The following is a 42414-nucleotide window of genomic DNA, read 5'->3' on the forward strand; positions in this document are numbered from 1 at the left end:
CCCGACAAGAAGAAAAAAAAAAACACCCCGGACGGAGGAGCATACCTCCCCCCCCCCCCCCCCCCCCCGGGCTTCGAGCGGTCGGCCGGACCGCCCGGGGGTGTCAGATCTGGACCCCGAAGTCCTGGGCGATGCCGGCCAGGCCGGAGGCGTAGCCCTGGCCGACGGCGCGGAACTTCCACTCGGTGCCGTTGCGGTAGAGCTCGCCGAAGATCATCGCGGTCTCGGTGGCGGCGTCCTCGGAGAGGTCGTAGCGGGCGATCTCGGCGCCGCCGGTGGCGTTGACCACGCGGATGTAGGCGTTGCGGACCTGGCCGAAGTTCTGGCCGCGGGCGACGCCGTCGTAGATGGTGACCGGGAAGGTGATCTTGACGGCCTCGGCGGGCAGGCCGGCCAGGTTGACGTTGATCGACTCGTCGTCGCCGGCGCCCTCGCCGGTGCGGTTGTCACCGGTGTGCACGACGGTGGCGTCCGGGGTGCTGGTGTTGTTGAAGAACACGAAGTGCGCGTTGGACAGCACCTTGCCGTCCGCGTTCAGGACGATCGCGCTGGCGTCCAGGTCGAATTCGGCGCCGGTCGTGGTGCGGACGTCCCAGCCCAGGCCGACGCTCACCGCGGACAGGCCGGGGGCCTCCTTGGTCAGCGAGACGTTGCCACCCTTGGAGAGGCTCACTGGCATGGCGATTGCAGTCCCTTCGTTCGCTTTTCCCGGGACAACGCAGACCTCGGGGGGCTTGGTTCCACGGGGCCCGTGAATTCTTCGCGCCTGGCGAACGCGGGTAGCGTCAAGTCGGGGCAAAGCAGGGGTAAAGCAACGGCTGGGTCGGGTGGTATCGGCGGCGGATCAAATCCGGGGGAACCGGCCCTGCAGCGTCCAGATGGTCGGATTGTCGGCCAGGTCGGGGTGCATGTCGAACAGATCGGCGAGGGTGTCCTGGAGGAAGTCCCGGGCCTCCCGGCGCAGCTCGCTGTGGCGCACCACGGCGGGCGGCTCGTCCCGTAGCCAGGTGGCGGTGATCTCCACCCAGTTGAAGCGGCGGGCGAAGCGCAGCAGCTCGGTGTTCTGGGTGAAGTCGAGGTCGGCGGTCTGCACCCGGGCGGCGCGGGAGCCGTCCGGGTCGCGGTCGAGCTGCTCGACGATGTCGCACAGCGCCCAGGCGAAGTCGAGTACGGGCACCCAGCCCCAGCGGGTGGAGAGCTCGGCGCCCTCGGCGTCCAGGTAGACGTCGCCGCAGAACAGGTCGTACCGCAGGGCGCGCACGGGCGCGGTGCGGTAGTCGGTCTGCGGGGGGTCGGGGAAGCGGTTGGAGAGGGAGTAGCCGAGCTCGATCACGTAGGCCATTGTCAGGGCTCGGAGCGCGTGCGGATAACCGGGTGACCGGGCTGGGCCGGCGCGGGATGATGGACGCATGCCCGAGCCCATCCGCGTACGGGGGTCGGTGGTCGTCCCCGACGCCGAGCTCGTCTGGCGCTTCTCGCGTTCCTCCGGCCCCGGTGGCCAGCACGTCAACACCTCCGACTCCAAGGTCGAGCTGCGCTTCGACCTGGCCGCCTCCAAGGCGCTGCCCGAGGTGTGGCGCGAGCGTGCCGTGGAGCGGCTCGCGCACCGGCTGGTGGACGGCCGGGTGCTGGTGGTCCAGGCCTCCGAGTACCGCTCGCAGTGGCGCAACCGGGAGGCGGCCGCGGCCCGCCTGGCGGCGCTGCTGACCGATGCCTGCGCACCGCCGCCGAAGTCCCGCAGGGCGACCCGCCCGAGCCGGGGGATGGTCCAGCGGCGGCTGGAGAACAAGCGGCACCGCTCCGAGCTGAAGCAGGGGCGGCGGGCACCGCGGCAGGACTAGCTCGACGGCGAGCTCAAGCACTGACCCGGCCAGGGTGACTGACTCAGCCGGGGCGACTCAGCCGAGGCTGCGGTAGCCGCCGCGGAAGTAGAGCAGGGGGCGGCCGCCGGGCTCGGGGACGAGGGCCTCCAGGACGCGGCCGACCAGCAGGATGTGGTCGCCCGCGGGTATCCGCTGTTCGGTGCGGCACTCGACGGTGGCCAGCGCGCCCTCGATCAGCGGGGCGCCGGACTGCGGGCCGCGCCGGTGCGGGGTGTCCGTGAACAGCAGCCGGTCGCTGAGCCGGCCCTTCATGGCGAAGCGGGAGCCGAGCGTCTTCTGTCCCTCCGCCAGCACCGAGACCGCCCAGGTGTCGACCCGGGAGAGCACCTCGTCCATCCGGGAGTCCTCGCGGACCGAGATCAGCACGAGCGGCGGCTCCAGCGACACGGAGAGGAAGGACGTCGCGGTCATGCCGACGTCCTCGCCGTCCTCCGGGTCGTTGACGGTCACCAGGCTCACGCCGGCGGCGAGCTGGGAGAGTGCTGCCCGGAACTCGTCGGGCGTGGCGTGGGGAGCAGCTTCGGGCTGCGAGGACGGGTACACGTACCGCACGGTAGCTGGCGGCCGCGGGAAACGGCATCGGACCGTGGTCGTAGGACCAGCGGCGCGGGCCGGGCCGGGCGGTGGGGCGGACTCACTCCCAGGGGTGAAGCCGGGGGACCGGCGGGCGCAGCGGGCTTCAGTGCGGGGCCGAGGCGGTCGACCACCAGAAAGGTTCCGATAGCGCTTTATGTCCCGCTATGGCACAGATGAACTGATGAAGGACGCATTAGGGTCGTGTGATTTAAGTCACAAGTGGTGGCCTATTGCTGACCGAGCGTGCCGAACGCTGTGCTCCCTGTGATTCAGTTCTTCTGGCAATCGGACGATAACCAATCAAGAACTATCCGAAGCAGCCGGGGAGCCCCCGCATGGAAGCCGAGTCGGAGCCGTATGTCCGTCTCGCGACCCTCCGCACCTTGCACCGGGTCGTGGCGGACCTCAACGCTGCCCGCAGCCTGGCGGGCACGCTGCAGGCCGTCGTCGAGGGCGCGGTGCACGGACTCGGCTTCGACGCCGCCGCGGTGAGCCTCGTGCGACCGGACGGCGACCTCGTGGTGGCGGCCGTCTGGGAGCTGGAGGAGAGCCCGATGGGCGGGCCCTCGGTGCTGCTCGGGCAGGTCGGTTCGCGCGAGTCCTGGGACCGGTTGCTCGGCGTCAGCGACCACTGGGGCACCCTGCGCTTCCTGCCGTACGACCGTGGCTGGGCCGTCGCCAGCGACATCCCGCGCTGGATCGGGGACGGCCCGCTGCCCGTCTACGCCAACGACTGGCACCCCGCCGACGGCCTGCTCGCCCCGATGTACAGCGCCGGCGGCGACCTGCTCGGCGTCCTCTCGGTGGACCGCCCGCGCAGCGGCAAGCGGCCCGGGGCGTGGACCCGCGAGGCGCTGGAGATGTTCTCGCTGCAGGCCTCCATCGCGATCGGCAACGCCCGGCTGCGAGCCGAGATGCAGCGCGCGCTGGCCCGGCTGGAGAAGGAGCAGCAGGCGCTGCGGGCCAGCGAGGAGAGCTTCCGTCAGGCCTTCGAGTACGCGCCCAGCGGGATGGCCATCACCGAACTGCACGGCGCCGGGCGCGGTCAGCTGACCAGGGTCAACGACGCGCTCTGTCGACTGCTCGGCCGCCCCCGCGCGGTGCTGCGCCAGCAGAGCTTCGCCGACCTCGTCCACCCGGACGACCGGGCGCTGCTGGAACGCACCAGCGCCGAGAGCGGCCGGGCGGAACTGCGGCTGTCCCGGCGGGACGGCGGCTACCAGTGGGTCTGCCTGCGCAACTCCATCGTGGCGGACGCGGCCGAGGGCCCGAGCTTCCTGCTCACCCACGTCGAGGACATCGAGGACCGCAAGCGCCACGAACTCCAACTCGCCCACCGGGCCAGCCACGACGCCCTCACCGGCCTGCCCAACGGCGCCGAGCTCAAGGCCCGGCTGGGCCGCCGGCTCTGCTCCGAGCCGCAGCCGGTCGGCGCCGCCGTGCCCGGCGAGACCGGCTACCCGGCCGCGTACGGCTACCCGGCCGACTCGTACAGCGCGCACGCGGCGTACGACGGCCTGCAGGGGGCCGACCCGTACGCCGGGCAGGTGCACGGCTACCAGCCGGCCGAGGGCGGCGGCCTGCTGCCCGGGCTGGGCCCCGGCTACGGGGAGCACGTGCACGCCGTGGTCCCGGCCGAGTACGGGCCGACCGGCGAGGCCTGGTCGGCGGCGTTCCGCTCCGGCCCGGCGGCCCCGGTCGAGAAGGGGCTCGCGGTGCTCTTCTGCGACCTGGACGGCTTCAAGTCGATCAACGACCGGTTCGGGCACAACGCGGGCGACGCGGTGCTGGTCGAGGTGGCCCGGCGGCTGAGCGGGGCCGTCCGGGACGGTGACACGGTGGCCCGGCTGGGCGGCGACGAGTTCGTGGTGCTGGCCGACGGCATCGGCCGTGAGGAGGCCAAGGACCTCGCCCACCGGCTGCGCAACGCGATCATCCCGCCGATGCGGATCGACGGACGGGCGATGCGGGTGGGCGTGAGCCTCGGGATCGGCTGGGCCGGCTGCGGGATGAGCATCGAGGAGGTGCTGCACACCGCCGACGAACGGATGTACGACGAGAAGCGGGCCCGGGGCGGAGCGGTGCGCGGGGCGCGCGGGGAGCGCTCGCACCGGCGGGCGGGCTGACGGAGCGCCGTGGGCGCCGACCGGGGGCGAGCGCCGAGCCTCCTGCGCGGCGCAGGCTACCGGCGAGTTGTCAAGGCCTCTTTCCCGGCCGTCGGGTGCGGCAGGTAGGGTTCCGCGTACGACAGCGTCCATGATCTGCGCCGCCCGCAGCCCGGCGGCGCGCACCGGATGGGGGAACAGACCACCGTGACGACCGCCGGCGACAACGGAGTGCCCGAGGGCCTGGGGGGCGGTGCCCCGCAGGACGACGACCCGTTCGGCTACCTCTACCGCCCGGCCGACGGCTCCACCGGCCAGCCGGGTGAGCCGCAACAAGGGGTCCCCCGGACGTCGTACAACCGGCCGATGGAGGTCGGGCGTGCGCAGTACGGCTACCAGCAGGCGGGGGCGCCGAGGGCCCAGCAGCAGGCCCCCTACGGCCAGCCCGGGATGCCCCCGCAGGCCGGCCCGTACGGCCAGCAGGGCGCGCCGCCCCAGCACGCCCCGTACGGCCGGCCCGGAGTGCCGCAGCAGCAGGCCGAGTACGGGGCCGCGCCCAGCCAGCAGACCCGCTACGCCGAGCACTCCCGGCCGCAGCCGGGGGAGGAGCGGCCGAGCAGCGGCCGCAGCAAGGGTGCGGTGATCGGGGCGGTCGCCGTGGTCGCGGCGATCGCGATCGGGGCCGGCATCGCCCTCTCCACCGGCGACCCGGACGGCGACAAGAGTGCCAAGGGCGGCACCACGAACTCCGCCCCGCCGGCCCCCAGCAGCCCGGCGAGCAGCGCCACCACCGGGACGGCCTCGCCCACGGCGAGCGCCGGCGCCGGTCAGTCCACCGTGGACGCGGGCCAGTTGCAGGCGCAGAACGCGCCGTCCGGCAACACCGTCAAGGGCGCCAAGTCCGCCGACGGCAGCTACCTGACGCTCCAGCAGGGCGGCTCGGTGACGTGGACGGGCGACGTCCCGGCGGCCGGGACGTACAAGCTGACGGTGCACTACAACAACGCCGGCGCGGACGTGAAGGGCTCGGCGGCGGTGAACGGCAAGGACTGGCCGAGCGGGCTGACCTTCCGGAACTACCTGCCGGGCAAGGACCCGGCCTCGTCCTGGTACACCACCTGGATACTGCCGCAGTTCCAGGCCGGGTCGAACTCCGTCACCCTCACCGTGCCCTCGGGGCCGATCCTGATCGACCAGATCACGGTGGACCCGAGCAGCTGAAGCCGGTGCACGACGCGACGCGGCCGCCCGTCCCCCGCCGGGGAGGGCGGCCGTCGCCTTGTGCTCAGGCGTCTGTGCTCAGGTGGGTGGTGTTCAGGCGGACTTGACGGTGGCGAAGCCTTCGCCGCCGCGGACCCACCGGCCGCGGCGCATCACGGCGACCAGGTCGTGGCTGTCGGAGTCGAGCACGACGAGGTCGGCGAGCTTGCCGGCCTCCAGCGAGCCGATCGAGTCGGCGAGGCCGAGCAGCCGGGCCGGGGTGGCGCAGAGCGACTCGACGGCCTGGCCGAGGGTCAGGCCGTTGACGGTGACCGACCGCTTGAACGCCACGTCCAGGGTGAGGGTGGAGCCGGCGATCGAGCCGCCCTCGACCAGCCGGGCGACGCCGTCCTTGACCTCGACCTGGAGCGGGCCGAGGGGGTAGAGGCCGTCGCCCATGCCCGCGGCGCCCATGGCGTCGGTGATCAGGGCGACGCGCCGGGCGCCGGCGGTGCCGTAGGCGAGGTCGAGGACGGAGGGGTGCAGGTGCACGCCGTCGTTGATCAGCTCGACGGTGACCCGTTCGTCCTCCAGGAGGGCGACGATCGGGCCGGGGGCCCGGTGGGCGATGCCGGGCATGGCGTTGAACAGGTGGGTGGCGACAGTGGCGCCGGCCTCGATCGCCTCCAGCGTGGCCGCGTAGTCGGCGTCGGTGTGGCCGACGGCGGCGATGACGCCGAGGTCGGCGAGCATGCGCACGGAGTCGAGGCCGCCGGGGAGTTCGGGGGCCAGGGTGACCATCCTGGCGTGGCCGCGGGCCGCGTCCACGAGCTTGCGCACGAGCGCCGGGTCGGGGTCGCGCAGCAGGTCGGGGCGGTGGGCGCCGCAGCGGTTGTGGGAGATGAACGGGCCCTCGAAGTGGATGCCGGCCAGGACGCCGTCCTCCACGAGTTCGGACAGGACGTGGGCCTGGCGGACGAGTTCGTCGATCTCGCCGGTGACGGTGGAGGCGACGGTGGTGGTGGTGCCGTGGGCGAGGTGGGTGCGGGCGGCGAGCAGCGCCTCCTCGGCGATGCCGGAGGCGTAGGAGGCCCCGCCGCCGCCGTGGACGTGCAGGTCGACGAAGCCGGGGACGACGGTGTGGCCGGTCAGGTCGAGGTCGCCGGGCTCGGCAGCGCCGCCGGCGCCGTCCGGGCCTTCGGTGCCGCCCCGGCCTTCGGTGCCGCCGGTGACGGCGGCGATGCGCTCGCCCTCGACGGCGATGCGGCCGCCCTCGACGATGCCGCCGGGCAGGACGATTCGGGCGCCGGCCAGGGCAGTACGGTCACGGTCCGCGGTGGTCACGCGGTCACCTCCATGGAGAGCAGATCCCAGGCGAGCAGGCCCGCGCCCAGGGACGCGGCGGTGTCTTTGAGCATGGCGGGTACGACCTTCGGGGGCATCTGGAAGGTCAGGCGCTCGGTGACCGCGGTGCGCAGCGGAGTGAAGAGCGTGTCGCCGGCCTCGGCCAGCCCCCCGCCGACGATCACCGTGGACGGGTCGAGCAGGCTCTGGGCGAGCACGATGCCGTCGGCCAGGGCGTCGACGGCGTGCTGCCAGACGGCGAGCGCGCGTTCGTCCCCGGCGTCCACCGCGGCGGCGCAGGACGCCGCGTCGGCGTCGGGGTCGCCGCCGGCCTGGGCCCAGGCGCGGGAGACGGCGGAGGCGGAGGCCAGCGTCTCCAGACAGCCGCGGGCGCCGCAGCCGCACCGGGGGCCGCCCGGGCGGACCACGACGTGACCGATCTCGCCGCCGTAGCCGTGGGCGCCGGCCTCGATCCGGCCGGCGATGCCGATGGCTCCGGCGATGCCGGTGCCCAGGGCGATGAACAGGAAGCGGTCCACGCCGCGGCCGGCGCCGAGGCGGCCCTCGGCCAGGCCGCCCGAGCGCACGTCGTGGCCGAGGGCCACCGGCATCGCGGGGCCGCCGGGGGCGGCCAGGCGCTCGCCGAGCAGCCGGCGCAGCGGGAGGTCGCGCCAACCGAGGTTGGCGGAGAAGACGGCGATGCCGTTCTCCTCGTCGATCGTGCCGGGGACGGCCACCCCGGCGGCGAGCGGGGCGACGCCGAAGCGGCTGCGGCCTTCGTCCGCCAGATCGGCGGCGAAGTCGAGGATGGCGGCGACCACGGCGTCGGTGCCGTGCTCCCGCCCGGTCGGCCGGCGTGCTTCGAACAGCACGGAGCCGTCCTGGGCGAGCAGCGCGGCCTTCATGCCGGTGCCGCCTACATCGAGTGCGATGACGTGCTTCACGGGGGACAGTTTCCCTTGGCTGGGTCGGAGAGGTCTAGTCCAGTTGTCGCATTGGTCTGGTCCATACTGGGTGAGCTTTGTCTCGGGTGCGTGCCGGGCTCCGAGGACGGGCGGGGCGGCCGGGGTCGAGCGGTGTTGCGCATCGTGCAACGAAACGGGGCACTTCGGTAACTACTCGGCGGGTGGGGCCGAATGGTGTGGACCACTGGACGGCGGGTTTGGCAGTGTGGCGCCTCCTCCCTGCCGGATTCCCTCATTCGGCCGCAGTTGATCCCCCCTGAAGGCGGTACCCGCGTTGAACAGGCGCGTCCACGTTTCCACCCGTGTGCTCGGCAGTGCGATGGCCGGAGCACTGGTGCTCACCGCGGTGAGCGCGTGCAGCGGACAGGGCGACGGGCCGGTCACGCTCAAGTTGGTGGCCGCGGACTACGGGGAGAACGCCGAGACCAGTTCGAAGCACTACTGGGACGACGTCGCCAAGGCCTTCGAGGCCACCAACCCGGGCATCAAGGTCCAGGTCGAGGTCGACAGCTGGACCGACATCGGCCAGAAGGTCGACGCCATGATCGCGGCCGGGAAGTCGCCCGACCTGCTGCAGAGCGGCGGGTTCGCCGACCAGGTCGCGGCCGACCGGCTGTACCCGGCCGCGGACGTGCTCTCGATGGACACCCAGGCGAAGTTCATGGACAACTTCGCCCACGCCGGACAGGTGCTCGGGACCCAGTACGGCATCCCGTTCGTGTCGTCGTCGCGGGTGCTCTTCTACAACAAGGCGATCTTCAAGCAGGCCGGTGTCACCCAGCCGCCGACCACCTGGAACGAGCTGCGGGCCGCGGCCGAGAAGATCAAGGCCAAGGTCCCGGGCGTCACCCCGTACGGACTTCCGCTGGGGCCGGAGGAGGCGCCGGCCGAGTCGATGCTGTGGACGCTGAGCGGCGGCGGGAGCATCTCCGACGACGTCGGCAACTACACCATCGACAGCGACCAGAACCAGGCCACCTTCAGCTGGCTGAAGAACAACCTGGTGAGCACCGGGCTGACGTACCCGGACCCGGGCAGGGTGAACCGCACGCCGGTGTTCCAGGACTTCGCGGCGGGCAAGGTCGCGATGCTGAACGGGCATCCGACGCTGCTGCGGATGGCGACCGCCGGGAAGATCGACTTCGGGACGGCACCGATCCCGAAGAAGGACGGCGTCGGCCGCACCGGGAGCCTCGGGGTCGCGGACTGGATGATGGCGTTCAAGGCCAACGGGCACAAGAACGAGGTCAAGAGGTTCCTGTCCTTCGTCTACTCCCGGGACAACCAGCTGAAGTTCGACGAGCAGTACAACCTGCTGCCGGTGACCCAGGACGCGTTCAGCCAGATGTCGTCGGACCCGAAGCACGAGGACCTCAAGCAGTTCGCGGTCGGGCTGGCCAATGCGAGCTTCTACCCGTTCGGGGACCCGGCCTGGGGCGAGGTCAGCAACCGGATCAAGGCGGGGATCGGGCAGGCCGTGACGGGGGACCCGAAGCAGGTGCTCGGTGGGCTGCAGGACGCGGCGGTGAAGGAGGCGGCCCGGGTCCGCAAGCAGTAGGACCCCGGGGCGCCGGCTTCTGATCGGTGGCGCGGGTTCTGGTCGGTGGCGTCGGCCCTGATCGGCGGCGGGGGCCCTGATCAGCGCGGAAGCGTGATCGCGTAGGCCTTGCGGAGGGTCTCGTGGACGGTCCAGGTGGTGCGGTCGCCCTCGCGCAGGACCGCGCAGTCGCCGGGGCCGACGGTGAGGGTCGGGCCGCCGTCGATCTCGATGGTGGCCCGGCCGCTGAGCACCACGAACATCTCGTCGGCCTCGACGTCGGTGACCACGCCCGGGGTGATCTGCCAGATGCCGCGCAGCTGGCGGCCGTCGGGGGACTCGGCGAGGACCTTCCCGGTGACCTCGGGGGTGCCGGAGACGATCTGGGACGGGTCGAGGGGCTCGGGGGTGAGCTCGGCGGTGGGGATGTGCAGGGCGAAGCTGATCATGGCTCGACGGTAGCCGTGCGGTGGGGGCGGGTGCGTCCCGCAGGTTGTGTCGGTGTTCGGCGCGAGAATGACACTCCGTAGTGATGGGCGGAGGTGTTCTCGGTGGGTGAGCTGAGCGGGCGGGACCGGGCGGTGCTGGCGCTGGAGGGGCGGCAGTGGCGGACGGCGGGGGCCAAGGAGCGGGCGATCCGGGAGGAGCTGGGGATCTCGCCCACGCGGTACTACCAGGTGCTGAACGGGCTGCTGGACCGGGAGGAGGCCCTGGCGGCCGCCCCGGTGCTGGTGAACCGCTTGCGGCGGGTGCGGGAGGCCCGGCGGGCGGCGCGCTGATGGGGCGGTGGGGTGCGGGTGCCGGGCGTGCGGGGCCGGGCCGTTCGGGCGGGGCGTATGGGCGCTGCTCCGCGCGCCTGCGGGCTTGTGCCCGGGGGCAGCGGGTATGGGGGTCGGTATGGGTCTTGAAGAGATGGTTGTGCCGGTCACCGACGCCGGACGGGACGGGCTGCGGGTGATCCTGGGGACGCCGCTGGAGGCGGTGGTCGCGTTGGACTTCGACGGGACCTTGGCGCCGATCGTGGCGGATCCCACGCGGGCCAGGGCGCATCCCGGGGTGGTGGGGGCGTTGCGGGGGCTGGCGACCGTGGTGGGCGGCGTCGTGGTGGTGACGGGGCGGCCCGCCGGGGTGGCGGCGGAGTACGGGGGGTTCGACGCGGTGCCGGGGCTGGTGGTGCTGGGACACTACGGGGCCGAGCGCTGGGAGGCGGGTGTGGTGACGGCGCCGGAGGTGCATCCGGGGGTCGAGGGGGCGCGGGCGGCGTTGCCGGGGCTGCTGGAGCGGGTGGGGGCGCCCGAGGGGACGTGGGTGGAGGACAAGGGCCGCTCGGTGGCGGTGCACACCCGGCGGACGGCGGCCCCGGAGGAGGCGCTGGAGCTGCTGCGGGCGCCGGTGGGGGAGCTGGCCGCCGAGTACGGACTGGTGGTGGAGCCGGGGCGGCTGGTGTTGGAGTTGCGGCCGCCGGGCGTGGACAAGGGGGCGGCGCTGACCGGGTTCCTGCGGGAGCGCGGGGCGCGGGCGGTGCTGTACGCGGGGGACGACCTGGGGGACGTGGCGGCCTTCGCGGCGGTGGAGAAGCTGCGCGCGCAGGGCATGGCGGGGCTGCTGGTGTGCGCCGGCGCGGTGGGGGACGCGCCGGTGCGCGAGCTCGCCGACCGGGCGGACGTGGTGGTCGACGGCCCCGAGGGTGTGGTGGAGCTGTTGGCGGCCCTGGGGGATTCGCTCAGAGGGCGTTGAGCTGGTCCAGGAACCACTGCTGCGGGGGGAGGGCGGTGGCCGCCGCCGCGAGGCGCTTGGTGCGTTCGGCGCGCTCGTCCGGGCTCATGGTGAGGCCGGCGAGCAGCGCTTCCGCGGTGGCGATGACGTCGTACGGGTTGACGCTGAGGGCGTCGTCCTGGAGCTCGGCGTGGGCGCCGGCCTCGCGGGAGAGGACGAGGGCGCAGCCGTTGTCGGAGACGACCGGGACCTCCTTGGCGACCAGGTTCATGCCGTCGCGGATCGGGTTGACCAGGGCGACGTCGGCCAGCCGGTAGGCCGCGAGGGAGCGCGGGAAGTCGTCGTTGACGTGCAGGATCAGCGGCTGCCAGGTGGTGGTGGCGAACTCGGCGTTGATGGCCTCGGCGAGCTCCTGGACGGCGGCCGTGTAGCTGCGGTACTCGGCCAGGTCGGTGCGGGAGGGGTACGCGAAGGCGATGTGCACCACCCGGTCGTGCCACTCGGGGTGGGTGCGGAGCAGGTGCCGGTAGGCCTGGAGGCCGCGGACGATGTTCTTGCTGAGTTCGGTGCGGTCGACCCGGACGATGGTTCGGCGGCCGCCGACGGCGGCGCGCAGGGCGGCGAGGCGTTCGTCCACGTCGGGGCGGTGGGCGCGGTCGCGGAGGAAGTCGGCGTCGGCGCCGAGGGCGTGCACGCCCAGGTGCGTGGTCCGGCCGTCGAGGGTGACGGTGAGCGCCCCGGGGTCGACGGTGGCGCCGAGGAGGTCCGCGCAGCAGGCGGCGAAGGCGCGGGCCCAGCGTTCGGTGAGGAAGCCGGCCCGGTCTGCGCCGAGGATGCCGGTGAGGACGGCGCGGGCGACGTCGTCGGGCAGCAGCCGGTAGTACTCCGGCGGGGCCCAGGGGGTGTGGGAGAAGTGCCCGATCCGCAGGTCGGGGCGGAGCTCGCGGAGCAGGGCCGGGACGAGGGACAGGTGGTAGTCCTGCACGAGAACCGCGGCGCCCGGTGCTGCTTCGGCGGCCAGGGCCTCGGCGAAGGCGGTGTTGTAGGCCTGGTAGGCGGCCCATTCGGTGCGGAAGCCGGTGTCGAAGGAGGGCGCGGTCGGGGTCGCGTAGAGCAGGTGGTGGACGAACCAGAGGGTGGAGTTGGCGACGCCGTTGTAGGCGTGGGCGAAGGTCCGCGGGTCGATGTCCAGCATCCGTACGGCCTGGCCGCCGACGTCGTGGCCGGCCCGGTCGAGGCGCCCGTCGGGGGCTTCCGACGCGGCTCGGCGGTCGGCGTCGTTGAGGGCCGCGCAGACCCAGACGGCGTCGGGGTCGTCGATCGCGGAGAGCCCGGAGACGAGGCCGCCGCCGCCTCGGCGCAAGGTCAGCGTGCCGTCGTCGGCGGTGCTGAACGACACCGGCCCCCGGTTGGATGCCACCAGGACGGGAGCGGTGCCGGTGGCACTCGAACGTTCGGTCGTGAGATCGCCCATGGTTGGGATGTTGCCGGGGGCCCGGGGTGGCAAACCCGTCAGCGGCGGGTCAGTGGCGGGTCGCGTATTCGGTGATGGTGTGCATCGGGGGGCGCTCGAGGGCGGTGACGGAATGGGTGTGGGCGATGAAGGCGCGGGTTTCCGGGTCCCGGGTGAACTGGGTGAGGTGGGGGTGGACCAGGTCGGCGGAGGCCTTGAGGCGGTGGGTGCGGTCGAGGCGTTCCAGGGCGGTGCGGTAGATGGTGGCGGCCATCCGGCCGAGGGCCTGGCCGTCCTGGTGGCGGTGGTGGCGGACGCCGACGTCGACCTGGGCCAGGGCGTCCAGGCCGGCCAGTTCCAGGGCGTCGACGAGGAGGCCGAGCTCGACGCCGTAGCCGGTGGGGAAGGGCAGCCGTTCCAGCAGTGAGCGGCGGGCCGCGTACTCGCCGCCGAGGGGCTGGACGAAACCGGCGAGTTCCGGCCAGTGGAGGTTGAGCAGGGGGCGGGCGACGAGTTCGGTGACCCGGCCGCCGCCGGTCGGGACGACCGCGTCGGTTTCGCCCCCCGCCGCGCCGGTGACCTCGAAGGGGCGGTCGTACATCGCCTTGACGAGCTGGATGTTCCCGTCGGTCAGCAGGGGGCCGACGGTGCCGGAGACCAGGGCCGGGTCGAACTCGCGCAGGTCGGCGTCGACGAAGCAGACGATGTCACCGCGGGTGACCAGCAGCGAGCGCCAGAGCACTTCGCCCTTGCCGGGGACGGCGGGCAGCCGGGGCAGGATGGCGTCGCGGTGCTCCACCCGGGCGCCGGCCTCGGCGGCGGTGGCGGCGGTGGCGTCGGTGGAGCCGGAGTCGAGGACGACCAGTTCGTCGACCAGGGGGAGGCGGTCCATCAGTTCGCGGCGGACGGTGCGGACGATGTCGCCGACGGTGGCCTCCTCGTCGAGGGCCGGGAGGACGACGCTGACCGTCTGCCCGGTGCGCCGCTTGGCCTCCAGCAGGGTGTGCACCGGCCGGTCGGCCGCGCTCCACGAGCGGCGGCGCAGCCAGGACGCCGCCTGTGGGAGGAGCGCGGGGGTCGGTTCGGCGGGCACGGTCGGTCTCCTCGACGGGGCGGTGTGGACGGGCCATCTCGCGTGGCGGACGGTCCCGTTCGGGATCGACGCCTTCGGATACAGTCTTCGTACAGCGGATGGCCCCCCGCACGCCGGGGTCCCCGCTGAACCACAACTTCACAAGCTCATCCAGAGGGACTGAGGGAACGGCCCGTTGACGTCCCGGCAACCTTCTCGCTCGGCTGTCGTTCACAGGCCCCGGCGGGACAGGTGCCAATTCCGGCCTGTGGCGCGACCGCGTCACGGGGAAGATGAGGAGAGAGGCCTCCGCCATCATGGCTATCGACACCGTCGCACCCTCCCCCAGCCTTCGGCCGGGGGGACCCGCCCCCGTCGACCTCGGCCCCGCCGCCGCCCTGTCCTGTCGGGAGTGCGGCGCCAAGTCCCCGCTCGGCCCGAGCTTCGCCTGCGTGGAGTGCTTCGGGCCGCTGGAGATCGCGTACGAGTTCGGGAGCGAGCGCGCCGAGGAGCTGCGCAAGCGGATCGAGGCCGGTCCGGCGTCCATCTGGCGGTACGCGCCGCTGCTGCCGGTGCCGGCCGACGTGGCCTCCAAGCCGAACCTGAACCCGGGATGGACCCCGCTGGTGAAGGCGGACAACCTGGGCCGGGAGCTCGGGTTCACCGCCGCGCTGCACGTGAAGGACGACTCCGGCAACCCCACGCACTCGTTCAAGGACCGGGTGGTGGCCTGCGCCATCGAGGCCGCCCGGGCGTTCGGCTACACCACGCTGTCCTGCTCCTCGACCGGCAACCTGGCCGGCGCGGTGGGCGCGGCGGCGGCCCGCGCCGGGTTCCGCTCCTGCGTGTTCATCCCGCACGACCTGGAGCAGGGCAAGGTCGTGATGGCCGGGGTGTACGGCGGCGAGCTGGTCGGCATCGAGGGCACGTACGACGACGTGAACCGCTTCTGTTCGGAGCTGATCGGGGATCCGGCCGGCGAAGGCTGGGGCTTCGTGAACGTCAACCTGCGCCCCTACTACGGCGAGGGTTCCAAGACGCTGGCGTACGAGATCTGCGAGCAGCTCGGCTGGCGGCTGCCGGAGCAGATCGTCATCCCGATCGCCTCGGGTTCGCAGCTGACGAAGATCGACAAGGGCCTGCAGGAGCTGATCAAGCTCGGCCTGGTGGAGGACCGGCCGTACCGGATCTTCGGCGCCCAGGCCGAGGGCTGCTCGCCGGTGTCGGCCGCGTTCAAGGCGGGCCGGGACGTGATCAAGCCGGTCAAGCCGGACACCATCGCCAAGTCACTGGCGATCGGCAACCCGGCGGACGGCCCGTACGTGCTGGACATCGCCCGCCGGACCGGGGGAGCGGTCGAGGACGTCACGGACGCGGAGGTCGTGGCGGCGATCCGGCTGCTGGCCCGGACCGAGGGCATCTTCGCCGAGACCGCGGGCGGCGTGACCATCGGTGTGCTGAAGAAGCTCGTCGAGACCGGTCAGCTGGACCCGGCCAAGGAGACCGTAGCGATCAACACCGGCGACGGCCTGAAGACGCTGGACGCCGTCTCCGACGCCGGGATGACCGCCGTCATCCGCCCGACGCTGGAGTCCTTCCGCTCCGCCGGCCTCGCGTCCGCCTGACACCACCCCACCCCGCTAGGAGAGCCATGAGCGCCACCGTCCGCATCCCCACCATCCTGCGCACCTACACCGGCGGCGCCGCCGAGGTGACCGCCGAGGGGGCCACCCTGGCCGAGGTCATCGCCGACCTGGAGAAGAACCACGCGGGCATCTCGGCCCGCATCCTGGACGACACCGGCAAGCTGCGCCGATTCGTCAACGTGTACGTGAACGACGACGACGTCCGGTTCGCCGAGGGGCTGGCGACCGAGATCAAGGACGGCGCCGGCGTCTCGATCATTCCGGCGGTGGCCGGCGGCTGCTGAACACCCGCGGTCCGCTTCCCCGGCCGCCCGCACCCACGGAATTCGGCTCTCCGTGGGTGCGGGCGGCCGTCGGTATTTCGGCGGGAATATTTCCGGGTCGGGTGGGAGTAGAGTGTGGCTCGGCTGGGAACAAGGCTTCCCTTTCGGCTCGTACGCCGCTTGGCCCGAGACCGTCCGGACGTTGAGACCGGCTCGAGCGCCAGGCCGTGAAACATGTCAGGCAGATGTCAGAATTCCTGCGCGGATTTGAGTAATTCGTCCGCTATGTCCCGCGCGAAATGCCGATTTCCTTCCGGTTTGTTCGCCTTGTCTCTTGACGGGTCCAGGGAATTACCGGCGGCTGGCCCTGTTGCAGAGGGCGTCGATCCGGATACATTCAGCCGCGGTCGACGTAATCACCCGCTCACCGGAAGCCGTTCGGTGTTCCGGGCGGGGATTGCGGCGTGCACGGCTGCGCCCAGGGGGGGTTCCCCGGGCCGGCCTCCAACCAGACCCGGGCCCGCGACCTGCGGGCGCGTGAAGGGCCAGCACAGCACTAGGGGAGTTCGGAATGGCTCAGGGCACCGTCAAGTGGTTCAACGCGGAGAAGGGCTACGGCTTCATCGCGGTCGACGGTGGTGCGGACGTCTTCGTCCACTACAGCGCGATCCAGATGGACGGCTACCGCACCCTCGAGGAGGGCCAGCGGGTCGAGTTCGAGATCTCCCAGGGACAGAAGGGCCCGCAGGCGGACATGGTCCGCGCGGTCTGACCCCCTTCCGCTCAGGAGCTCGGCGCGGCCCACTGCTGGTGGAACCCTCGCTTCTCGGCGGGCCCGTACGACACGTGTCGTACGGGCCCGTTCGTGTTTCCCGGGGCGGGCCGCGGCGGCGGCTCGCGGGTCGCCGATTGGGCTTGCACTCGACCACCCGGAGTGCTAATCATTGGCGTTAGCACTCACAGCGTGAGAGTGACAGCGGACCGGGTCGGTGAGGCCCCCGGGAGCGGTAGGGGAATGGACCCCCGCACACCAGGGCCGTCCGTCGCGGGCACCCCTTGGTCCGAGCAGTCGACCGTGTCCCGGAGGACCACTTCTGATGGCCAAGATCATCGCCTTTGATGAGGAAGCTCGCCGCGGCCTTGAGCGTGGCATGAACCAGCTCGCCGACGCAGTGAAGGTCACGCTCGGCCCCAAGGGTCGCAACGTCGTGCTGGAGAAGAAGTGGGGCGCCCCCACGATCACCAACGACGGCGTCTCCATCGCCAAGGAGATCGAGCTCGAGGACCCGTACGAGAAGATCGGTGCCGAGCTCGTCAAGGAGGTCGCCAAGAAGACGGACGACGTCGCGGGTGACGGCACCACCACCGCCACCGTGCTGGCCCAGGCCCTGGTGCGCGAGGGTCTGCGCAACGTCGCCGCCGGCGCCAACCCGATGGCTCTGAAGCGCGGCATCGAGAAGGCCGTCGCCGCCGTCTCCGACCAGCTGCTGGCCCAGGCCAAGGACGTGGAGACCAAGGAGCAGATCGCCTCCACCGCCTCCATCTCCGCCGCCGACACCCAGATCGGCGAGCTGATCGCCGAGGCCATGGACAAGGTCGGCAAGGAAGGCGTCATCACCGTCGAGGAGAGCAACACCTTCGGCCTCGAGCTCGAGCTCACCGAGGGCATGCGCTTCGACAAGGGCTACATCTCCGCCTACTTCGCCACCGACCTGGAGCGCATGGAGGCGACCTTCGAGGACCCGTACATCCTCATCGCCAACTCCAAGATCGGTGCGGTCAAGGACCTGCTCCCGCTGCTGGAGAAGGTCATGCAGAGCGGCAAGCCGCTCGTCATCATCGCCGAGGACGTCGAGGGCGAGGCCCTGTCGACCCTGGTCGTGAACAAGATCCGCGGCACCTTCAAGTCCGTCGCGGTCAAGGCCCCGGGCTTCGGCGACCGCCGCAAGGCCATGCTCGGCGACATCGCCATCCTCACCGGTGGCACCGTGATCTCCGAGGAGGTCGGCCTCAAGCTGGAGAACGCCGGTCTCGACCTGCTGGGCACCGCCCGCAAGGTGGTCATCACCAAGGACGAGACCACCATCGTCGACGGTGGCGGCGACAGCGAGCAGGTCGCCGGTCGCGTGAACCAGATCCGCGCCGAGATCGAGAACAGCGACTCGGACTACGACCGCGAGAAGCTCCAGGAGCGCCTCGCCAAGCTGGCCGGCGGCGTGGCCGTCATCAAGGCCGGCGCGGCCACCGAGGTGGAGCTCAAGGAGCGCAAGCACCGCATCGAGGACGCCGTCCGCAACGCGAAGGCCGCCGTCGAGGAGGGCATCGTCGCCGGTGGTGGCGTCGCGCTGCTGCAGGCCGGTGTCGCCTTCGACAAGCTGGAGCTGGAGGGCGACGAGGCCACCGGTGCCAACATCGTCAAGGTCGCGCTGGAGGCCCCGATCAAGCAGATCGCGACCAACGCCGGCCTCGAGGGCGGCGTCGTGGTGGAGAAGGTGCGCAACCTCCCCGCCGGTCACGGCCTGAACGCCGCCACCAACGAGTACGTCGACCTGGTCGCCGCGGGCATCATCGACCCGGCCAAGGTCACCCGCTCCGCCCTGCAGAACGCCGCCTCCATCGCGGCGCTGTTCCTCACCACCGAGGCCGTCATCGCCGACAAGCCGGAGAAGGCCGCCGCGGCCGCCGGTGGCGGCATGCCGGGCGGTGACATGGACTTCTGATCCTGATCCCTCGGATCGGATCGGTTGACTCCCGTCCGCGTGGGCGGCTCCCTCAGGGGGGCCGCCCACGCGGCGTTTCGGCGTTCGGGGGCCGCCGGGGGAGGATGGACGGATGGCTTCCGACGACATCGAGACCGCCCTGCACAACGCGAGGGCACAGATCCTGGCCGACCTCACCGCGCGGGACGTGGCGGACGCCGCCGTCGTCTCGCTGGTGGAGGATGCCGTCACCCACCGCCGCTGGTGGCTGGAGCAGTGGCCGGACGGCACCGAGTACGTGCTCGGGCTGATCGCCCAGGACGTCCAGGACGCGCTGCTGGAGGCGTACGGGCGGTGGCCGCTGTGCACCGGCTGCGCGGCCGACGGGGATCCGCACGCGCTGGGCGTGGAGCCGGAGTTGGGCCCGGAGCCGCACTGGGTGTGCGGCAAGCGGGGCGTGGTGGTGGCACCGGTGGGGGAGCTGGTCTAACGGCCGCCGAGGTCCGCCAGCTCGGCCGTCAGGTTGGCCCGGGCGGCCGCGGCGAGGCGGTCCCGGGCGGTGGGGGTGCGGTAGAGCGCCGGGAGCGCCAGGAGCCCGCGCAGGACGGCGGCCCGGCCGGCACGGAAGTCCGGCTCCGGGACGAAGCCGTACTCCTCCCGGACGGCGGCGGCGTACGCCGCGTACGCCTCGCGGGAGCCGCCGAGGACGGCGAGGTCCGCGTCGCAGAGCACCTCGCCGTCGCGGTCGCCCGGGGCGGGGTCGTGGGTGACGGTGAGCAGGACGAGGCGCTCGACCTCGGCGACCCGCTCGGCGGGCAGGCCGGCGGCGGTCAGCGCGCGGACGGCCAAGGCGGCGCTGCGCTCCTCGTTCTCGGTGCGGTCGGGCCGGTAGACGGCATCGTGGAACCAGGCGGCGAGCCGGACGGTGTCCGGGTCGGCGGCGTGCCCGGCGAGCTCGTCGACGTGCCGCAGGACGGCGCGCAGGTGCTCGGGGGTGTGGTAGCGGCGCTGGGGCTCGGACCAGCGGCGCAGCAGCTCGCGGCCGTACGGTGCGGGGTCGACGGTGGCGCCGCAGCGGTGCAGCAGGGCGGTCCAGGCGGTGAGCAGGTCCTCGGTCGCGAAGGGCATGCGGCTCATTGTGTCGGCTGATTCCGGTGGACGGGATGTGCCGGTCAGCGATATATGTAGTCACATGACAGAACGCTCCATGCAGGAGCCCACGCTGCTTCTGCTCACCGCGCTGGCCGACGCCCCGAGGCACGGCTACGCGCTCATCCAGGAGATCGCCACGATCTCGGACGGCCGGGTCAAGATGCGCACCGGCACGCTCTACGGAGCGCTCGATCGGCTGCTCGGCCAGGGCCTGATCGAGGTCGCCGCCGAGGAGGTCGTGGACGGCCGCGCCCGTCGCACCTACGCGCTGACCGACACCGGCCGCGGCGCGCTGGCCGCCGAGGCCGAGCGGCTGCGGGCCGTGGCCACCGAGGCCGAGCGGCGGTTGTCCGTCTCGGTCGCCGTCGTCACTCCGAGGGTCAGGGGGGCCTTCGCATGAGCATGAACGGAACCGTCGCCGTCCGGACCGCCCTGGCGCTCTACCCCGTCCGCTACCGGCGCGAGCGGGGTGAGGAGTTGGCCGACGTCTTCGCCGACACCACGGCGGAGGCCGGGCCGGTGGCCAAGGTCCGGGAGCTGTTCGACCTGGGCGCGTACGGGCTGCGGATGCGGACCGGGCTGACCTCCTCCTCCGGGGGCGGGCGGCTGGCGGCGCTGGCCGCGCCACTGGTGGTCGGGGCCGCCGGAGGCCTGGCGGCGGGTCATGGGCTGCTGACCTACCTGAGCTTCGGCGCGTCGCGCGCGTCGGTGCTGTACTTCCTGCCCTTCTGGGCGCTGTGCGGCGCGGCGGTGCTCTCCGCCGTCGCGGCGCTGCTGGGGCGGTGGACGGCGGCGAAGCTGCTGGCCGTGGTGGCGGCGCTGGCGGCGGTGGTGGACCTGGTGCAGGCGGCGAGCGGGCCGGAGGTCGTCCAGCCGCTGTGGGTCTTCCTCGCCGTCTTCGAGTGGGACGGGCCGTTCGTGCTCTGGGCGCTGCTGCTGCTGGCCGCGCCGAAGGACATCCTGCCGGTGCCGACCTGGCGGGAGCGGGGTTTGGCGCTGGCCGCGGCGGTGATCACCCCGGTCGTGGCGTTCACGGACAACGTCTACACCACCTGGCACCACCTGGACCCGCAGTGGCGGGCGCTGATGATCGTGGTGCCGCTGCTGATGGCGCTGTCGGCGGTGCGCGGCTGGTACCTGGTGGCCGTTCCGGGGCTCGCGGCGCTGCCGTGGACGCTGAGCGTCAACCTGCAGGCGCTGTGGCAGCAGGAGGGCGGGGCCTGGCGGCTGCTGCCGATGGCCGTGCTGACGGTCGCGGCGGCGGTGGCGCTGGCGCTGGTGGGCCGGCCCAAGGGCACGGCCGGGCCGGGCGGGCGGCAGCCGGCCTGAGGGCGGGCGCGGCGGGGTGGCGGTCTCGCCGGGGGCGCGGGGATGTGGCAGGCTGTGCGATATGTCTAGACCAATTTTCGAAGTCATCGCGCTGACGCCCCAGGACGCCAAGGCTGCCGAGTCGGGCGGCGCCGACCGGCTCGAACTGGTCACCGACATGGCCGCCGACGGGCTCACCCCCTCCGTCGAGGACTTCGCCCGGATCCGGGCCGCCGTCGCCCTCCCGCTGCGCGTCATGCTGCGGATCCGGGACGGCTTCGCCCCCGGGGACCTGGACGAGCTGTGCACCCGGGCCGCCGCACTGCGGGCCGAGGGGGCCGAGGAGTTCGTCCTCGGCTTCCTCGACGCCGACGGCGTCGTCGATCTGGCCGCCACCACGACCGTCACCGAGGCGATCGCCGGCTGCTCCTGGACCTTCCACCGGGCGATCGACCACAGCGCCGACCGGGCCGCCCTGCGCGCCGCCGTCGGCGCTCTGCCCGGACTGGACACCTTCCTCACCTCCGGCACGGCCGCCGGTGTCGACGCCGGGCGCGAGGTGCTGGCGGCCGAGCTGGCCCGCGCGGGCGAGCCCGGGTACGCCCAGCGGATCCTGATCGGCGGCGGCCTGCGGGCCGAGCACCTCAAGGGGCTGCGGGCGGAGGGCTTCGACGCCTTCCACGTCGGCGGCGCGGTGCGGGTCGACGGCTGGCGGACGCCGGTGGACGCGGCCAAGGTCGCCGAGTGGCGGGCGCTGATCGACGCCTGAGGGCGGGCGGGAGGGGCCGGTCCCGTTCGCGGGGCCGGCCCCTTCGCCATGTGCCGGCGCGGCTAGCGGAGTTGCTCGGGCAGCGGCTCGGTGTGCAGCACCGTGAGGCCGGAGACGGCGCGGGTCAGCGCCACGTACAGCCGGCGCAGGCCGGTCCGCTCGTCCGGCTCGCCGGCGACCACCGCGGCCGGCTCGTCCAGCACCACGTAGTCGTACTCCAGGCCCTTGGCCAGCGAGGCCGGGACGAGGGTCAGCCGGGACTCGGCGCTGGTCTCGGTGCCGGGGGTGAGGTGCGCCAGCCCGGCGGCGGTCAACGCCCCTGCGAGCAGCGGGATCCTGGCGTCGGCGGCGATCAGGCCGGTCGAGCCCTCGTTCTTCAGCGCCTCCCGACAGGCCGCGACGACCGCCTCCACCGCGTCCGCCCCGTCCGCCCCGTCGACCCGCCGGATCGCCAGCGAGCCGGGCGCCTCGCGGACCGAGGTCGCCGGGGCCAGGCCCGGGGCGATCGCCGGGAGCAGCCGGGACGCGTACGCGATGACCTCCCCGGGCACCCGGAAGCCCTTGGTCAGCTCCTCGACGTGCGCCTCCGGCTTGCCCAGGTGGCGCAGCGCGTTCGGCCAACTCGCCGTCGCCCAGGGGGTGGTGCCCTGGGCGAGGTCGCCGAGGACGGTCGCCGAGCCGGTGGTGCAGCGGCGGCCGACGGCGCGGTACTGCATCGGGGAGAGGTCCTGGGCCTCGTCCAGCACCACGTGCCCGAGCGAGGGCGTGCGCTGCACCAGGTCCGCCGCCTCGTCCACCAGGACGGCGTCGGCCGGCGTCCAGCGGGCGGTCTTCACCGAGCGGCCGGGCTTGGGCCACAGCACGGCCCGCTGCTCCTCGGGGGTCAGCACTCCCTCGGCGCACTGGGCCAGGAACTCCGGGTCGGAGAGCAGCCGCAGCACCAGCTTGGCCGGGTCGACGGCCGGCCAGCACTCCTTGACCACGGCCTTGACGGCGCTGTTGCGGGCCACCGCGTCCTGCACCCGGTCGTCCGGGGCCTCCCCGGACTGCTCCATCTTCAGCAGCACGGCGTGCGCGATGCGCTGCGGCAGGGCGTCCCGGGCGGCGCCGTAGCGGATCTCGCGGCTCTTCAACTCCTCGATGATCTCCGTCACTTCGTGCACCGGGACGCGCCAGCGGCGGGAGCCCCGGACCACCACGCAGGGCTCGGTGGGCAGGGTGATCCCGGCGCGCACCGCCCGGCGCAGCACCTCGGCCATCCGGGCGTCGCCCTTCAGGCGGGCCGCCTCCGGGGTGTCCTCGCCCCTCACCTCGACGTGGGCGACCAGCTGCTGCACGGTGGCCTGGGCGACGTCCAGCTCGCCGAGGGCCGGAAGCACCTGCTCGATGTAGGAGAGGAAGGCGTTGTTCGGGCCGATCACCAGGGTGCCGGTGCGGGCCAGGCGCTCGCGGTGCGCGTACAGCAGGTACGCGACACGGTGCAGGCCGACGGCCGTCTTCCCGGTGCCGGGCGCCCCCTGGACGCAGATGGTGCCCGTGACGTCGGAGCGGACGATCTCGTCCTGTTCGGGCTGGATGGTGGCGACGATGTCGCGCATCGGGCCGACGCGGGGCTTCTCGATCTCGGCGGCGAGCAGCGCGGAGGCCGTGTCCGTCTCGGCGGGGTCGGTGAGGTGCTCGTCCTCGTACGCGGTGAGTTCGCCGCCGGTGTAGCCGAAGCGGCGGCGGCGCTCGACGTCCATCGGGTCGGTGCGGCTGGCCCGGTAGAACGGCTGGGAGACCGGCGCGCGCCAGTCGATCACCATCGGGTCGCCGTCGGCGTCGTGGACGTGGCGGCGGCCGATGTAGAAGCTCTCCCCTCCGCCGCCCGCGCTCACGCCCTCCTTGCCCGCCCTCGGGCAGGAGGGGCCCAACTCGCTGATCGGGTGGAGGTAGTCGAGGCGGCCGAAGAACAGCGGGGTTTCGGCGAAGTCGGCCAGGGCGGCGATCCTGGCCTCGATCTGGTTCTGGAGGACGACGGCGGACACCCAGGTGCCGGTCACGTCGCGCAGGTCCAGCGACTGGACGTCCTCGCGCATCGCGCGCAGTGCGGCCCGGGACGCGGCGAGGTGGTCGCGTTCGCGCTGGAGGGGATCGGTGGTGGGGGTGGCGGGCACAGCGAACCTTCCCGGCTGCCCCGGTCGCGGGCGCAGCAGATCGATGGAGCTCACAGTGGGTACGGCCGACCGTCCCTCCTGCCCGACGACGGGCAGGAGGGGCTCAGCGTGCGGTCGGCGCCTCCCCCGGCTGCCTGCGGGACACCGCCAGGTACCACGGTTCGGGAGGGGGCAGGCGGACGATCTTAGACCTGTCGGTCTCGGGGTTCCAGCCCTGCAGGTCTCAGGGGCCGCCGTACACCTGGAGGACGACCGGTGTCCCGGCGGATGCGGCCTTTGGAGTGATGCCTTGCGCCGGTCGGGTGCCTACCGTTGAAGACATGAGCAGAAAGAACAGCACGCCCCGTACGGGCCCGGCCGGTGCCACCGCCGTCCAGGGCCGCCACCGCAACCCGCTGAGCACCGCCGTCCGCAACCTCGGCATCGCCCTGGACACCGCCGCGCGGGTGATCTTCCTCGGGCGCGACGGTGTCCGTTACTGAGCGGCGTCCGTTACTGAGCGGTGTCCGTAACTGACCGTCCCCGCGGTTACAGCACGTCGTCCGCGTCGATGATGCGGTACGCGTAACCCTGCTCGGCCAGGAAGCGCTGCCGGTGGGCGGCGAAGTCCTGGTCCACGGTGTCCCGGGCGACCACCGAGTAGAAGTGCGCCGAGTGCCCGTCCGCCTTGGGGCGCAGGACGCGGCCCAGGCGCTGGGCCTCCTCCTGACGGGAGCCGAAGGTCCCGGAGACCTGGATGGCCACGGTGGCCTCCGGCAGGTCGATCGAGAAGTTCGCGACCTTGGACACCACCAGGACGCTGATCTCCTTGTTGCGGAACGCGTCGAAGAGCTTCTCGCGCTGGGTGTTGCTGGTCTCGCCCTTGATCACGGGGGCGTCCAGGACCTCCCCGAGCTCGTCCAGCTGGTCGATGTACTGGCCGATGATCAGCGTCTGGTCCTTCTCGTGCTTCTTGACCAGCGCCTCCACCACCCGCCGCTTGGTCGCGGTGGTCGCGCAGTAGCGGTAGCGCTCCTCCGGTTCGGCCGTGGCGTAGGCCAGCCGCTCGGAGTCGGTCAGGGTCACCCGCACCTCGCAGCAGTCGGCGGGCGCGATGTAGCCCTGGGCCTCGATCTCCTTCCACGGGGCGTCGAAGCGCTTGGGGCCGATCAGACTGAACACGTCGCCCTCGCGGCCGTCCTCGCGCACCAGGGTGGCGGTCAGGCCGAGCCGGCGGCGGGCCTGGAGGTCGGCGGTGAACTTGAACACCGGTGCGGGCAGCAGGTGCACCTCGTCGTAGACCACCAGGCCCCAGTTGCGGGCGTCGAACAGCTCCAGGTGCGCGTAGGCGCCCTTCCGCTTGGTCGTCATCACCTGGTAGGTGGCGATGGTGACCGGGCGGATCTCCTTCCTGGTGCCGCTGTACTCGCCGATCTCGTCCTCGGTGAGCGAGGTGCGCTTGACCAGTTCGTGCTTCCACTGGCGGGCCGAGACGGTGTTCGTCACCAGGATCAGCGTGGTCGACTTGGCGTGCGCCATCGCGGCCGCGCCGACCAGCGTCTTGCCGGCGCCGCACGGCAGCACGACGACGCCCGAGCCGCCGTGCCAGAAACCCTCGACGGCCTGCGCCTGGTACGGGCGCAGCTGCCAGCCGTTCTCCTCCAACTGGATCGGGTGCGCCTCGCCGTCCACGTAGCCGGCGAAGTCCTCGGCGGGCCAGCCGAGCTTGAGCAGCACCTGCTTGATCTGGCCGCGCTCGGAGGGGTGCACCACCACGGTGTCCGGATCGACCCGGGCGCCGACCAGCGGCACGATCTTCTTGGAGCGCAGCACCTCCTCGAGCACCGGCCGGTCGGTGGTGGTGAGCACCAGCCCGTGCGTCGGGTGCTTGAGCAGCTGGAGCCGCCCGTACCGCCCCATCGTGTCGGCCACGTCCACCAGCAGCGCGTGCGGCACCGGGTAGCGGGAGTACGTCACCAGGGCGTCCACCACCTGCTCGGCGTCGTGCCCGGCGGCGCGCGCGTTCCACAGCCCGAGCGGGGTCACCCGGTACGTGTGCACGTGCTCGGGTGCGCGCTCCAGCTCGGCGAACGGCGCGATGGCGCGGCGGCAGTCGGCGGCCTTGGGGTGGTCGATCTCCAGGAGAAGAGTTTTGTCGCTCTGGACGATGAGCGGTCCGTCGTTCACGCGGGGGAGCCCTCCACTGGCTGACTGGCTGGATTCACAGGCTGGATCGGTCGGCAGGCTGGATTGACGCAGACCCTCCAGTGTCGCTCATTCCGCGGGGTACGCGGGCGGGCTCTCCTGCCACTCTTCCGGGGCGGCCCCGCGGCCTGCGGCTCCGGGGCCGTGGGTGGTGACGGGGTGACTACCGTCCGTGTCGCTCGTTGAGCTGGGCATGCACAAGTCGAAGCGTGTTCTCACCGCCCTCGCCCTGATGGGCACGGCCTTCGCCGCCACCGCCGCCTCGGCCGGCTCCGCCCACGCCCTCGCGGGCATCGGCGAGGGCCCCGGCGGCCTGATCGCGGCGCCGGGCTTCCTGCTCGCGGACACCGTCACCGGGGGCGGACTTCCGGTCGGGCAGGGGCAGATCGGCAGCCTGGCGGACAAGGCGATCACGGAGAAGATGAAGGAGGCGAAGGGGCACTGAGGCCCACGCGTCAGTCTCAGTCCTCAGTCCTCAGTAGCCCTCAGTCCCCAGTCCTCGGTCGTCACTCGTCGAGTTCGGCGACGCCCGTGATGCGGTGGAGGGCGAAGGTGCGCAGTTCGTCGGCGTGGTGGTCGAAGGCGGTGACGAAGCCGCCTTCGACCTTGACCGGGTCGATGATGCGCTGGCTGGCGATGCCCTCGGCGTTGAGGTAGCCGATCCACATCCGTTCGCCGAGCAGGACGGCGGTCTGCAGCGCGGCCAGGGTCTCGGCGGCCGCGGTGCGGGGGAGTCGGCGCGGGTCGGGGGTGGCCTCGCGGCGGGAGGCGGTGGCGGCGCGGTCGCCGGCCCGGATGGCCTTGATCGCGGCGGCGAGCAGGGTGTCGTCCGGGGCGGGCGGGCCGTCGGGGACGGGCGTGGGCGCCGTGCGGGGCGGGGTGCGGTGGGTGTCCGGGCGGGTGATCAGCACGTCGCCCTCGGCGGATTCGGCGGCCGGGGCGTACCCCATCGTGCGCAGGGCGGCGAGCAGGACGTCCGGCGCGGCCGGCGAGGCGAGGACGGTGGGGGCGAGCATCCGTAGCCGCAGGTCGGCGGCGCGGCGGTCGGCGAGCACCTCGCCGAGCAGGGACGGGTCGTCGCAGCGCAGGTAGGAGGAGGCGGCGCCGACGCGGAGGATGCCGTGGCGGCGGGCGACGTCGTCGATCAGGTAGCTGAGCGGCTGCGGGACGGGCGTGCGGCTGTGCTGTGCCAGGAAGGTCTGCAGGTCGGCGGCGGTGCGGCCGGCGTCGAGGGCACGGCGCACGGACCCCGGGGTGAACCGGTAGACGGTGGCGCCGCCCTTGGACTCGATGTCGGCGCAGAGCGCGAGCGCCTGGGCGAGCGGGGTGAGCAGCGGGCCGGGGGCGATCGCGGTGAGGTCCGGCTGGAGGATCACGTGGTCCAGCGGCTGCGGCAGCAGCGGGGCGAGCACCTCGGCCGGGTCGGACTCGGCGGTGAGCAGGGCGCGGGCGGGGGCGGCGAGGGCGCCGCGGCCGGTGATGCCGAGGAGTTCGGCCTCGGCGAGCGTCCAGGTGGTGAGGTCGTCGCGCAGCTCGCGGCCGTCCGGGCCGGTCGGGCCGCCGCGCAGCGGGCGCTGCCAGCGCAGGGTGGGCAGCAGTTCCTCGGCGGTGGCGGCGGTGCCGGGCGGCAGTTCGGCGAGCAGGGCGAGGGTGGCGCGGCGGACGGACGGGGCGAGGGTGCGGTCCAGTTCGGGGCCGAGGGCGGCGCGCGCCTTGCCCTTGCCGTCCGGGGTGCCGGTGAGGGCGGCCACGCGGGTGGCGGTGAGCCAGGCGGTGGCCAGGATGGTCCAGCGTTCGGGGGTGTCCAGCTTCAGCCAGCCGTCGTACGCCGGGGTGGGTGCCCAGCACTCGTCGACCTCGCCGTCGGGGGCCAGCAGGCCCGCGGTGTAGGCGAGTTCGAGCCAGAACGCGGCCTGCTGCTCGGTGGTTTCCAGGGTCTGGGCGGTGCGCTTGAGGTCCCGTACGCCGAGGCCGCCGGCCCGCAGGGTGGGGGGCGGGTTGAGGCCCCAGGCCTCCAGGACTTCCTCGACGGTCTTCACCGCGGTGTGCGCCTGGCCGGCGGCGGCACTGTCCACAGCCTGTGGATCGCGCGGCGCGGCGGCGGGCGCGGGCTCGGGCTGGAGCGGTTCGACGGTGCGGTGGGTGCGGCCGCCGCGCAGGTGCAGGGCCAGCTCGCGGGGCAGCACGACGCTGCCGGGGCTGGTCGGCAGCAGCAGGCCCCGGGCGAGCAGCCACTCGACGGGGCTCTGCGCGTCCTCGGCGGTGACCGGGCGGGTGGCGTCCGGGACGGTGCCGGTGGGCGGCCCCCAGACCAGCCGCTCCAGCAGGCGCAGCGCGGCCTCGGGGGCGGTGGCGAGCAGGGCGGCGCAGCGGGCGCGGTCGGTGAGCAGGGAGGTCAGGGCGGCGACGGCGGTGACCGGGTCCGGGGTGGGCGGCTGGCCGGCCGAGGCGAGCAGCTGCTGCAGCCGGGCCGGGGACATGCCGGCGGTGGCGTCGGCGAGGGTCGGGCCGAGGCCGGTGCGGCCGGGGTTGGCGGCGGTCGGGGCGAGCGCCTCGCGCACCGCGAGGACCAGCCGCAGGCCGTTGTCCGGGCCCCAGACCAGCGCGCGGTCGCGCAGGGCGGCGATCGCGCGGGGCAGCTCGGCGGCGACGGCGGCCCGGTCGGCCGGGGTGAGCGGGGTGGCGCCGGGGTGCGGCTTGACCTTGGCCGGGCCGGTCAGCAGCGTCCGTACGGTGGCCAGGCCGGTGCCGTCCGGGGCGGTGGCCAGGGCCTCGGCGACCTGGAGGGTGAAGCGGTCCAGCCGCTCCAGGGCGCGCAGTGCGGAGGCGCGCGAGGACAGTCGGGCGGACAGCTGGGTGAGGTCACCGGGGACGGGGTTCAGCAGGTCGGGGCGGGAGCGGAACAGGGCGGCGAGCGCGTCGTCGGGACGCGCGCGCAGCTCCTCGGCGAGGGTGCGGGGGCCGGTGGCGGACCTGCCCTGGCGTTGAGGGCCCTGCTGTGTGGTCATTCGACCTAGGTTAGTCGCGTGCGCCGACGGCCGGGCCCCTGCTGCGGCGGGTGCCCCCGGCGGGGGAGCGCGGGCTCCGGTCAGCGCGGCGGGACTCGCGCGGGCGGGGCCCGGTGGGTAGCGTCACGGCCGAGGGCGGTTCGGTGGGCGGCCGCGCTCCCAGTGGGCGGGCCGGGCGAGGCGGGGTGTCGGTGATGACGGACGGCGAGTGGTGGCGCAAGAGCGGGCCGTGGAACGAGCGGGCGGGGGTCTCGGGTCCGGACGCGTCGGGCCCGGGTGCGTCGGGGCCTGGGGCGTCGGGGCGTGGGCCGTCGGAGCGGTCCGGGGCGCCCGGGGCTCCGGCGGACGACAGCGTGCACGGCCCGTCGGCGGCTCCCGCCGCGCCCGGCGGCATCCCGAACGTGTCGCTGGACCTGCCGGGCGTCGCCGGGCCCGAGACCGGTTCGGAGGCCATTCCGCCGCCGCTGGTGCAGAGTTCGGGCCCGTGGACGATGACGATGCTCGACTTCTCGGACGCCCCGCGGCCCGCGCCGAAGCCGATCCCCGAGCAGCGCGTGGTGGAGGAGGCGGCGCCGGCCGACCAGCCCGCGACGAAGCCGGGGAGGCAACGGAAGGCGAAGGCCAAGGCCGCCGCTGCCGGTGCCGCCCCGGGCAAGGGTGCCCGCAGGCCGTCCCCGTTGATCCTGCTCTCCTGCGGACTGCTCGTCGGCGGCGCCGTGTCGGGCTTCTTCCCGGCGATGCTGGCGGGCTGGGGGCTCGGCTACCTGACCCGGCAGATCTCGGACCTGACGCGCAAGTTCGTGATCCTCGGCATTCCGCTGGTCACCATGAGCGCGTCCACGCTGTTCACGATGCAGCACGCCAAGCAGAGCGGTGGGGCCGCCACCCAAACCGGTTCGCCGCTGGGTGCGTTCAGCTGGTCGATGGCGCCGGGGGTGCTGCGGACGGCCGCGGTGGGGGTTGTTTTGTTTTGGTTTTTGGGTGCGTGGCGCCGGGGGGGGGGGGGGCGGGGCGCCCCCCCCCCCCCCCCCCCCACCGCCGAACGCCGCACCCGTTCGTCCCGGCCTGTTCGTCCGCACCCGTTCGCGCGGGCCGCCGCGGCAGGAACTCCCTGGAGGAGCGCTCCATTAGAGTGCGGCCGGACGAGTGGAGGTGGCGCGGTGCGGATCGTGGTGGACGATCTCTCGGGGCCGGAGATCGCGGCGTTCCTGGCCGAGCACGTGCGGGAGATGCGGTCGATCACGCCGCTGGAGAGCAAGCACGCGCTGGACCTCGACGGGCTGCGGCGCCCGGAGGTGACCTTCTGGTCGGTGCTGGACGGGCCGGAGCTGGTCGGCTGCGGCGCCCTCAAGCAACTGGGCGGCGGGCACGCGGAGCTCAAGTCGATGCGCACCAGCGCCCGGCGCAAGCGCAGCGGCGTCGCCTCCCTGCTGCTGACCCACATCATCGCGGAGGCCCGGGCACGCGGGTGCACCCGGCTGAGCCTGGAGACCGGATCGGCCGAGTTCTTCCGGCCGGCGCGGGAGTTGTACCGGAAGTTCGGGTTCGAGGAGTGCGAGCCCTTCGGGGAGTACCGGCCGGACCCGCACAGCACGTTCATGACCCGGTGGCTCCAGGAAGCCGAGTAGCGGTCCGGCCGCCTGACGCCCGGCGGGTAGCAGGGTAGTCGGCTAGCCGAGGGCCGCGAAGCCCGTGCAGAGCAGGCGGATGCTGCGCGCGAACTTCTCGTCCTGGCTCAGTCGCGGGATCAAGTCGCCCATGATCAGGGGGAACCGCTCGCGCAGGTCGGCGAGGAGCTCGGCGGTGACGGTCGGCGGGGCGGTCGGCTGGTTCTGCTCCTGGAGCACGAAGCCGGTGACGTGGCTGAGCAGGGTGTCGGCGGCGATGCCGCAGTGTTCGGCGGGCAGGCCGGCGTCGAGCAGGGTGCGGAGCAGGCGTTCCATCAGGGAGAGGGCGCCGGTGCTGAGCACGCCGGGGCTCTCGGCGAGGAGTTGGGCGCCGCCCGGGTGCTGCTTGATCTCCGAGCGCAGGCTGGTGGTCTGGGCTTCGACCCGGTCCTGCCAGGCGGCGGTGGGCGGGAGCGCGGCGAGGGCTTCGGTGCCCGCGTCGTAGGCCCGGCGGCAGACCCGGTCGGCCATCAGGGCCAGCAGTTCCTCCTTGCCGCGCACGTGGTAGTACAGGCTGCCGGCGTGGGCGTCGAGCCGGTCGGCGACCTGCCGCATGGACAGGGCGTGGTAGCCGACCTCGGCGAAGACGGCCATGCCCGCGTCGACGATGCGTTCCTTGGTGAGCTTCACGAGATCCACCGCTTCGGCTTCATGGGGCCTACCGTACAACGTTTTCCAACACCGTTTGAAAACTGTGCTAGCTTTGCGTCGTCGAAGTTTCGAACAGCGTTGGAAAGCGCTGGAACCGGGGGAGTGACGGGCATGGGGGCGATCGTCTTCAACGTGACCACGGCTGCGCTGATGGTCATGATGGTCAACTGCGGGCTCGGGGTGGTCGGCCGCGACACCCTGCGCGGGAGGCCGGTCCCGTGGGCGGCCGTCGCCCTGACCGCGATAGCCGTCGGCGGCGTCCTGCTCCAGCTGGTCTGGTCCGGCGCCATGGACGCGCTGGACGCCGACCCCGCCAAGTCCGGCTGGTGGCGCGAGTTCACCTCGGTATTCATGCAGAACGGCGGCCTCTTCGGCAGCCTGTGGAACATCGTCACCCTGGCCGCCGTCGCCGCACTCGCCCAGTGGTACTGGGGCGGCCCGCTCACCCTCGGGTTCTTCCTCGCCGGCATCCTGCTGCCCGGCCGGATCGACACCCTCCTCGGCCTCGGCGACGGCCCCAGCACCGACCCCCGCAACTTCGCCGGCAGCTCCGGTGCCACCTACTTCCTCGGCGCCACCCTCGCCCTGGCCTTCCTCACCCGCACCCGCCTGCCCAAGGAACTCGCTCTGGCGGTCGGTGTCCCGGTGCTGGGCCTGGCGATGTGGCTCGCCCAGGACAACGGCCACGGTCTGGTCTCCGTCTACGGGTTCGCCCTCGGCGCGGGCGTCTGGGCCGTCCGCCGCTCGGTGGCGCGGCGGTAGCACGGGCCCGGGGCGCGGCCCCGAACTCCCGCCCGCTCGCTGGACGGGACGCGCTCCGAGGGCTGTCACATCCGTCCGCCGGGATCCGTCGGTGCAGTAGTGAACCACCGATGACGGTACGAAGGGACGGCAGCGCGATGCTGACGAACATCATGTACGTGACGGTCTACGTGACCGACCAGGAGCGCGCCCTGAAGTTCTACGCCGACCAGCTCGGCCTGGAGAAGCGCATCGACCACCCGGGCCCGGACGGCCGCTTCCTCACCGTGGCCGTCCCCGGCAGCCCGCTGGAGATCGTCCTCTGGCCGCACGCCCCGTCCGCCGGGCAGCCGGCCGAGCGCCTGGCGGGCGGGACGCCCGGCCCGGTCTTCATCGAGTCGGACGACCTGCGGGCGGACTTCGAAGCGCTGCGGGAGCGCGGCGTGACCTTCGAACAGCCGGAACCGGAGGACTACGGCTTCGGCATCCGCGTCGAGGCCGTCGACCCGGACGGCAACCGGATCTCCCTGCGTCAGCGCGCCGCCTGGCAGAGCGGCGGCGAGGGCTGAGCGGCTGAGGCCTCGGGGCGGCGGCCGCCCCGCCGGGGGAGCGGGGGGTTAACACCCGTACGGCACGGGTGCTTTCCCCGTTCTTCGCGGCCGTCCGTCCCACCAGACTCGGGGCATGCCCACACAGCCCGTGATGATGACCAAGGCCCCTGAAGCCTCCGGGGGCCCCGCGCCCGCCGAGGCCCCCGGGGCCCCCGCCCCGCAACCGGACGGCGGCGGTAGCGACTTCGCCCAGTTGAGCCGCCGGATAGCCGCCGAAGGGCTGCTCGACCGGCGCCCCGGCTACTACGCCGCCCGCGTGGGCCTGGTGCTCGCCGCGTTCCTCGGCGGCTGGTGGGCAGTGTTCGCGCTGGGTGACACCTGGTGGCAGCTCGGCCTGGCGGCGGCGATGTCCGTCGTGTTCGCCCAGATCGGGCTGGTCTCGCACGATCTGGCGCACCGCCAGGTGTTCAGCCGGCGACGGCCGAGCGAGATCGGCGGGCGGATCGCCGCCAACCTGCTGATGGGTATGAGCTACGGCTGGTGGATGAACAAGCACACCCGCCACCACGCCAACCCGAACCACGAGGAGCGGGACCCGGACGTGGCCCCCGACCTCGTCGTGTGGTCGCAGCGGCAGGCCCGGCAGGCGAGCGGGCTCGCCCGGTTCATCGGCCGCCGGCAGGCGTACCTGTTCTTCCCGCTGCTCCTGCTGGAGGGCCTCAACCTCAGCTTCAACAGCTTTCGCGCACTGCGCAGCCCGGTGATCAAGCGGCCGCTGCTGGAGGGCGCCCTGCTGGTCGTCCACTTCGCGGCCTACTTCGTGCTGGTCTTCGCCGCGCTGCCGGTCGGCAAGGCCGTCGCCTTCCTGGCCGTGCACCAGGCGCTGCTGGGCGTCTACCTGGGCTGCGTCTTCGCCCCGAACCACAAGGGCATGCTGATGGTGACCCCGGAGATGCGGCTCGACTTCCTGCGCCGCCAGGTGCTCACCTCGCGCAACGTGCGCGGCGGCCCGGTCCTCGACTCGATGATGGGCGGGCTCAACTACCAGGTGGAGCACCATCTCTTCCCCAGCATGCCGACCGCCGCGCTCGGGCGGGCTGCGCGGATCACGCGGGAGTTCTGCGCGGAGAAGGGCATTCCGTATTACGAGACGGGGCTGCTCCGCTCCTACCGGGAGGTCCTCGGGCACCTACACCGGACCGGGGAGCCGATTCGCTCGGGTGAGTGAGGGGGGCGGACCGGGGGGGGGGGGGGGGGGGTGGGTGGGGGGGGGGGGGGGGGGGGGGGGGGGGGGGGGGGGCGGTCGCCCCCCCCCCCCCCCCACTCCGGTGATTCTCGGCGCCCTCAGCTGGAACTGGGCACCGGGTTGGTCGGGGTGTCCAGCCACACCGTCTGGCCGGTGGGCGTGACGGTAAGGCCGAACCGGTCGCAGCCCGGGCGGCCCTGGGCCTCCCACCAGTGGCAGGCGGCCTCCACCTCGTCCCAGAGGCGGCGCGGGCCGGACTGGACGACCTCGTAGGAGGTGCGGTCAGGCTCCCAATCGACGGTGGCCCAGGAGGTGACGGCCGTGTCATGCAGCCACAGGGTGTAGCTGCCGTCGGCGTAGCGCTCGATGAAGGGGAACGCCTCGGGCACTTGGACACCGATGGCGAACATGGCCGGCCAGTCGGCGATGTCCTCCGGGGAGAGGTGCGTTGCTGTCTTCTCGCCGTCCGCCGGCCAAGGCCCGGACAGGTACGCCAGGCTGCTGGGGCGAGTGGCGCGCTGCTGGCGGAGCCGCATGAAGGCGGACGACCCGACGAACCGGCCGCTCGCCGTGCCGTCGGCGGCGACGGTGAGCCGGACGACGGCCTCCCCGCCGCACTCGGGGCCCCACGGTGCGACGATCAGCCCGCCGGGGCGGGACTGTTCGATCCAGGGGTACGGGATCCGGCCGACGGAGCAGGTGGCGATCACCCGGTCGTAGGGGGCGCCGTCGGGGTGGCCGGCGGCTCCGTCGCCGACCACGGGCGTGGGGTGGAAGCCGGCGCGGGAAAGGCGCAGGTGCGCGTCGGCGGCGTTGTCGCTATCGACCTCGACCGTGACGACGTTGCCGGAGCCCAGGCGGTGGGAGAGGAGAGCGGCATTCCAGCCCGTGCCAGTGCCGATCTCCAGTACCCGGTTGCCGGGCTCGACGTCCAGAACGGCGAGCATCGAGAACACCATGGTGGGCATGGAATTGGAGGACGTGGGGATGGTGCCCCGGCCGTCCCCGGTGTGGTCGCCGTCGTCCCACTGGGTGGTGAGCGGGACGTCCGAGTAGACAGCGTGCCACCAGGCGCCGGGGTCGGCGTGCCGGTTCACGGCGTCGCCCTGGTGTACGCCGTCGCCCTGACCGGGCCAGACGAGGGCGGGGACGAACCAGTGCCGGGGGACGGCCTGAAAAGTAGGCAGCCAGTCCGAGCTGAGGGACCCGTTCGCGATGAGCGCGGAGGCCAGCCGGGTCCGACCGGCCTCCGCTTCGTGCTGCTCGCTCACGCGTCAGCGGCCCGTCGCCGGACCGCTGCCGTCCGAGGAGTTCCCACCCTCGTCGCTGCCGCCCCCGCCGTGCTTGTTGCCGCTGTTGCTGTCGTCCTGCTGGCCACCACCGGTCCCGGAGCCGGACCCGCCACCGTGCTTGCCGTCGTCGAACACGGGCATGGAATTTCCCTCTTTTCTCGGTCAGGCCAAAGACTTACCTTGGCCTGCGTGCCAAAAGTGCGTCCGGAGAACGACGTTACGGAGCCAGTGACTCGATGCCCCACTGGTTTGCATCGATTTGCAGACGATCAGCTCAGCATGTCAAGGGCGGATGTGATCAACGTCCGCGCCTGAGAGCCGTAGACAGCATTCCTTGAGAGTCCGCGAACGCTTTGAGGTAATCGGCGATCTCGCCCGGCTCTGTTACCGTGACCGCAGCTGACAGGAGTTCGACGTGCACTCGACTCTCGTCGAATATTGTGAACGTCTCCAGCGCCCACATGTTGCGCCGTGCCGTGAAAGGGATGACCCCCAGTGACACGGCGGGAAGCGACATCGTTGAAAGAAGATGGCGCAGCTGAAGCGCCATCGTCGACGCATCGCCGAGCCGGTAGCGCAGCACAGATTCCTCGATCAGCAGGGCAAGGCTGCGGCCGGATTGATGGATGATCTCCGAGCGGGCAAGCCGCGATGCTACTGCGTCGCTGACGTCGTCAGGAGTGCCGCGGAACGACGCGATGGAAGACAGCAGTGCTGTTGCGTAGCCAGAGGTTTGAAGAAACCCTGGGATGACGTTCGAGCAGTAGGAGCGGAATCTCCTGGTCCGCTGATAGAGCGGGACGGATGATTCCTGGAGGCGGCGCAGCCCGGTTTGTTCCAGGCGGCGCCACTGAACGTACATCGAGTCGGCGATACGGTTCGCGGCTACCAGGTCTTCCGCCTGGTCTTCGGCACCGCACGCCAGACACCACGCCCTGATATCGGCATCGGCGGGTGGAGTCTTCCCGTTCTCGATCCGGGAAGACTTGGATTCCGACCAGCCACAACGGAAGGCCAGCTCACGCCCTGTGATTCCGGCGTCCATGCGCACCTCGCGTAGGCGTGCGGCGAGTGCTTCACGTGCCGCTTGTGCGCTGGATGACGGGGAGGGCATGGGCTGGCTGTCCGGTCAGATCTCGTATTCATCGTGGGGGATGGACCGGTTCCAGACGGCCTCGAACGCGTGGCTGTGAAGAGCCGCCAATTCCGGGGAATTGGTGATTTCATCCTCCACGGTCGCGCCGTCGCCGGAGAAGTGGTGGATGCGAAGGCGGGTTCCGTCGAACGCCCAGTAGTCGTTACTAGGGATCAGCAGGTCGATTGCCAGCCGGCGTGGTAGCCATCGCACCTGTTCGCCCGCCTCGATGTTGGCGCGGGTCATGTAGTGCTCCCACCTGATGTAGTCGCTCACGGGCTCGGAGATGATCCGGGCACGTCGGACGACCACTCCTCGTGCCGTGGCCTCGGCGATGACCGTGTGGAAGGGCAGCCACCATGACTGCCGGTCGGTCCAGTCGGTCTGTCTGCCGGCCTTCCAGGCCTCGAACCGCTCATTCGTTCCGTAGTCGTCGCGGGTTTCCAAGTGAACGGCAGACTTGCTGCAGCCCGCCATCAGTTCAGCGAAGTTGGGCGAGCCGTTCTGCGGCGGCATCACAGGCCTCCCTCAGTAGGGGCACCATTCGGGCCGGCATGCGGATGACGTCTTCGTAGTCGGGAATCGAACCAGTCTTCAAGCACTCGGCCTCGGTCTCGTCGCTGGCCTTCCAGCCCTGCAGCACGAGGTCGGCGTTCTCCTGGTCGCCCCAGACGCTCGGGCAGTGGTCCGTGTCGGTGTCCGGGTCCATTCCGAAGAACTGCAGTTGCATGTCAGTCTCCCCGATCTCGGATTGCCTGTGCTTGCACGACAATCTCGCCCAGCCATCCGTGACGTCAAGTGGATCCATCGTTGGTGCAAGTTGCCGCAAGTCGATGAACAACAGGGGCTCGGGCATGGGAGATTGGATGCAAAGTGTGTCGTGCCTAGCGGGAGAGTTGCCCCGCGATGAGGGGCGGCCTTGTCGGCCTAGGGCAGGGAAGCAGGAAGTCGGTGGCGCCGACTTCCTGCTCGGTGCGTGTGGTTGGAGGGTGCCGGCGATGGGCAGGCGGGTTCGTCCCGGAGGTGGCAGGTGGCAGCTGAACCCACTCTTGAGGAGCTGCTGCGCACGTGCTGCCGGTCAGCCGTTCACCTGGAAATGCGGGACGGGTACATGCGGGACGATCCGCTGTACCTGCGCCGGCAGGCTGGGCATCGCGATGATCGTTCGGACCGCGCATCCTGGTGGAGTCCATGGCTCCAGCTCGTCGCCGATGCGACGGCCCGGGGAGTGGAGGTGCGTCGGGCCCGAGTGGTGTCCGAGCCGGTCAGCGAGTACATCAGGTTCGAGCACGAGATCACGTTCCGAAACATCGCTTCGGGTGAGATGGTCCGGTGGTTGCCGTGTCGCCGTACGTGGTGGTCCACCACTTCAGCGGTGAAGGGGACTTCGTGGACGACGAGACCACGGAGGATCTGGTGGTCGTGAAGCTCTGCACGTCGGCCTTCGCCGCAGTGTGGAAGCGGGGAATCCCGCACGAGGATTACGTGCCCGTGTCCGCAGACGCCATCACCGGTCGGTTGAGGTGGGATGGGTGAGGTGGATAGGGGGCGGAGCAGGAAGTCGGTGGGGCCGACTTCCTGCTCCGTGGGGGCGGCTACAGGATGTCGGCGATGGCGACGCTGGTGGAGTGATCGTCGGCCTCCGTCAGGAGGGCGCCGCCCGGGGCCCAGAGGGCGGCGCCGCCGCAGCCGGTCCAGGGGCCGGACGGGCCGACGTGGTTGGAAAGGACCACGTGCATGTTCGTGTCCCTGGCGATGCCCGGGTAGAGGGTCGCGCGCTCGTGGATGCCGTCGCCGGTGCCGTAGAGGGAGCTGGCGAGGTGGACGTCGCAGCCGTCGGCGGCGCCGCGGGAGACCAGGTCGGGGATGTGGTTGTCGAAGCAGGTGGCGAGGGCGAAGCGGAGGCCACCGAGTTCGAAGCGGCCGTCGCGGTCGCCCGCGGTGAAGACGCTCTGCTCGGTGTCGTAGAGGTGCTGCTTCAGGTAGGTGGTGATCAGTTCGCCGTCGGTGCCGTAGACGAACGTGCCGATGGCGGGCCGGGGCCCGTCGGTCGGGACGGCGCAGTTGATCACGGTGGCGACGCCGGTGGAACGGAGGGCGTCCAGGCGGGCGTCGTCCGGGGTCACCCACAGGCTAGGCTCGTTGGCCACGGCATCCAGCTCGTATCCGCTGAGGGCGAGTTCGGGGAAGACGATCAGTTCGGCACCCTGCGAGTGCGCCTGCCCGGCGAGGGCGGTCAGTTGCCGGATGTTGGCCGGGATGTCGGCGGGGGCGCAGGTCAGCTGGGCAGCGGCGATCTTCATGGGGACGAGCATGGCACGGGCCGGGAGTAGGAAGTCGGGCTGGCCGACTTCCTACTCCGGGCAGGGTTGGGTAGGTCAGGTGTGGTGGTCGAATTCGCCGGCCTTGATGCCGTGGAGGAGGGCGGCGAGGGCGGCGGGGGTGGTGCGGAGGACGAGGTGGCCTTCGTCGGACTCGCGGAGTTCGAGTGCCCCAGAGGCCGTGCGAATCTCCACGCACTCGCTAGAAGCGCCGCTGTAGCTGGACTTCTGCCATTCGGAGTCACGCATACTTCCCTCGCACTTCATCCCCGACGGATTGGATGAACTCCCTCGACTCGGCTTCGGAGAGAGCCACGGAGCTCAGATGCTCAAACACGCTCCGGTGGCGGATCAGGCCTGCCGGGGCGTCGAAGAACAGGCATCCCGCGACAGTATCCATCTGAAGCGTGGCGAGCTCAGGCACAGGGCCCTCGATGAACATGATGTTCTCGCCGCAGCCCGGGAAGGTGTCGAGGTCGAAAGGCACTACACGGACGGAGAACCGTCCGGCCAACGAGTCCCCGATGAGATGGTCGAGTTGATCGGCGAGGACCCGAGGCCCTCCGAACTGCATTCGGAGCGCTGCTTCGTGGATGAAGGAGACGCATGGCACTCCGCTTTGCCGGGCGGCCTCTTTTCGGCGCATGCGGAAGGATGTTCTGGCTTCGAGGTCGTGGCTGGGGATGAAGGGGGCGAACCGCGAGAACACTGCAGCCGCGTAGGCCTCGGTCTGCTGCAAGCCTGGGAGGTAAGTTGTGGCCCAGGTCGAGATGCTGTGCGCGTTCGCCTCAAGCTCTGCGATCTCCAGGAAGTCGGTGGACAGCGCCCCGCGATATTCCTCCCACCAGCCCTTCCTCCGTTCCGAAGCCATGTTGGCCAAAGCATCGATCAGTGGCTGGTTGGTGCACTGGCATGTGGCGGCGATGGTCCGCAGCCGCTCTGGGCTGATCCCGCCCTTGCCGCTCTCCATCTGCGTGATCTGGGCTGGCTGGATCCCGAGTTCGCGGGCCAACTGGCTGCCGCCGAGGCCGGCCTGCTCCCGCATCCTCCGCAGCTCGGTCCCCAACCGCCGCTGGCGCAGGGTTGGGTTCGGTCGAAGCGCCATGGCGTCCTCTCTGCCGGTCTGAGATCAGTGTGCCCCACGTTAGGGGGAACCTTTTCACGACGGGCTCAAATTTGAGTCGGCGTGCGCTATGGTCGTTCTCACATCGATCCGACGGGTCGTCAGTAAGGCCTGCTCGCAGGCACCGCAGAGCAGCCATGCCCATCTGCCTGGCCTGGCTCACGGCGACCTATACCCGCCGGATCTCCACACCCCATCACGCCCGGGAGAACTCCCATGCGTCACCTCAACACGCCCTCTTTCGCCCTCACCCGCCAGTCCCTCCGCGACGCGATGATCCGCTCCGGCTGGCACCCCTCCTGCACCTTCGACGCCGAACTCGCCCTCGGCGAACTGCTCGTGAACGCCTGGCGGCACGGCCGCACCCCCGCGCCTGTGGTCCAGATCCTCTTCCTCGACCGGACCCTCCGGGTCTCGGTCTCCGACGAGAGCCCCGTCCCTCCCGACCCCTGCACCCCCTCGCCGCTCGCGGAATCCGGCCGGGGTCTCCAGCTCGTCGCCGGCCTCACCAACCGCTGGGGTGTCGACCCGCAGGAGCGCGGCAAGTCCGTCTGGTTCGAGCTGGACGCCGCCTGATGACCGTCCCCCGCCGCCGCCCCATGAAGCCGACCGACCCCAGGATCCGCTACTACACCGACGACCACATCCGCACGCTCCTCGCCGAACTCCAGGAGCGCGGCAAGAAGTTCGGCCTGCTCTTCCCCTCCGCGAGCACCGACAAGACCATCGACGGCCGCATCCTCATCCGCTTCAACACCGCCCCGGCATCGACGCTCCTCAACCTCCTCGGCCTGCTCCTCGACGCCGAGAGAACCGCCACGTGCGATTCCTGATCGCGACCGCCTTCGCGGTCCTCCTCGCCCTCGCGGTCGCCACGGTCGCCCTGGGCGTCATCACCGCCCTCCGTGCGGCCCCGCCGGACGAAGACGCCTGAGCGAGAACAGCCGAAGACCTCCTGTTCTGCCCGCCCCGCCCCGCTCAGCTCTTCCTCTCGAAGCCCGCCAGCAGTCCGCGCGGGTCGAAGGTCACCCGGATCCGAGCGATCTTCCCGTTCTCCACGTGCATCCAGTTCGCCGTCGGCGCCGGCGGCGCGATCCTGGTGTGCAGCTCGAACCAGGTGATCACCTCGTCGCCTTCCGCCACCCGTACCTTCACGTCGATCTTCTCCAGCACCTGCCCGAGGCCCTTCAGCCCGCCCAGTGCCTCCTCCACCCCGGACGCCGTGCCCAGCGCCCCGACGAAGTCGACGTCGTCGGCCAGCAGGCCCCGAAGGGTGCCGAAGTCGCCCGCCTCCCAGGCGGTGAAGTAGGTCTCGGCCAGCTCGCGTGCGGTCTTCGTGGTCGTCATGTCTCCATCCTCCTGGCCCCCAACTCATCCGTCCAACAGATGGATCCGATAGGTCCCATCACCATCAGCGATGAATCGAGGTGACATCCAGTGAACGCCGAACGACCGGTCGCGCGCCGCCGACCCCTCCACCAGTGACGCACCGTGGCTGCCCTACCGCCCGATGCGCGAGCCCTCGTCGTAGCCGGCCACCAGAGCTACCGTCCGTCATCGGCGCAGCTCAAGCACGGTTTCACGGTGAGTAAATGTCAGTTGATGCGGTTTCGGCCGACCCAGCCTGGCAAGGCGCTGGTCAGTCGAAGTGTGAAGGAGGCGTGAAGTCGATGATCACCGAACAGCAAGCCCGCTCGATGCTGCACCACCCCGTCCACGACGCGGAGGACAGCAAGATCGGCAAGGCGGACCACGTGTTCCTCTCCGACGTCACCGGCAAGCCGGAGTGGGTCAGCATCAAGACCGGCTGGTTCGGGACCAGCGAGTCTTTCGTCCCGATCCGTGACGCCCGGGTCGTCGGCGACCACATCGTGGTCCCGTACCTGAAGGACAAGGTCAAGGACGCACCGCTGGTAACCGTCGAAGACGGCGGCCACCTCTCCGAGCGGGAGGAGCGCCGCCTCTGCCGGCACTACGGCATCGCCTGGGACGAGGCCTGGAAGGCCGCCAACCAGCCCGGCGAGGGCGGCTGGGCCCACGCCGGACGCGGATCCGCCGCTGAGACCACCGCTGGGACCACCGCCGGCCGTGCCGGCGCCCGCCGGGGCGAGGACGACGCGATGACCCGCTCCGAGGAGCAGATGCGCGTCGGCGTCGAGCGGTACGAGACCGGTAGCGCCAAGCTGCACAAGTACGTCGTCACGGAGGAGCAGCAGCAGACCGTTCCGGTGCGCCACGAGGAGGCCCGCATCGAACGCGAACCCATCACCGAAGCCAACCGGGACGCGGCTCTGTCCGGCGAGCCCATCTCGGAGGCCGAGCACGAGGTCACCCTGCACGCCGAGCGCCCGGTCGTGCACACCGAGGCCGTTCCGGTGGAGCGGGTGCGGCTGGTGACCGAGGAGCACGTCGACGAGGAGACCGTGAGTGGCCAGGTGCGCAAGGAACGCATCGAAGCCGAACTCTCCGCCGAGGAACAGCAGCGGCTGCGGGGCAAGGGGACCCGGGGCGAGGACCGTCGTCGGTGAGCCGTCGTCGGTGACCGCCCCCGGCGGGGGGGGGGGGGGGGGGGGGGGGGGGGGGGGGGGGGACGGGGGGGGGGGGGGGAGGGGGGGGGGGGCTCACGGTCCCGCAACACGATCAGGGAAGCA

Annotated in this window: 44 protein-coding genes, 2 pseudogenes and 1 riboswitch; of the genes and pseudogenes, 24 read left to right on the forward strand and 22 right to left on the reverse strand. The window is 72.0% G+C overall.

The features are described 5' to 3' along the window. Nucleotides 1–103 precede the first annotated feature (103 nt). On the reverse strand, nucleotides 104–679 hold the full coding sequence (locus ACZ4WV_RS06335) for a TerD family protein (protein ID WP_465743362.1): 576 nt from the start codon (nucleotides 677–679) through the stop codon (nucleotides 104–106). 165 nt (nucleotides 680–844) lie between these two features. Further along, a complete protein-coding gene (locus tag ACZ4WV_RS06340) occupies nucleotides 845–1342 on the reverse strand; it encodes a hypothetical protein (protein ID WP_465743364.1) in 498 nt (165 codons plus the stop codon). 67 nt (nucleotides 1343–1409) lie between these two features. Here ACZ4WV_RS06340 and arfB point away from each other — a divergent pair, with 67 nt between their 5' ends. Beyond that, nucleotides 1410–1841 (forward strand): alternative ribosome rescue aminoacyl-tRNA hydrolase ArfB, encoded by a 432-nt coding sequence (arfB, locus tag ACZ4WV_RS06345; RefSeq protein WP_465743366.1) that lies wholly within the window; start codon nucleotides 1410–1412, stop codon nucleotides 1839–1841. Nucleotides 1842–1898: 57 nt separating this feature from the next. Here arfB and ACZ4WV_RS06350 read toward each other — a convergent pair whose 3' ends face one another. Continuing rightward, nucleotides 1899–2426, reverse strand: a complete 528-nt coding sequence (locus tag ACZ4WV_RS06350; protein ID WP_465743368.1) for a flavin reductase family protein — start codon at nucleotides 2424–2426, stop codon at nucleotides 1899–1901. A 368-nt stretch (nucleotides 2427–2794) separates the two neighbouring features. On the opposite strand from ACZ4WV_RS06350, the gene ACZ4WV_RS06355 reads away from it, so the two are divergent. Together ACZ4WV_RS06355 and ACZ4WV_RS06360 are read left to right on the forward strand one after the other, a co-directional pair. After that, the gene (locus ACZ4WV_RS06355) at nucleotides 2795–4585 is read left to right on the forward strand and encodes a GGDEF domain-containing protein (RefSeq protein ID WP_465743370.1); all 1791 of its coding nucleotides are present in this window, start codon (nucleotides 2795–2797) and stop codon (nucleotides 4583–4585) included. A 186-nt stretch (nucleotides 4586–4771) separates the two neighbouring features. Continuing rightward, a complete protein-coding gene (locus ACZ4WV_RS06360; RefSeq protein WP_465743372.1) occupies nucleotides 4772–5785 on the forward strand; it encodes a carbohydrate-binding protein in 1014 nt (337 codons plus the stop codon). 93 nt (nucleotides 5786–5878) lie between these two features. On the opposite strand, the gene nagA is transcribed toward ACZ4WV_RS06360, so the two are convergent. Both nagA and ACZ4WV_RS06370 read right to left on the reverse strand, forming a co-directional pair. Then, a complete protein-coding gene (gene nagA / locus ACZ4WV_RS06365) occupies nucleotides 5879–7108 on the reverse strand; it encodes an N-acetylglucosamine-6-phosphate deacetylase (protein ID WP_465743374.1) in 1230 nt (409 codons plus the stop codon). Continuing rightward, nucleotides 7105–8052: an ROK family protein gene (locus ACZ4WV_RS06370; RefSeq protein WP_465743376.1), complete on the reverse strand. Its 948-nt coding sequence runs from the start codon at nucleotides 8050–8052 to the stop codon at nucleotides 7105–7107. Before ACZ4WV_RS06370 ends, nagA begins: the two co-directional genes overlap by 4 nt. A 340-nt stretch (nucleotides 8053–8392) precedes the next feature. On the opposite strand from ACZ4WV_RS06370, the gene ACZ4WV_RS06375 reads away from it, so the two are divergent. Further along, nucleotides 8393–9631: an extracellular solute-binding protein gene (locus tag ACZ4WV_RS06375; RefSeq protein ID WP_465743378.1), complete on the forward strand. Its 1239-nt coding sequence runs from the start codon at nucleotides 8393–8395 to the stop codon at nucleotides 9629–9631. Nucleotides 9632–9711: 80 nt separating this feature from the next. Here ACZ4WV_RS06375 and ACZ4WV_RS06380 read toward each other — a convergent pair whose 3' ends face one another. Further along, complete coding sequence (locus ACZ4WV_RS06380) at nucleotides 9712–10059, reverse strand: cupin domain-containing protein (protein ID WP_465743380.1); 348 nt, start codon at nucleotides 10057–10059, stop codon at nucleotides 9712–9714. Between the two features lie 102 nt (nucleotides 10060–10161). Between ACZ4WV_RS06380 and ACZ4WV_RS06385 the strand changes: the two genes are divergently transcribed. Then, nucleotides 10162–10389, forward strand: a complete 228-nt coding sequence (locus ACZ4WV_RS06385) for a DUF3263 domain-containing protein (RefSeq protein ID WP_465743382.1) — start codon at nucleotides 10162–10164, stop codon at nucleotides 10387–10389. 133 nt (nucleotides 10390–10522) lie between these two features. Next, nucleotides 10523–11347 carry a trehalose-phosphatase gene (gene otsB, locus ACZ4WV_RS06390; protein ID WP_465743685.1) on the forward strand — a complete coding sequence of 275 codons (825 nt, stop codon included), beginning with the start codon at nucleotides 10523–10525 and terminating at the stop codon, nucleotides 11345–11347. Here otsB and ACZ4WV_RS06395 read toward each other — a convergent pair. Together ACZ4WV_RS06395 and ACZ4WV_RS06400 are read right to left on the reverse strand one after the other, a co-directional pair. Further along, the gene (locus ACZ4WV_RS06395; RefSeq protein WP_465743384.1) at nucleotides 11334–12800 is read right to left on the reverse strand and encodes an alpha,alpha-trehalose-phosphate synthase (UDP-forming); all 1467 of its coding nucleotides are present in this window, start codon (nucleotides 12798–12800) and stop codon (nucleotides 11334–11336) included. The two genes, otsB and ACZ4WV_RS06395, sit on opposite strands and share 14 nt — an antisense overlap. A 49-nt stretch (nucleotides 12801–12849) precedes the next feature. Beyond that, nucleotides 12850–13872 carry a glucosyl-3-phosphoglycerate synthase gene (locus tag ACZ4WV_RS06400; RefSeq protein WP_465743386.1) on the reverse strand — a complete coding sequence of 341 codons (1023 nt, stop codon included), beginning with the start codon at nucleotides 13870–13872 and terminating at the stop codon, nucleotides 12850–12852. A 143-nt stretch (nucleotides 13873–14015) separates the two neighbouring features. Further along, nucleotides 14016–14151: riboswitch (SAM riboswitch) on the forward strand. Nucleotides 14152–14168: 17 nt separating this feature from the next. On the opposite strand from ACZ4WV_RS06400, the gene thrC reads away from it, so the two are divergent. The 5 genes from thrC (at nucleotide 14169) to ACZ4WV_RS06425 (ending at nucleotide 18949) form a co-directional block, all read left to right on the forward strand. Further along, a complete protein-coding gene (gene thrC, locus ACZ4WV_RS06405; RefSeq protein WP_465743388.1) occupies nucleotides 14169–15476 on the forward strand; it encodes a threonine synthase in 1308 nt (435 codons plus the stop codon). A 26-nt stretch (nucleotides 15477–15502) separates the two neighbouring features. Beyond that, nucleotides 15503–15781: a MoaD/ThiS family protein gene (locus ACZ4WV_RS06410; protein WP_465743390.1), complete on the forward strand. Its 279-nt coding sequence runs from the start codon at nucleotides 15503–15505 to the stop codon at nucleotides 15779–15781. Nucleotides 15782–16331: 550 nt separating this feature from the next. Further along, complete coding sequence (locus ACZ4WV_RS06415; RefSeq protein ID WP_153461112.1) at nucleotides 16332–16532, forward strand: cold-shock protein; 201 nt, start codon at nucleotides 16332–16334, stop codon at nucleotides 16530–16532. A gap of 325 nt (nucleotides 16533–16857) precedes the next feature. Further along, entirely contained in the window at nucleotides 16858–18480 is a 1623-nt protein-coding gene (groL, locus tag ACZ4WV_RS06420; RefSeq protein WP_465743392.1) for a chaperonin GroEL, read from the forward strand. Between the two features lie 112 nt (nucleotides 18481–18592). Continuing rightward, nucleotides 18593–18949 (forward strand): hypothetical protein, encoded by a 357-nt coding sequence (locus ACZ4WV_RS06425; RefSeq protein WP_465743394.1) that lies wholly within the window; start codon nucleotides 18593–18595, stop codon nucleotides 18947–18949. Here ACZ4WV_RS06425 and ACZ4WV_RS06430 read toward each other — a convergent pair. Continuing rightward, the gene (locus tag ACZ4WV_RS06430; RefSeq protein ID WP_465743396.1) at nucleotides 18946–19587 is read right to left on the reverse strand and encodes an HD domain-containing protein; all 642 of its coding nucleotides are present in this window, start codon (nucleotides 19585–19587) and stop codon (nucleotides 18946–18948) included. The two genes, ACZ4WV_RS06425 and ACZ4WV_RS06430, sit on opposite strands and share 4 nt — an antisense overlap. A gap of 64 nt (nucleotides 19588–19651) precedes the next feature. On the opposite strand from ACZ4WV_RS06430, the gene ACZ4WV_RS06435 reads away from it, so the two are divergent. The 3 genes from ACZ4WV_RS06435 to ACZ4WV_RS06445 all read left to right on the forward strand — a co-directional run bounded on the left by ACZ4WV_RS06435 (nucleotide 19652) and on the right by ACZ4WV_RS06445 (nucleotide 21688). Next, complete coding sequence (locus tag ACZ4WV_RS06435) at nucleotides 19652–20011, forward strand: PadR family transcriptional regulator (protein ID WP_465743398.1); 360 nt, start codon at nucleotides 19652–19654, stop codon at nucleotides 20009–20011. Further along, nucleotides 20008–20940, forward strand: a complete 933-nt coding sequence (locus ACZ4WV_RS06440) for a hypothetical protein (RefSeq protein ID WP_465743400.1) — start codon at nucleotides 20008–20010, stop codon at nucleotides 20938–20940. The genes ACZ4WV_RS06435 and ACZ4WV_RS06440 overlap by 4 nt, the downstream gene beginning before the upstream one ends. A gap of 61 nt (nucleotides 20941–21001) precedes the next feature. Then, nucleotides 21002–21688, forward strand: coding sequence for a copper homeostasis protein CutC (locus ACZ4WV_RS06445; RefSeq protein ID WP_465743402.1), 687 nt, complete (start codon nucleotides 21002–21004; stop codon nucleotides 21686–21688). A gap of 62 nt (nucleotides 21689–21750) precedes the next feature. Here the strand turns inward: ACZ4WV_RS06445 and ACZ4WV_RS06450 are convergent, their stop codons facing one another. Then, nucleotides 21751–23844, reverse strand: a complete 2094-nt coding sequence (locus tag ACZ4WV_RS06450; RefSeq protein ID WP_465743404.1) for a HelD family protein — start codon at nucleotides 23842–23844, stop codon at nucleotides 21751–21753. Nucleotides 23845–24164: 320 nt separating this feature from the next. On the opposite strand from ACZ4WV_RS06450, the gene ACZ4WV_RS06455 reads away from it, so the two are divergent. Then, nucleotides 24165–24326 carry a hypothetical protein gene (locus tag ACZ4WV_RS06455; RefSeq protein WP_350744276.1) on the forward strand — a complete coding sequence of 54 codons (162 nt, stop codon included), beginning with the start codon at nucleotides 24165–24167 and terminating at the stop codon, nucleotides 24324–24326. Between the two features lie 46 nt (nucleotides 24327–24372). On the opposite strand, the gene ACZ4WV_RS06460 is transcribed toward ACZ4WV_RS06455, so the two are convergent. Next, nucleotides 24373–26010 (reverse strand): DNA repair helicase XPB, encoded by a 1638-nt coding sequence (locus tag ACZ4WV_RS06460; RefSeq protein ID WP_465743406.1) that lies wholly within the window; start codon nucleotides 26008–26010, stop codon nucleotides 24373–24375. Between the two features lie 190 nt (nucleotides 26011–26200). On the opposite strand from ACZ4WV_RS06460, the gene ACZ4WV_RS06465 reads away from it, so the two are divergent. Continuing rightward, nucleotides 26201–26473 (forward strand): hypothetical protein, encoded by a 273-nt coding sequence (locus ACZ4WV_RS06465; RefSeq protein WP_465743408.1) that lies wholly within the window; start codon nucleotides 26201–26203, stop codon nucleotides 26471–26473. 61 nt (nucleotides 26474–26534) lie between these two features. Here ACZ4WV_RS06465 and ACZ4WV_RS06470 read toward each other — a convergent pair whose 3' ends face one another. After that, entirely contained in the window at nucleotides 26535–29036 is a 2502-nt protein-coding gene (locus tag ACZ4WV_RS06470) for a helicase-associated domain-containing protein (protein ID WP_465743410.1), read from the reverse strand. A gap of 1160 nt (nucleotides 29037–30196) precedes the next feature. Here ACZ4WV_RS06470 and ACZ4WV_RS06475 point away from each other — a divergent pair. Then, complete coding sequence (locus ACZ4WV_RS06475) at nucleotides 30197–30664, forward strand: GNAT family N-acetyltransferase (RefSeq protein ID WP_465743687.1); 468 nt, start codon at nucleotides 30197–30199, stop codon at nucleotides 30662–30664. A 42-nt stretch (nucleotides 30665–30706) separates the two neighbouring features. Here the strand turns inward: ACZ4WV_RS06475 and ACZ4WV_RS06480 are convergent, their stop codons facing one another. Next, nucleotides 30707–31342: a TetR/AcrR family transcriptional regulator gene (locus ACZ4WV_RS06480; protein WP_465743412.1), complete on the reverse strand. Its 636-nt coding sequence runs from the start codon at nucleotides 31340–31342 to the stop codon at nucleotides 30707–30709. A 123-nt stretch (nucleotides 31343–31465) separates the two neighbouring features. On the opposite strand from ACZ4WV_RS06480, the gene ACZ4WV_RS06485 reads away from it, so the two are divergent. The 3 genes from ACZ4WV_RS06485 to ACZ4WV_RS06495 all read left to right on the forward strand — a co-directional run bounded on the left by ACZ4WV_RS06485 (nucleotide 31466) and on the right by ACZ4WV_RS06495 (nucleotide 33874). Beyond that, entirely contained in the window at nucleotides 31466–32116 is a 651-nt protein-coding gene (locus ACZ4WV_RS06485; protein ID WP_465743414.1) for a hypothetical protein, read from the forward strand. Between the two features lie 110 nt (nucleotides 32117–32226). Next, nucleotides 32227–32664 carry a VOC family protein gene (locus ACZ4WV_RS06490; RefSeq protein WP_465743416.1) on the forward strand — a complete coding sequence of 146 codons (438 nt, stop codon included), beginning with the start codon at nucleotides 32227–32229 and terminating at the stop codon, nucleotides 32662–32664. Nucleotides 32665–32800: 136 nt separating this feature from the next. After that, the gene (locus ACZ4WV_RS06495; protein ID WP_465743689.1) at nucleotides 32801–33874 is read left to right on the forward strand and encodes a fatty acid desaturase family protein; all 1074 of its coding nucleotides are present in this window, start codon (nucleotides 32801–32803) and stop codon (nucleotides 33872–33874) included. Nucleotides 33875–33990: 116 nt separating this feature from the next. Here the strand turns inward: ACZ4WV_RS06495 and ACZ4WV_RS06500 are convergent, their stop codons facing one another. The 5 genes and pseudogenes from ACZ4WV_RS06500 to ACZ4WV_RS06520 all read right to left on the reverse strand — a co-directional run bounded on the left by ACZ4WV_RS06500 (nucleotide 33991) and on the right by ACZ4WV_RS06520 (nucleotide 37175). Then, nucleotides 33991–35163: a methyltransferase domain-containing protein gene (locus ACZ4WV_RS06500; RefSeq protein ID WP_465743418.1), complete on the reverse strand. Its 1173-nt coding sequence runs from the start codon at nucleotides 35161–35163 to the stop codon at nucleotides 33991–33993. A gap of 3 nt (nucleotides 35164–35166) precedes the next feature. After that, a complete protein-coding gene (locus ACZ4WV_RS06505; protein ID WP_465743420.1) occupies nucleotides 35167–35325 on the reverse strand; it encodes a hypothetical protein in 159 nt (52 codons plus the stop codon). A gap of 128 nt (nucleotides 35326–35453) precedes the next feature. Continuing rightward, a pseudogene (locus ACZ4WV_RS06510) lies at nucleotides 35454–36298 on the reverse strand (helix-turn-helix domain-containing protein). A 15-nt stretch (nucleotides 36299–36313) separates the two neighbouring features. Beyond that, nucleotides 36314–36835 carry a DUF6879 family protein gene (locus tag ACZ4WV_RS06515; RefSeq protein WP_465743422.1) on the reverse strand — a complete coding sequence of 174 codons (522 nt, stop codon included), beginning with the start codon at nucleotides 36833–36835 and terminating at the stop codon, nucleotides 36314–36316. After that, the gene (locus ACZ4WV_RS06520; protein ID WP_465743424.1) at nucleotides 36801–37175 is read right to left on the reverse strand and encodes a hypothetical protein; all 375 of its coding nucleotides are present in this window, start codon (nucleotides 37173–37175) and stop codon (nucleotides 36801–36803) included. Before ACZ4WV_RS06520 ends, ACZ4WV_RS06515 begins: the two co-directional genes overlap by 35 nt. 240 nt (nucleotides 37176–37415) lie before the next feature. Here ACZ4WV_RS06520 and ACZ4WV_RS06525 point away from each other — a divergent pair. Next, nucleotides 37416–37855, forward strand: a pseudogene (locus ACZ4WV_RS06525) (DUF6879 family protein). Nucleotides 37856–37914: 59 nt separating this feature from the next. Here ACZ4WV_RS06525 and ACZ4WV_RS06530 read toward each other — a convergent pair. The 3 genes from ACZ4WV_RS06530 to ACZ4WV_RS06540 form a co-directional block, all read right to left on the reverse strand. Beyond that, nucleotides 37915–38622: a carbon-nitrogen hydrolase family protein gene (locus ACZ4WV_RS06530; protein WP_465743426.1), complete on the reverse strand. Its 708-nt coding sequence runs from the start codon at nucleotides 38620–38622 to the stop codon at nucleotides 37915–37917. A 75-nt stretch (nucleotides 38623–38697) separates the two neighbouring features. Beyond that, nucleotides 38698–38907, reverse strand: a complete 210-nt coding sequence (locus tag ACZ4WV_RS06535; RefSeq protein ID WP_465743428.1) for a DUF397 domain-containing protein — start codon at nucleotides 38905–38907, stop codon at nucleotides 38698–38700. After that, nucleotides 38882–39745, reverse strand: a complete 864-nt coding sequence (locus ACZ4WV_RS06540) for a helix-turn-helix domain-containing protein (protein WP_465743430.1) — start codon at nucleotides 39743–39745, stop codon at nucleotides 38882–38884. The genes ACZ4WV_RS06535 and ACZ4WV_RS06540 overlap by 26 nt, the downstream gene beginning before the upstream one ends. 234 nt (nucleotides 39746–39979) lie before the next feature. Here ACZ4WV_RS06540 and ACZ4WV_RS06545 point away from each other — a divergent pair, with 234 nt between their 5' ends. Together ACZ4WV_RS06545 and ACZ4WV_RS06550 are read left to right on the forward strand one after the other, a co-directional pair. Then, nucleotides 39980–40339: an ATP-binding protein gene (locus ACZ4WV_RS06545; RefSeq protein ID WP_465743432.1), complete on the forward strand. Its 360-nt coding sequence runs from the start codon at nucleotides 39980–39982 to the stop codon at nucleotides 40337–40339. Further along, on the forward strand, nucleotides 40339–40596 hold the full coding sequence (locus ACZ4WV_RS06550; protein ID WP_465743434.1) for a hypothetical protein: 258 nt from the start codon (nucleotides 40339–40341) through the stop codon (nucleotides 40594–40596). The genes ACZ4WV_RS06545 and ACZ4WV_RS06550 overlap by 1 nt, the downstream gene beginning before the upstream one ends. 145 nt (nucleotides 40597–40741) lie before the next feature. On the opposite strand, the gene ACZ4WV_RS06555 is transcribed toward ACZ4WV_RS06550, so the two are convergent. Then, entirely contained in the window at nucleotides 40742–41110 is a 369-nt protein-coding gene (locus ACZ4WV_RS06555) for a nuclear transport factor 2 family protein (RefSeq protein ID WP_465743436.1), read from the reverse strand. Between the two features lie 323 nt (nucleotides 41111–41433). On the opposite strand from ACZ4WV_RS06555, the gene ACZ4WV_RS06560 reads away from it, so the two are divergent. Next, nucleotides 41434–42291, forward strand: a complete 858-nt coding sequence (locus ACZ4WV_RS06560) for a PRC and DUF2382 domain-containing protein (RefSeq protein WP_465743438.1) — start codon at nucleotides 41434–41436, stop codon at nucleotides 42289–42291. Nucleotides 42292–42414: the final 123 nt, after the last annotated feature.

Source organism: Kitasatospora sp. NPDC029312 (genome assembly GCF_055569215.1).

Excerpts from the sequence above, each read along its gene's own strand:
- ACZ4WV_RS06335 (WP_465743362.1), bottom strand. The coding sequence starts at position 679 with ATGCCAGTGAGCCTCTCCAAGGGTGGCAACGTCTCGCTGACCAAGGAG.
- ACZ4WV_RS06340 (WP_465743364.1), bottom strand. The coding sequence starts at position 1,342 with ATGGCCTACGTGATCGAGCTCGGCTACTCCCTCTCCAACCGCTTCCCC.
- arfB (WP_465743366.1), top strand. The coding sequence starts at position 1,410 with ATGCCCGAGCCCATCCGCGTACGGGGGTCGGTGGTCGTCCCCGACGCC.
- ACZ4WV_RS06355 (WP_465743370.1), top strand. The coding sequence starts at position 2,795 with ATGGAAGCCGAGTCGGAGCCGTATGTCCGTCTCGCGACCCTCCGCACC.
- ACZ4WV_RS06375 (WP_465743378.1), top strand. The coding sequence starts at position 8,393 with ATGGCCGGAGCACTGGTGCTCACCGCGGTGAGCGCGTGCAGCGGACAG.
- ACZ4WV_RS06380 (WP_465743380.1), bottom strand. The coding sequence starts at position 10,059 with ATGATCAGCTTCGCCCTGCACATCCCCACCGCCGAGCTCACCCCCGAG.
- otsB (WP_465743685.1), top strand. The coding sequence starts at position 10,523 with ATGGTTGTGCCGGTCACCGACGCCGGACGGGACGGGCTGCGGGTGATC.
- ACZ4WV_RS06395 (WP_465743384.1), bottom strand. The coding sequence starts at position 12,800 with ATGGGCGATCTCACGACCGAACGTTCGAGTGCCACCGGCACCGCTCCC.
- thrC (WP_465743388.1), top strand. The coding sequence starts at position 14,169 with ATGGCTATCGACACCGTCGCACCCTCCCCCAGCCTTCGGCCGGGGGGA.
- ACZ4WV_RS06410 (WP_465743390.1), top strand. The coding sequence starts at position 15,503 with ATGAGCGCCACCGTCCGCATCCCCACCATCCTGCGCACCTACACCGGC.
- ACZ4WV_RS06415 (WP_153461112.1), top strand. The coding sequence starts at position 16,332 with ATGGCTCAGGGCACCGTCAAGTGGTTCAACGCGGAGAAGGGCTACGGC.
- groL (WP_465743392.1), top strand. The coding sequence starts at position 16,858 with ATGGCCAAGATCATCGCCTTTGATGAGGAAGCTCGCCGCGGCCTTGAG.
- ACZ4WV_RS06425 (WP_465743394.1), top strand. The coding sequence starts at position 18,593 with ATGGCTTCCGACGACATCGAGACCGCCCTGCACAACGCGAGGGCACAG.
- ACZ4WV_RS06430 (WP_465743396.1), bottom strand. The coding sequence starts at position 19,587 with ATGCCCTTCGCGACCGAGGACCTGCTCACCGCCTGGACCGCCCTGCTG.
- ACZ4WV_RS06435 (WP_465743398.1), top strand. The coding sequence starts at position 19,652 with ATGACAGAACGCTCCATGCAGGAGCCCACGCTGCTTCTGCTCACCGCG.
- ACZ4WV_RS06440 (WP_465743400.1), top strand. The coding sequence starts at position 20,008 with ATGAGCATGAACGGAACCGTCGCCGTCCGGACCGCCCTGGCGCTCTAC.
- ACZ4WV_RS06445 (WP_465743402.1), top strand. The coding sequence starts at position 21,002 with ATGTCTAGACCAATTTTCGAAGTCATCGCGCTGACGCCCCAGGACGCC.
- ACZ4WV_RS06455 (WP_350744276.1), top strand. The coding sequence starts at position 24,165 with ATGAGCAGAAAGAACAGCACGCCCCGTACGGGCCCGGCCGGTGCCACC.
- ACZ4WV_RS06470 (WP_465743410.1), bottom strand. The coding sequence starts at position 29,036 with ATGACCACACAGCAGGGCCCTCAACGCCAGGGCAGGTCCGCCACCGGC.
- ACZ4WV_RS06485 (WP_465743414.1), top strand. The coding sequence starts at position 31,466 with ATGGGGGCGATCGTCTTCAACGTGACCACGGCTGCGCTGATGGTCATG.
- ACZ4WV_RS06490 (WP_465743416.1), top strand. The coding sequence starts at position 32,227 with ATGACGGTACGAAGGGACGGCAGCGCGATGCTGACGAACATCATGTAC.
- ACZ4WV_RS06495 (WP_465743689.1), top strand. The coding sequence starts at position 32,801 with ATGACCAAGGCCCCTGAAGCCTCCGGGGGCCCCGCGCCCGCCGAGGCC.
- ACZ4WV_RS06505 (WP_465743420.1), bottom strand. The coding sequence starts at position 35,325 with ATGCCCGTGTTCGACGACGGCAAGCACGGTGGCGGGTCCGGCTCCGGG.
- ACZ4WV_RS06515 (WP_465743422.1), bottom strand. The coding sequence starts at position 36,835 with ATGCCGCCGCAGAACGGCTCGCCCAACTTCGCTGAACTGATGGCGGGC.
- ACZ4WV_RS06520 (WP_465743424.1), bottom strand. The coding sequence starts at position 37,175 with ATGCCCGAGCCCCTGTTGTTCATCGACTTGCGGCAACTTGCACCAACG.
- ACZ4WV_RS06530 (WP_465743426.1), bottom strand. The coding sequence starts at position 38,622 with ATGAAGATCGCCGCTGCCCAGCTGACCTGCGCCCCCGCCGACATCCCG.
- ACZ4WV_RS06535 (WP_465743428.1), bottom strand. The coding sequence starts at position 38,907 with ATGAAGTGCGAGGGAAGTATGCGTGACTCCGAATGGCAGAAGTCCAGC.
- ACZ4WV_RS06540 (WP_465743430.1), bottom strand. The coding sequence starts at position 39,745 with ATGGCGCTTCGACCGAACCCAACCCTGCGCCAGCGGCGGTTGGGGACC.
- ACZ4WV_RS06545 (WP_465743432.1), top strand. The coding sequence starts at position 39,980 with ATGCGTCACCTCAACACGCCCTCTTTCGCCCTCACCCGCCAGTCCCTC.
- ACZ4WV_RS06550 (WP_465743434.1), top strand. The coding sequence starts at position 40,339 with ATGACCGTCCCCCGCCGCCGCCCCATGAAGCCGACCGACCCCAGGATC.
- ACZ4WV_RS06555 (WP_465743436.1), bottom strand. The coding sequence starts at position 41,110 with ATGACGACCACGAAGACCGCACGCGAGCTGGCCGAGACCTACTTCACC.
- ACZ4WV_RS06560 (WP_465743438.1), top strand. The coding sequence starts at position 41,434 with ATGATCACCGAACAGCAAGCCCGCTCGATGCTGCACCACCCCGTCCAC.